The sequence below is a fragment of the Amycolatopsis sp. NPDC059021 genome, assembly GCF_042739895.1.
GTDB lineage: Bacteria > Actinomycetota > Actinomycetes > Mycobacteriales > Pseudonocardiaceae > Amycolatopsis.
The window spans coordinates 1-51718 of record NZ_JBHYIQ010000077.1; the positions used below are offsets into that span (position 1 = coordinate 1).

Annotated in this window: 44 protein-coding genes; 17 read left to right on the forward strand and 27 right to left on the reverse strand. The window is 70.3% G+C overall.

The window, feature by feature from the left end; genetic code table 11:
* Nucleotides 1-37 precede the first annotated feature (37 nt).
* On the reverse strand, nucleotides 38-769 hold the full coding sequence (locus ACFWX1_RS34345; protein ID WP_378393934.1) for a methyltransferase domain-containing protein: 732 nt from the start codon (nucleotides 767-769) through the stop codon (nucleotides 38-40).
* A gap of 71 nt (nucleotides 770-840) precedes the next feature.
* Between ACFWX1_RS34345 and ACFWX1_RS34350 the strand changes: the two genes are divergently transcribed.
* The 6 genes from ACFWX1_RS34350 to ACFWX1_RS34375 all read left to right on the forward strand — a co-directional run bounded on the left by ACFWX1_RS34350 (nucleotide 841) and on the right by ACFWX1_RS34375 (nucleotide 6581).
* Nucleotides 841-1608: a ParA family protein gene (locus ACFWX1_RS34350; RefSeq protein WP_378393935.1), complete on the forward strand. Its 768-nt coding sequence runs from the start codon at nucleotides 841-843 to the stop codon at nucleotides 1606-1608.
* A 10-nt stretch (nucleotides 1609-1618) separates the two neighbouring features.
* Entirely contained in the window at nucleotides 1619-2488 is an 870-nt protein-coding gene (locus tag ACFWX1_RS34355) for a ParA family protein (RefSeq protein WP_378393936.1), read from the forward strand.
* 3 nt (nucleotides 2489-2491) lie between these two features.
* Nucleotides 2492-3295 carry a DNA-formamidopyrimidine glycosylase family protein gene (locus tag ACFWX1_RS34360; RefSeq protein WP_378393937.1) on the forward strand — a complete coding sequence of 268 codons (804 nt, stop codon included), beginning with the start codon at nucleotides 2492-2494 and terminating at the stop codon, nucleotides 3293-3295.
* Nucleotides 3296-3423: 128 nt separating this feature from the next.
* Entirely contained in the window at nucleotides 3424-4473 is a 1050-nt protein-coding gene (gene add, locus ACFWX1_RS34365) for an adenosine deaminase (RefSeq protein ID WP_378393938.1), read from the forward strand.
* A 426-nt stretch (nucleotides 4474-4899) separates the two neighbouring features.
* Nucleotides 4900-5460: a GNAT family N-acetyltransferase gene (locus ACFWX1_RS34370; protein ID WP_378393939.1), complete on the forward strand. Its 561-nt coding sequence runs from the start codon at nucleotides 4900-4902 to the stop codon at nucleotides 5458-5460.
* 65 nt (nucleotides 5461-5525) lie between these two features.
* Entirely contained in the window at nucleotides 5526-6581 is a 1056-nt protein-coding gene (locus ACFWX1_RS34375) for a quinone-dependent dihydroorotate dehydrogenase (protein ID WP_378393977.1), read from the forward strand.
* Here the strand turns inward: ACFWX1_RS34375 and ACFWX1_RS34380 are convergent.
* From ACFWX1_RS34380 to ACFWX1_RS34415, 8 genes are all read right to left on the reverse strand, one after another.
* Entirely contained in the window at nucleotides 6550-7968 is a 1419-nt protein-coding gene (locus ACFWX1_RS34380; protein WP_378393940.1) for an amidase family protein, read from the reverse strand. The genes ACFWX1_RS34375 and ACFWX1_RS34380 overlap by 32 nt on opposite strands.
* Before the next feature lie 272 nt (nucleotides 7969-8240).
* Complete coding sequence (locus ACFWX1_RS34385; RefSeq protein WP_378393941.1) at nucleotides 8241-9254, reverse strand: hypothetical protein; 1014 nt, start codon at nucleotides 9252-9254, stop codon at nucleotides 8241-8243.
* A gap of 34 nt (nucleotides 9255-9288) precedes the next feature.
* Entirely contained in the window at nucleotides 9289-10143 is an 855-nt protein-coding gene (locus ACFWX1_RS34390) for a PspA/IM30 family protein (RefSeq protein ID WP_378393942.1), read from the reverse strand.
* Nucleotides 10144-10957: 814 nt separating this feature from the next.
* On the reverse strand, nucleotides 10958-11431 hold the full coding sequence (locus ACFWX1_RS34395; protein ID WP_378393943.1) for a helix-turn-helix domain-containing protein: 474 nt from the start codon (nucleotides 11429-11431) through the stop codon (nucleotides 10958-10960).
* 99 nt (nucleotides 11432-11530) lie between these two features.
* Nucleotides 11531-11992, reverse strand: a complete 462-nt coding sequence (locus tag ACFWX1_RS34400) for a CinA family protein (RefSeq protein WP_378393945.1) — start codon at nucleotides 11990-11992, stop codon at nucleotides 11531-11533.
* Between the two features lie 4 nt (nucleotides 11993-11996).
* The gene (pgsA, locus tag ACFWX1_RS34405; RefSeq protein ID WP_378393946.1) at nucleotides 11997-12650 is read right to left on the reverse strand and encodes a CDP-diacylglycerol--glycerol-3-phosphate 3-phosphatidyltransferase; all 654 of its coding nucleotides are present in this window, start codon (nucleotides 12648-12650) and stop codon (nucleotides 11997-11999) included.
* Complete coding sequence (gene rimO / locus ACFWX1_RS34410) at nucleotides 12647-14098, reverse strand: 30S ribosomal protein S12 methylthiotransferase RimO (protein WP_378393947.1); 1452 nt, start codon at nucleotides 14096-14098, stop codon at nucleotides 12647-12649. Before rimO ends, pgsA begins: the two co-directional genes overlap by 4 nt.
* Nucleotides 14099-14103: 5 nt before the next feature.
* Nucleotides 14104-19755, reverse strand: a complete 5652-nt coding sequence (locus ACFWX1_RS34415; protein ID WP_378393948.1) for an AAA family ATPase — start codon at nucleotides 19753-19755, stop codon at nucleotides 14104-14106.
* Between the two features lie 128 nt (nucleotides 19756-19883).
* On the opposite strand from ACFWX1_RS34415, the gene ACFWX1_RS34420 reads away from it, so the two are divergent.
* From ACFWX1_RS34420 to ACFWX1_RS34430, 3 genes are all read left to right on the forward strand, one after another.
* Nucleotides 19884-20402: an amino-acid N-acetyltransferase gene (locus ACFWX1_RS34420; RefSeq protein WP_378393949.1), complete on the forward strand. Its 519-nt coding sequence runs from the start codon at nucleotides 19884-19886 to the stop codon at nucleotides 20400-20402.
* Between the two features lie 66 nt (nucleotides 20403-20468).
* On the forward strand, nucleotides 20469-21116 hold the full coding sequence (locus ACFWX1_RS34425; RefSeq protein ID WP_378393950.1) for a nitroreductase family protein: 648 nt from the start codon (nucleotides 20469-20471) through the stop codon (nucleotides 21114-21116).
* Complete coding sequence (locus ACFWX1_RS34430; protein ID WP_378393952.1) at nucleotides 21117-22025, forward strand: phosphotransferase family protein; 909 nt, start codon at nucleotides 21117-21119, stop codon at nucleotides 22023-22025.
* Here the strand turns inward: ACFWX1_RS34430 and ACFWX1_RS34435 are convergent.
* From ACFWX1_RS34435 to ACFWX1_RS34450, 4 genes are all read right to left on the reverse strand, one after another.
* Nucleotides 22022-22495, reverse strand: coding sequence for a hypothetical protein (locus tag ACFWX1_RS34435; RefSeq protein WP_378393953.1), 474 nt, complete (start codon nucleotides 22493-22495; stop codon nucleotides 22022-22024). The two genes, ACFWX1_RS34430 and ACFWX1_RS34435, sit on opposite strands and share 4 nt — an antisense overlap.
* A 41-nt stretch (nucleotides 22496-22536) precedes the next feature.
* A complete protein-coding gene (locus tag ACFWX1_RS34440; protein WP_378393954.1) occupies nucleotides 22537-23088 on the reverse strand; it encodes an RloB family protein in 552 nt (183 codons plus the stop codon).
* A gap of 17 nt (nucleotides 23089-23105) precedes the next feature.
* Entirely contained in the window at nucleotides 23106-24323 is a 1218-nt protein-coding gene (locus ACFWX1_RS34445) for an ATP/GTP-binding protein (RefSeq protein ID WP_378393978.1), read from the reverse strand.
* 89 nt (nucleotides 24324-24412) lie between these two features.
* Nucleotides 24413-26944 carry a DNA translocase FtsK 4TM domain-containing protein gene (locus tag ACFWX1_RS34450; RefSeq protein WP_378393955.1) on the reverse strand — a complete coding sequence of 844 codons (2532 nt, stop codon included), beginning with the start codon at nucleotides 26942-26944 and terminating at the stop codon, nucleotides 24413-24415.
* Nucleotides 26945-27072: 128 nt separating this feature from the next.
* On the opposite strand from ACFWX1_RS34450, the gene ACFWX1_RS34455 reads away from it, so the two are divergent.
* The 4 genes from ACFWX1_RS34455 (at nucleotide 27073) to ACFWX1_RS34470 (ending at nucleotide 31207) form a co-directional block, all read left to right on the forward strand.
* Nucleotides 27073-27891 (forward strand): lysophospholipid acyltransferase family protein, encoded by an 819-nt coding sequence (locus tag ACFWX1_RS34455; RefSeq protein WP_378393956.1) that lies wholly within the window; start codon nucleotides 27073-27075, stop codon nucleotides 27889-27891.
* 34 nt (nucleotides 27892-27925) lie between these two features.
* A complete protein-coding gene (gene wrbA / locus ACFWX1_RS34460; RefSeq protein ID WP_378393957.1) occupies nucleotides 27926-28534 on the forward strand; it encodes an NAD(P)H:quinone oxidoreductase in 609 nt (202 codons plus the stop codon).
* A 98-nt stretch (nucleotides 28535-28632) separates the two neighbouring features.
* Nucleotides 28633-29610, forward strand: a complete 978-nt coding sequence (locus ACFWX1_RS34465; RefSeq protein ID WP_378393958.1) for a DMT family transporter — start codon at nucleotides 28633-28635, stop codon at nucleotides 29608-29610.
* A gap of 289 nt (nucleotides 29611-29899) precedes the next feature.
* Complete coding sequence (locus ACFWX1_RS34470; protein WP_378393979.1) at nucleotides 29900-31207, forward strand: amino acid permease; 1308 nt, start codon at nucleotides 29900-29902, stop codon at nucleotides 31205-31207.
* Between the two features lie 432 nt (nucleotides 31208-31639).
* On the opposite strand, the gene ACFWX1_RS34475 is transcribed toward ACFWX1_RS34470, so the two are convergent.
* The 6 genes from ACFWX1_RS34475 to thyX all read right to left on the reverse strand — a co-directional run bounded on the left by ACFWX1_RS34475 (nucleotide 31640) and on the right by thyX (nucleotide 38533).
* On the reverse strand, nucleotides 31640-33337 hold the full coding sequence (locus ACFWX1_RS34475; protein ID WP_378393959.1) for a ribonuclease J: 1698 nt from the start codon (nucleotides 33335-33337) through the stop codon (nucleotides 31640-31642).
* Complete coding sequence (gene dapA / locus ACFWX1_RS34480; protein WP_378393960.1) at nucleotides 33334-34347, reverse strand: 4-hydroxy-tetrahydrodipicolinate synthase; 1014 nt, start codon at nucleotides 34345-34347, stop codon at nucleotides 33334-33336. Before dapA ends, ACFWX1_RS34475 begins: the two co-directional genes overlap by 4 nt.
* A 92-nt stretch (nucleotides 34348-34439) precedes the next feature.
* The gene (locus ACFWX1_RS34485) at nucleotides 34440-35951 is read right to left on the reverse strand and encodes a serine/threonine-protein kinase (protein WP_378393961.1); all 1512 of its coding nucleotides are present in this window, start codon (nucleotides 35949-35951) and stop codon (nucleotides 34440-34442) included.
* Nucleotides 35952-36018: 67 nt separating this feature from the next.
* Nucleotides 36019-37263 (reverse strand): Nramp family divalent metal transporter, encoded by a 1245-nt coding sequence (locus ACFWX1_RS34490; RefSeq protein ID WP_378393962.1) that lies wholly within the window; start codon nucleotides 37261-37263, stop codon nucleotides 36019-36021.
* Between the two features lie 122 nt (nucleotides 37264-37385).
* Nucleotides 37386-37781: an ACT domain-containing protein gene (locus ACFWX1_RS34495; protein ID WP_378393963.1), complete on the reverse strand. Its 396-nt coding sequence runs from the start codon at nucleotides 37779-37781 to the stop codon at nucleotides 37386-37388.
* Nucleotides 37781-38533, reverse strand: coding sequence for an FAD-dependent thymidylate synthase (gene thyX / locus ACFWX1_RS34500; RefSeq protein WP_378393964.1), 753 nt, complete (start codon nucleotides 38531-38533; stop codon nucleotides 37781-37783). The genes ACFWX1_RS34495 and thyX overlap by 1 nt, the downstream gene beginning before the upstream one ends.
* 132 nt (nucleotides 38534-38665) lie before the next feature.
* Here thyX and ACFWX1_RS34505 point away from each other — a divergent pair, with 132 nt between their 5' ends.
* Nucleotides 38666-39184: a toxin-antitoxin system HicB family antitoxin gene (locus tag ACFWX1_RS34505; protein WP_378393965.1), complete on the forward strand. Its 519-nt coding sequence runs from the start codon at nucleotides 38666-38668 to the stop codon at nucleotides 39182-39184.
* A 91-nt stretch (nucleotides 39185-39275) separates the two neighbouring features.
* Complete coding sequence (locus ACFWX1_RS34510) at nucleotides 39276-40223, forward strand: DUF4097 domain-containing protein (RefSeq protein WP_378393966.1); 948 nt, start codon at nucleotides 39276-39278, stop codon at nucleotides 40221-40223.
* Nucleotides 40224-40307: 84 nt separating this feature from the next.
* On the opposite strand, the gene ACFWX1_RS34515 is transcribed toward ACFWX1_RS34510, so the two are convergent.
* Complete coding sequence (locus ACFWX1_RS34515) at nucleotides 40308-41522, reverse strand: winged helix-turn-helix domain-containing protein (RefSeq protein ID WP_378393967.1); 1215 nt, start codon at nucleotides 41520-41522, stop codon at nucleotides 40308-40310.
* 105 nt (nucleotides 41523-41627) lie between these two features.
* Between ACFWX1_RS34515 and ACFWX1_RS34520 the strand changes: the two genes are divergently transcribed.
* Nucleotides 41628-42185, forward strand: coding sequence for a GNAT family N-acetyltransferase (locus ACFWX1_RS34520; RefSeq protein ID WP_378393968.1), 558 nt, complete (start codon nucleotides 41628-41630; stop codon nucleotides 42183-42185).
* A gap of 69 nt (nucleotides 42186-42254) precedes the next feature.
* On the opposite strand, the gene ACFWX1_RS34525 is transcribed toward ACFWX1_RS34520, so the two are convergent.
* The 6 genes from ACFWX1_RS34525 to ACFWX1_RS34550 form a co-directional block, all read right to left on the reverse strand.
* Nucleotides 42255-42737, reverse strand: coding sequence for a GtrA family protein (locus tag ACFWX1_RS34525; protein ID WP_378393969.1), 483 nt, complete (start codon nucleotides 42735-42737; stop codon nucleotides 42255-42257).
* Nucleotides 42738-42865: 128 nt separating this feature from the next.
* Complete coding sequence (locus ACFWX1_RS34530; protein WP_378393970.1) at nucleotides 42866-44317, reverse strand: pyridoxal phosphate-dependent decarboxylase family protein; 1452 nt, start codon at nucleotides 44315-44317, stop codon at nucleotides 42866-42868.
* Between the two features lie 411 nt (nucleotides 44318-44728).
* Nucleotides 44729-45628 carry a formylglycine-generating enzyme family protein gene (locus tag ACFWX1_RS34535; protein WP_378393972.1) on the reverse strand — a complete coding sequence of 300 codons (900 nt, stop codon included), beginning with the start codon at nucleotides 45626-45628 and terminating at the stop codon, nucleotides 44729-44731.
* A complete protein-coding gene (locus ACFWX1_RS34540) occupies nucleotides 45625-46971 on the reverse strand; it encodes an MFS transporter (RefSeq protein WP_378393973.1) in 1347 nt (448 codons plus the stop codon). The genes ACFWX1_RS34535 and ACFWX1_RS34540 overlap by 4 nt, the downstream gene beginning before the upstream one ends.
* Before the next feature lie 8 nt (nucleotides 46972-46979).
* The gene (locus ACFWX1_RS34545) at nucleotides 46980-48776 is read right to left on the reverse strand and encodes a sulfatase (RefSeq protein ID WP_378393974.1); all 1797 of its coding nucleotides are present in this window, start codon (nucleotides 48774-48776) and stop codon (nucleotides 46980-46982) included.
* The gene (locus ACFWX1_RS34550) at nucleotides 48776-49381 is read right to left on the reverse strand and encodes a PadR family transcriptional regulator (RefSeq protein WP_378393975.1); all 606 of its coding nucleotides are present in this window, start codon (nucleotides 49379-49381) and stop codon (nucleotides 48776-48778) included. The genes ACFWX1_RS34545 and ACFWX1_RS34550 overlap by 1 nt, the downstream gene beginning before the upstream one ends.
* 271 nt (nucleotides 49382-49652) lie before the next feature.
* On the opposite strand from ACFWX1_RS34550, the gene ACFWX1_RS34555 reads away from it, so the two are divergent.
* Nucleotides 49653-50174: a hypothetical protein gene (locus ACFWX1_RS34555; RefSeq protein WP_378324276.1), complete on the forward strand. Its 522-nt coding sequence runs from the start codon at nucleotides 49653-49655 to the stop codon at nucleotides 50172-50174.
* Nucleotides 50175-50181: 7 nt separating this feature from the next.
* On the opposite strand, the gene ACFWX1_RS34560 is transcribed toward ACFWX1_RS34555, so the two are convergent.
* Entirely contained in the window at nucleotides 50182-51282 is a 1101-nt protein-coding gene (locus ACFWX1_RS34560; protein WP_378393976.1) for a glycosyltransferase, read from the reverse strand.
* Nucleotides 51283-51718: the final 436 nt, after the last annotated feature.

Consider the following 51718-nt stretch of genomic DNA (forward strand, 5'->3'; position numbering starts at 1 on the left):
CGGCGCTCAACGCTGTGAAGGAGGCCTTCACGGCACACTATGGGTGGCGGGCCAGGGCGTGGAGGCGTCCGGCGACGTCGCGGAACGCCGGGACGGCGGAGGCGGCCTGTTCGAACTCGGCCAGTTCATCTTCGCGGACCTCGCCGGGCACGACGTCGGAGACGATCCGGTCGCCCTGCAGCAGGGTCACTTCGAGACCGGCGGCGACGAGCTGGGCCCGCAGGCTCTCGCTGTCGAAGCGCCGCAACACGGTGTCCCGGCCGTCCGGCACGACCCCGTCGGCGCTCGCCAGCAGGGCCTGCGCCTCGGCGATCCGGCCGGCCAGCGCGCGGTGCAGCACGGCGGCGTGCCGGTTCGCGACCAGAATCGACACGGCCCCGCCCGGCGCGGCGGCGGAGGCCAGCGCGCCGAGCACCGCCGCCGGGTCGTCGACGACTTCGAGCAGGCCGTGGGCCAGCACCAGGTCCGCCGATCCGGCGGCCACATGGGTGGCGAGGGCGTCCGAATCGTCCGCGATCACGGTGATGCGGTGCGAGACGCCCTCCTCTTCGGCACGCAGCCGCAGCGTCGCCAGCGCGTTCGGGTTCGGCTCGACCACGGTGACCAGGCACCCCGCCGAGGCGAACGGCACGGCCCAGCCGCCGCTGCCACCGCCGACGTCGACGACGCTCGGCTGCTCCACGCCCCGCGCGCGGGCGGCCTTCAGCTCCGCCTCGAGCACCCGGCGAACCACCCCCGAACCTCGGGCGGCCACGGTGTCGGTCTTCATAGCCGCACAGCGTAGTGCCCGCCCTCCGCTCACCCGCGCCTCACCCGCGCCTCACGGTTAGGCTGCACACCGTGCCCACCATCGCGGTACTCAGCCTCAAGGGCGGCGTCGGGAAGACGACCGTCGCGCTCGGCCTCGCCTCCGCCGCGCTGGGCCGCGGGATCCGCACGCTGGTCGCCGATCTCGACCCGCAGTGCAACGCCACCGCCGCGCTCGACCCCGGCCCGGTGAAGAACACGATGGCCGACGTCCTCGCCACCCCGCGCCGCCAGGTGGTCACGTCCGCGATCACCCGCAGCGCCTGGGGCGAGGGCGTCGACGTGCTGGTCGGTTCCGAACAGGCCGAGGCCTTCAACGACCCCGAACCCGGCTCGCGCCGTCTCGGCAGGCTGGCCACCGCGCTCGGCGAACTGCCCGATCCGTACCCGCTCACGCTGCTGGACTGCCCGCCGTCGCTGGGCAGGCTGACCCGCTCCGCGCTCGTCGCGGCCGACGCCGCCCTGCTGGTCACCGAGCCTTCGCTGTTCGCGGTTTCCGGCGTGCAACGCGCCGCCGAGGCCGTCGAAGCCGAGCGCGAGCAGCACAATCCGCGGCTACGGCCGCTCGGGGTAATCGTCAACCGGGTGAAACCGCGGTCCACCGAACACACCTTCCGGGTGAACGAGCTCCGCGAGACCTTCGACGGCCTCGTGCTCGACCCGGTGCTGCCGGACCGCGCCGCCGTCGCACAGGCCCAGGGTGCCTGCGCGCCGCTGCACCGGCTGCGCACCGCGGGCGCCCGCGATCTCGCTGCGGCGTTCGACACCTTGCTGGGCAAGGCCACCCCGGTCAGCCCGTAGGCTGTATCGAGTGCACACGGTCGCCGTTCTCAGCCTCAAGGGAGGCGTCGGCAAAACGACGGTCGCTCTCGGTGTAGCGTCCGCTGCGCTGCGTAGGGGAACGAGGACACTCGTCGCGGATCTCGACCCGCAGGGCAACGCCACCACCTCGCTCGATCCGCCGTTCACCGACGCCACGCTGGCCGACGTCCTCGAGACCCCGCAGCGCGCGGTGCTCGAACGCGCCATCGCGCCGAGCGTCTGGAGCGACGAGGTCGACGTCCTCGTCGGCGCCGAGGAGCTGGAGCAGCTCAACGAACCCGACGCCGACTCCCGCAGGCTGGAGAACCTCTCCCGCGCGCTCGACGAACTGCACCGCGCGCCGATCAGGGAGACACCCTACGACCTGGTGATCATCGACTGCCCGCCGTCGCTGGGCAGGCTCACCAAATCCGCGCTCGTCGCCGCGGACAGCGCGCTGATCGTCACCGAGCCGACCATGTACGCGGTCGCCGGGGCGCAGCGCGCGCTCGAAGCCATCGAGAAGATCCGCAAGGAGAACAACCCCGATCTGCGCCCGATCGGGGTACTGGTCAACCGGCTGCGCGTCCGCTCGTACGAGCACCAGTTCCGGATCGCCGAGCTGCGCGAGAACTTCGGCCCGCTGGTGATGCCGACCGCGATCACCGACCGCCTCGCCGTGCAGCAGGCGCAGGGCGCGTGCAGCCCGATCCACGAATGGCACTCCCCCGGCGCGCAGGAGATCGCGCTGACCTTCAACATGGTGCTGGCGAAGATCCTGCGGTCGAGCCGGGCGGGCCGCCACCGCGTCAAGGGCGAGGACGACGTCGAGGAGACCGGCGCCGGCGAAACGGCGGAAGTCACCGGCAACGCGGGGTGAACCGTGCCCGAAGGTGACACCGTCTTCCTCGCCGGGAAACTCCTCGACAAGGCGCTCGCCGGGAAGACGTTGGTACGCGGGGAATTCCGGCATCCCGCACTGGCCACTGCGGACCTCGCGGGCCGCGACGTGCTGGGGACCGGGACAGTCGGGAAGCATCTGTTCACCCGGTTCTCCGGGGACCTGACGCTGCACAGCCACCTGCGGATGGACGGCACGTGGGACATCTATCCCGCCGGGGCGAAGTGGCGTCATCCCGGCCATCACGCCCGCGTGATCCTGGCGGCGAAGGACGTCCAGGCGATCGGGTTCCGGGTGCACGACCTCGAACTCGTGCCCACCGCCGAAGAGCGGTCCCTGGTGGCCCACCTCGGCCCGGACCTGCTCGATCCACAGTGGACGGACGAGCACGCGCGGCGCGCGGCGGCGGCACTCGCCGCGGATCCCGGCCGCGAACTTGGCCTCGCACTCCTCGATCAACGAGTCATGGCCGGTGTGGGCAATCTGTACAAGGTCGAGATCTGCTTCCTGCTCAAGGTGAGCCCGTGGACCCCGGTGTCCGAAGTGGACACCGCGAAGGCCGTGGCGCTCGCCAGGAAACTGTTGCTGGCCAACGCCTGGCGGCACGAGCAGAGCACCACCGGCGAACTCGCCCGCGGCCGCCGGAACTGGGTCTACGAGCGCACCCGCCAGGGCTGTTTCCGCTGCGGCGGCCGGGTCCTGGTCGGCACCCAGGGCGACGACGTGTACCGCAGGCCCACCTGGTACTGCCCGAAATGCCAGCCGGGACCCGCCCCGAGCCGGTAGTATCCGCGACGTGACGACGTTCAAGCTCCCGCTCTACGGGGCCGACACCGAGCGCGGCGACCTCGCTCCCTGAGCACCGCCTTCCTTTCGCACGTCACCTCATTGCCGAAGACTCAGGGAGCTTTGTCATGCCCGAAATCCTGACCGGGCAGGCGCTACGCGCATACGTGCGGGCCCTGCCCAAGGCCGAACTCCACGTCCACCTGGTCGGCTCGGCGAGCCTGCCGACCGTGCTCGAACTGGCCCGGCGGCGCCCCGCCGCGGGCGTCCCCACCGAGGCGGCCGAACTGGCCGCGTTCTTCACCTTCCGCGACTTCGCGCACTTCCTGAAGGTGTACCTGGCGGTCACTTCGCTGGTGCGCGACCGGCACGACGTCCACACCCTGGTCACCGGGCTGGCCGCCGATCTCGCGGCGCAGAACGCGCGCTACGCCGAGGTCACCGCGACCCCGTACAACCACCTGCTCGACGGGATGTCCGCCGACGACCTGCTGACCGGGCTGGAGACCGGCCGGGCCGCCGCGGCGGCGGACCACGGCGTCGAACTGGCCTGGTGCTTCGACATTCCGGGTGAGAAGGGCGTCAAGGCCGGGCGGGAAACTCTCACGTTCGCGTTGCGCGAACGGCCCGAAGGGCTCGTGTCGTTCGGCCTCGGCGGGCCGGAGATCGGCGTCGGGCGCGCGCAGTTCGAACCGTTCTTCACCGCGGCGCGGGAGTCCGGGCTGCACAGCGTCCCGCACGCCGGCGAGACCACCGGGCCCGCGACGATCTGGTCGGCGATCCACGACCTCGGTGCCGAGCGGATCGGCCACGGGACCAGCTGCGCCGGGGATCCGGCACTGCTGGAATACCTTGCGGCACACCGGATTCCGCTCGAAGTGTGCCCGACGTCCAACGTCCGCACCGGGCAGGTCGGCTCGATCGGGGCCCATCCCGTGCGCCGCATGCTCGACCACGGCGTCGTCGTCACGATCAACACCGACGACCCGCCGATGTTCGGGGCGACGCTGAACGGCGAATACCTTGCGGTGGCGGAAACCCTGGGGCTGACCGTGCCCGAAATCGCCCGGCTCGCCCGGAGCGCGGTCGAGGTGTCGTTCCTCGCGCGGGAGCGGAAGACCGCACTGCTGAAGGAGATCAACGAAATCACGTTGCCGACGACCGGGGACTTCGCATAGCGTGGCGGTACACGAGAAAGGAGGTGGTCCTAAGTTGTATTCCCAAAGGACTCGTGAGGTGGCTGTCCGCTAGCGGATGGCACACGATAGGACCTTGAGCAGCGATACAACGCGAGCCACCTTCGGCTCATCGCCTGCTTCGTGTGCTGCCTGCTATCGGTCACGTACTGCGTGACCACTGCGAATACCAGGCAGCCACCGGGCCCCCGGCGTACCCGAGCTCCAGTCCGGCTCGGGCCCGGACGTTGACGGCGTCCGGGAGGCACGCCGGGGGTTACCCATATCTTGAATCAGCACGACTGTGGTCAGCACCGCGCGGCCGTCCAACCGGCCGTGCCGACCGTCCGGCGATCGGAGTTCGGCCTTGGGCGAAGAAGGGCTTGCGAGATTCCCCCGAACGGACCTCTCGTGACTAGCCTGAACGGCATGCTCAGGCCCGACTATCCGATCACCACGGAACGTCTGCTGCTGCGCCCGTTCAGGCCCGAAGATCTCGACGCGCTGAACAGTTTCCAGTCCAGGGCCGACGTCGCCCGCTACCTCTACTGGGGTCCGCGCAGCCGCGCCGAATCGGCCGCCGCGCTGGCCAAACGCGTGCACAGCTCGACCCTGTCCGGGGAGGGCCAGCTCCTCGCCGTCGCGGTCGAGCTCGCGTCGACCGGGCAGCTCATCGGCGACCTCAACCTGGAGTACCTCAGCGCCGAGCACCGGCAGGGCGAGATCGGCTTCGTCTTCCATCCCGATCACCACGGCAAGGGGCTGGCCGCCGAGGCGGCGACCGAACTGCTGCGGCTCGGCTTCGAGGATCTCGGCCTGCACCGGATCCGCGGCCGCTGCGACGGCCGCAACACGGCGTCGGCGGCGTTGATGGAGCGGCTCGGCATGCGCAAGGAAGCGCATCTGCGGGAGAACGAGATGGTCAAGGGCGAGTGGACCGACGAGCTCGTCTTCGCGATGCTCGACCACGAGTGGAAGGCCAGCCGCTGAGGGCTGGTTCACGCCGGGCACCACCTGTGCGAGCGCCGGCACGGCGATGAGGCAGCATGGACGCCGTGCTCTTCGAGAAGATCGTCCGTCCGGCGCTGTACCGGGTGGCCTACCACGACCCCGAGCTGGTGCATGAACGGACGGTCGCCGCGCTCGCCAGGCTGAGCCGTGTCTCGCCCGCGCTGAAGGCACTCGAGAAGGTCTACCGCACCGACGACCCCGTGACGGTGCTCGGCCTGCGCTTCCCCAACCGGGTCGGCCTCGCCGCCGGGATGGACAAGAACGGGCGCGCGCTGGCCGCGTGGCCCGCGCTGGGGTTCGGGTTCGTCGAGGTCGGCACGGTGACCCGGCACGCGCAGCCGGGCAATCCGAAGCCGCGGCTGTTCAGCCTGCCGGTGACCGACGCGGTGATCAACCGGATGGGCTTCAACAACGAGGGCGCGCAGGCGCTGGCCGTGCGGCTCGCCGCGGGCGGAAAGCCCGGTGTCCCGCTGGGGATCAGCATCGGCAAGTCGAAGGTGACCCCGCTCGACGAGGCCGTCGAGGACTACCGCTTCTCGCTGCGCGCGCTGCACCCGTACGCGGACTACTTCGCGATCAACGTCAGTTCCCCGAACACGCCCGGCCTGCGCGCGCTGCAGGACCGCGCCGCACTCGCGGAGTTGCTCACCGAACTGCGGCTCACGTCGGGCGCGCTCGCCGAGGAAGCCGGACGGCCGCCGACGCCGCTGCTGGTCAAGGTCGCGCCGGACCTGACCGACGAGGCGCTGGCCGAACTTCTCGAGGTCTGCCTCGAACACGGCGTCGCGGGCATCATCGCCACCAACACCACGCTCGGCCGCGAAGGGATCGTCCCTGCCGAAGCCGGGCTCGGTGAGGAAGCGGGCGGGCTGTCCGGCAGCCCGCTGACCGCCCGCGCGCTGGAGGTCGTCCGGTTCGTGCACGAACGGACCGAGGGCAGGCTGCCGATCATCGGCGTCGGCGGCATCCTCGGTGCCGGCGACGCCGCGCGCATGCTCGACGCCGGAGCGAGCCTCGTCCAGCTCTACACCGGGTTCGCCTTGCACGGCCCCGGGCTGGTGCGACGGGTCACCCGGGGTCTCGCGGCCCGGCGGTACTGACGAACCGCAGATAGCCGCGCCACGACTCGTAGCGCGCCAGGTCTTCGGCGCCGTCGGCCGCCGAGGCCTCGCACAGCACGGCCTGCGGGCAAGTGCCGTCCTCCAGCTCGATCCGGCCGAGTACGAACGGTTCGGGCAGATCGGCGGCGAAGCGGCCCAGCGCCGCAGGCGAGAGCCGCCACCGTTCGCCGTCGAGCCCGTTGTCCCCTGCGGGCACGACACCCGGCTGCGGTGGTTCGGTCGGCAGCAACACCATGCGGTACCGCTCGGCCGTCCGCACCGGGCTCATGAATCGCGCGCCCAGTGCGACGAGCCGGGTGTTGAGCGGCTGCCCGCGCAGATGAGCCCCGAACACGACCAGGTCGGCAGCGGGCGCCGAGCAGAGCGAGGGCGGCTCACCGGTGAGGACGGCCGCGAGATCCAGAGCGAGCTGATCGTCGAAGGCCCTGGTCACCACGGTGACCCCGGACGGCCCCTGCTCGCCGGGCCGCGACGGCACCCGGACCGCGGCGACATCGGGATGCTCGGGGAGGGTCGGCAGCAGGAGCGCGTCATGGCCTTCCCATACACGCTTCTCCCCGGCTTCCCGGAATGCTTTGAGGCTGCACGGCTCGACCACCACCCCGGACGCCCGCAGAGCGGCGGCCGCGGTGCCGAGCGCGAGCCGCGCGGGTGCGGCCAGCGATCGGAGCCAGTCATCGTCCGGCACGGCGAGCCGCGGGTGCTCCCCCGCCCCGAACCGGACGTCGGCGGGCCAGGCACGACAGTCCGGACCGGTCATGAGCCCCACGGCGCGTTGCGCTTCGACGAGCCCGCGGGCGAAGACCGCAACGCCGTCGCAGGAGCGCTCCAGCGAAATGCCGGTCACCGGCACCAACCCGGGCGTGGGCTTGAGCCCGACGACGCCGTTCAGCGCGGCGGGCACCCGGCCGGCCCCGGTGAGATCGGTGCCCAGCGATAGATCGACGATCCCGAGCGAGACCGCCACCGCCACCCCGCTGGCGACGTCGAGCGGGTCGGCCGCGAGCTGCCGCGGATCGGTCTTGCCGAGCACGACCGCGCCCGCGGCGGTGAGCCGCGAGACCGCGGTGGCACTCACCTCGGGCAGGGACGAAGAGGACGGACGAGCCGCCACGGTGGGCAGCCCGGCGACGTCGATGCCTTCCTTCACCGCGAGCAGCGAGCCCGCGAGCGGAAGCTCCTCACCTGCGCGAATGCGCTCGTCGACGGCCTTCGCGTCGACGAGGACGTCTTCCTGGGCGCGGAGGGTGGTCCAGATTTCCGGGCGGTCCAGTTCGGCGATGCGCTCGAACGCCGCCAGGACTCGCTGGTGCGCACTGGGTGGCGGGGAAGGTACGGGCTCGGGATCCGGCGGAATCGTGTTCACGGGGCGTCCTTTCCTCGGCGTGATCGAGAAAGCGTCCACTGTGTACGGTCGGCGCCGGTGAACCTCTAGTGCATCGCGCACTTCCGTTCTGGTGCCACCTGTCCATGCATGACGAAAACGTTACGCATCACGCGTTTCCGTAGCCAGACGATTCTGATTACGCGAGTGTTTCGGTACCGCACGATGAACAGGCGGTGACGCCGGGGTGAAACGCGGCCACGATCGCCGGGCACGCCGCCGGGCGCGTCCGGTTCCGGGGAACGGGAAGTGTCTCAGGAAGACAGTTCGCGCAGCGCCATCGCGAGACCGGCGAGCCGATCGGTGGCGTCGGTGAGCGCGTCCTTCGAGGCGCCGAGCCCGCCGTCCCCACTCGCGGCGACCGCGCGACCGGCGGCGGCGAGCAACGCGCCGTAGCCGTCGAGACCGTCGTCGAGTTGTTCACGCATCTTCCGCACGGCGGCTTCGAGCGCGGACTTCTCCCGCGCCGGGGCGGCATCACGGCCGCGTTCGAGCGCCTGGATCCGATCGGCGAGACCGCGCAACGCCTTGGCCGCCTCGTCGGCGGTGTTGCGGGCGTCGGCGACGGAGATGTCCGGCACGGCGGCGACCCCGGCCGAGGACGGCGTGGACAGCTGGCGCAGCAACTCGGCCAGCGACGCCTCGCTCTCGGCCAGCCGCTCCATCGGCTGCCGCGCCATCGAACCGGCGGGCGGGAGCGGCGGCGGGCCGGCGGGAGCGGCCGGCAGCTCGACGCGGTTGAGGGAACGCAGCCGCATCCCCGACCGGACGCCGAAGGTACCGAACACGACGACCCCGGCCAGTGCCGCGATCGCCTGCGGGATCTGGGCGGCTCCGGCGGCGTTGAGCACGCCGGTCCCGGCCGCGACCATGTAGATCCCGCACAGGATGGTGAGCAGGATCCACAGCGTCATCGCGCGCGAGGCGCGGCGCTTCCGGCGTTCCAGCTTGGCCGCGGGCTGGTTCCAGCGGTCCCATTTGGCCTTGGCGTCGGCCACCACCGGGACCTGCTCGGCCATCGAGGACAGGGACATCCCGGCCAGCCGCTGCACCGGGGGCATCGCGGGACGCCGGGGCATCGGCGGGCGGGCAGGCATCGGGGGCCGCTGCGCGGGCTTCCCGCCGGACTGCTCGTCCGGCGGGAAGTACCGTTGCAGCTTCTCCTGGGCGCGCTGGGCGTAGTCGGGCAACCGCTCGATGTGCTTCTCGAGCTTGGCGCTGAGATCGTTGTACTCCCCGCGCCAGTCCCGCCTTCTGCGGTCTCCCATGCCCAGCCCCCTGTGTGATGGTCTGCCCGGCGCGTCAGGCCGGGTTCTTGCCCTGCTCGGCCTGGACGCGGGCCTGGATCTCGCGCTGGATGTCCGCGGAGCTGCTCGCGGCGGGCTTGGGCGCAGCGGCGGCGGACTTGCCGCCGTCGGTCACCTGGGCCACCGAGTCGCCGCGCATGGAGGCGCGGATCTGCTCGAGCCGCGAGTGCCCGGCCAGCTGCGTCGTCGAGGCCTGGACCTCCATCATGCGGCCCTGCACCGAGTTCTGGGCGAGTTCGGCCTGGCCCAGCGCCGTGGTGTAGCGCTTCTCGATCTTGTCGCGGACCTCTTCCAGCGACGGCGTGTTGCCCGGCGCGGCGAGTTCGCTCATCTGGTTCAGCGAGGCGGAGACCTGCTCCTGCATCTTCGCCTGCTCCAGCTGGGACAGCAGCTTGGTGCGCTCGGCCAGCTTCTGCTGCAGCATCGTGGCGTTGCGCTCGACGGCCTGCTTGGCCTGCGCGGCGGCCTGCAGCGACTGGTCGTGCAGCGTCTTCAGGTCCTCGATGCTCTGCTCGGCGGTGACCAGCTGCGCGGCGAAGCTCTCGGCGGCGTTCTCGAACTCGACGGCCTTCTGCTCGTCACCCTTGTTCCGCGCCTCGTCCGCGAGCACCAGCGCCTGGCGCGTCGAGGACTGCAGCTTCTCGACCTCGCCGAGCTGCCGGTTGAGCTTCATCTCCAGCTGCCGCTGGTTGCCGATCACGGAAGCGGCCTGCTGGGTCAGCGCCTGGTGGTTGCGCTGAGCCTCCTCGATGGCCTGCTGGATCTGTACCTTCGGGTCGGCGTGCTCGTCGATCTTCGACGAGAACGCCGCCATCATGTACTTCCAGAACTTCACGAACGGGTTGGCCATCTCCTCCGCCTGCCTTCTTGCGTCCCACTGGCTTGAGTACCGGTCGGTGGGGCGTCGCTCCCCTGCTCATGCAACGTCCCGACCCCGGCGTTGGGTTCCATCGTGTCAGGTCATCCCCCGGCGTTCCAGGCGACCCGGCGTAAATCAGGGCTAACCCTGACTCTGCGTGGTCGCCGGACCCGCTCGGGCGGTACCTCGGTGTACTGCGCAGCGGAACACTCCGAGCGCGTTGCGTGAGGTCAGCAAGGCTGTTCCGGCTCCCAGGGCGTCGCGGACCTGTGACATGCGAGGACGGTCCAGGAGTCCTCGACGGTGCCGAGGGACGCCCCCGGTGCGTCCGGTGCACCGAAGGGGGCCTTTGTCACACCCACCGCACCGAAGGCGTCCCTCGGTGCGTCCGGGATCGCTGCGACGGCGGACCGGTCGCATCCGCGTGGCGCCGTGGCGCGCATGTCGCGAACGACGCGTAACGGACGTTGATCGTCCCGAACGACGCGTTCGAGACGCCTCCGCCTTCGCTTCGATACATCCCCAGCAGCGGGACGGCGCTGTCCAGGGCGTACGCCGCCGCACCGAGGGACGCCCCTGGTGCGTTCAATGCACCGAGGGCCTCCCTTGTCACACCCACCGCACCGAAGGCGTCCCTTGGTGCAGGAACACCAGCGTTCGGGACATCCCCACACGAGGCGACCACCGCGGGGGTCCGGGGGCGTGCCCCCGGGCGGGGCCTGGGGGTTGCACCCTCAGAAAACACGACGAGCGAGGCATGTTCGCGCTTTCCGCGAACACACCTCGCCCACTCGCGAGTCCCTCTCTATGCGGCGATGATCGACGCGAGCTTCGGCGCGCCGATCGTCGTGCGCAGCGTCGGGCTCATCCGCTGGGCCGGGGACATCTGCAGGTCGGCCAGGTCGTTGCCGATCAGCTCGGACATCAGCCTGCCCCCCTCGAAGCCACCGGCCACCGAAGCCTCCGCGGCGGCGCCGCGCTCCGGCACGGTCTCCCGCGGCACAGCCTCGGCACGCTCGTCGACCTGGGCGACCTCGACCGTGTCGAGGGCCGACACATCGGCCGCGACGTTGTAGAGCAGCTCACCGAGCGGAAGGTCCAAAGCCTCGCAGATGGACGCCAGCAGTTCGCTGGACGCCTCCTTCTGCCCGCGCTCCACCTCGGAGAGGTATCCGAGGCTGACCTTGGCGGCGCGGGAGATGTCGCGCAGCGTACGACGCTGATTGGTGCGGGCATGACGGAGCCGATCACCGATCGCCTCACGCAACAGCACGGTCATCACGCGCCTCCCTTCCGAACTGGTACCCCCTACGTTACCCAGAGCGGCGCCCTGGATGCAGGAGTTGACACGTCCGTACGCCAAGGGCGAACGCGCGATTCAGCGCAGATGTTCCCCGAGCAGCGCGAACACCGCACGCACCGCTTCGGTCCTGATCCGTTCGCGGCCGCCGTCGAGGCCGAGGGTACGCACAGTCCGTGTTCCCCGCCCGGCGAGCGCGACATACACGGTGCCCGGCGCGACGCCGTCCTGTGCGGCCGGTCCGGCGACCCCGGTGAGGCCGAGCCCCCAGGTCGCGCCGCAGCGATCGCGGGCGCCCTCGGCCAGCTGGGCGGCCACTTCGGGGTGGACGGCGCCGTGTTCGGCCAGCAGCGCCCTGTCGACTCCGGCCAGTGCGGCCTTGAGGTCGGTGGCGTACACGATCAGCCCGCCGCGGACCACCGCGCTCGAACCGGGCACGCCGGTCAGCGTCGCGCACACGAGACCGGCGGTGAGGGATTCCGCTGTGGCGACCGTCTCACCGCGTTCGATGAGCGATGTCACGAGTTCCGCGGCTTCCATCGGCTCAGGCTCCGGTGGCCCGGCGGCCGGCGGCGCGCAGCCGGACGGCGCGGACGAGGTAGTCGAGCCCGGTCACCACGGTCAGTGCCACCGCGAGTCCCATCAGCACCCAGCGCACCGGCGCGGCGCCCGCGGGCAGCGGCAGCAGGTACGCGACGATCGCGACGATCTGGGTCATCGTCTTCGCCTTGCCGCCGCGGCTGGCCGGGATGACACCGTGCCGGATCACCCAGAACCGCAGCAGGGTCACGCCGATTTCGCGGAAGGCGATCACGATCGTCACCCACCACGAAAGCTCGCCGAGCAGGCTCAGCCCGATCAGCGCGGCCCCGATCAGGGCCTTGTCCGCGATGGGGTCGGCGATCTTGCCGAAGTCGGTGATCAGCCCGTAGCGGCGGGCGACCCAGCCGTCCACCTGGTCGGTGGCCGAAGCGACGACGAACAGCCCGGTCGCGATCGCGCGCCAGAAGGTGTCGGTGCCGTCGCCGATGAACAGCGCGGCGACGAACAGCGGCACCAGCACCAGCCGCGACAACGTCAGCAGGTTCGCGATGTTGAGCGTCGGGACCGGGGTCGGCTCCGGGACGTGGGCCGGGGCGTGTGCGTCGTGGCCGTGCTGCGCACTGCCCTCGCCCGCGTCGCTCGGCAGGGCACTCACCGGTCGGCGTCCGGTACGGGCCGGACGATGAGGTCGACGCCCGCGGAGTCGACCACCTCGCAGCGGATCAGGTCACCGACCTCGAGCGAGGCGGGCGCGTCCAGCAGGACGCATTCGCCGTCGACCTCGGGCGCCTGGTGCGCGGCACGGCCGGTGGGGTCGTCGCCGTCCTCACCGGTCTGCTCGACGAGCACCTCGACGAAGTCGCCGATGCGATCCTCGGCCCGCTGCGCGGTCAGCTCCTCGACCAGCGCGGAGATCCGCGAGACCCGCTCGGCGACCTCGGCGGGGTCGAGCTTGCCGTCGAACGTCTCGGCCTCGGTGCCGTCCTCGTCGGAGTAGCCGAAGACGCCGACCGCGTCGAGCCGGGCACCGGTGAGGAAGCGCTCCAGCTCGGCGAGGTCCTCCTCGGTCTCGCCGGGGAACCCGACGATGACGTTGGTGCGGATGCCCGCGGCCGGGGCGTACTCGCGGATCTGCTCGGTGAGCGCGAGGAAGGAGTCGGTCGAGCCGAAGCGGCGCATCCGCCGCAGCACCTGCTCGCTGGAGTGCTGGAAGGACAGGTCGAAGTAGTCCGCGACCCCCGGCGTGGTGGCGATGGCCTTGACCAGCTGCGGCCGGGTCTCGGCGGGCTGGAGGTACGACACGCGGACGCGGTCGATGCCCTCGATCTCGGCCAGGCGCGGCAGCAGCAGCTCCAGCGCGCGGGCGCCGTCCCGGCCGAAGTCCTTGCCGTAGGAGGTCGAGTTCTCGCTGACCAGGAACAGCTCCTTGACGCCCTGCTCGGCGAGCCACCGCGCCTCGGCGATGATCTCCTCCGGTTGCCGGGACACGAAGGAACCGCGGAACGACGGGATCGCGCAGAACGAGCAGCGCCGGTCGCAGCCGGAGGCGATCTTCAGCGCCGCCACCGGCGAGGAGTCGAGCCGGGTGCGCAGCACGCGCGGGCCCCAGCCGTGCTGGGCGTGGCCCGGCACCTCGACCGTCTCGGCCGCGGCGGGCCGCTGCACCGGGCTGATCGGCAGCAGCTTGCGCCGGTCCGACGGCGTGTGCGCGGCGATCTTGCGCCCCGCCACGACGTCGCCGAGCCGCTCGGAGAGGTCGGCGTAGTGGTCGAAGCCGAGTACCGCGTCGGCCTCGGGCAGGCTCTCGGCGAGTTCGTGGCCGTAGCGCTCGGCCATGCAGCCGACCGCGACGACCTTCTTGCCGGTGTCGGACGCGGCGAGCAGCGTGTCGACCGAGTCCTTTTTGGCCGATTCGACGAACCCGCAGGTGTTGACGACCACGACGTCGGAATCCTCGGGCTCCGCGGTCAGCTCCCAGCCACCGGCGGCGAGACGGCCGGCGAGCTCCTCGGAGTCGACCTCGTTACGGGCGCAGCCCAGGGTCAGCAAGGAGACGCGTCGGCCGGTGACGCCACTGTCGGGCTCTGTGGTGGGAGAAGGCACGACGTTCAGGGTAGCTGGCGCGGCAGATCGCCCATCGTCAGCAGGGTCAGGTCCTCGTCCGGCAGCTGTTCGAGATCCACTTCGGGCCCGGCGAGCCGCATCGCCTGCGCGCTGATCGCCTGTTCGAGCAGCCCGCGCGCGGACCGTCCGTTGGCGAACCCGGCGCCCCGGTCGATCCCGGCCATCACCTGCGGCAACGCCGCGACGAGGTCGGGGGCGAGCCGGTAGCCCTGCTTGGCCGCCATCGCGGTGAAGATCCCCGCGAGTTCGTCGTCGGTGTAGTCGGCGAACTCGACGGTGCCGCCGAACCGCGAACGCAGCCCGGCGTTGCTGTCGAGAAAGCGCTCCATGTCGGCCGGGTAGCCCGCCGCGATGACGATCAGGTCGTCGCGGTGGTTCTCCATCTGCACCAGCAGTTCGGCGACGGCTTCCTTGCCGAAGTCGTTCTCGTAGCCCTGGACGAGGTTGTAGGCCTCGTCGATGAACAGCAGGCCGCCGACCGCGCGCTCGCACACCTCGCGGGTCTTCGGCGCGGTCCGCCCGATGTACTCGCCGATCATGTCCGGGCTGGTCACCTCGACCAGATGCCCCGACGGCAGCACGCCCAGCTCCCGGTAGATCTGCCCCATCAGCCGGGCCACGGTCGTCTTGGCGGTGCCCGGGTTGCCGGTGAACACGAGATGCCTGCTGCGTGCCGACACCGGCAGGCCCGCGGTGCGGCGCCGCGCGTCCAGCCGGGTTTCGGCGACCAGCGAACGCACCCGCTGCTTGACGCCGTCGAGGCCGATCATGCCGTCGAGTTCGGCCATCAGCTCCTGGAGCCCGCGCCGGGGCCCCGCGTCGTCGGCGACCGCGACCCCGGCCTCGCCCGAGCCCGGCAGGTCCGCGGCGACGAGCAGGTCCAGCTCCGCGCCGTCGGTGCCGCTGACCCGGCTCGACTGCTTGGCGATGGTGGTCTCCAGCAGCCCGCGAGCCGACCGGCCGTTCGCGAAACCCCTCCCCCGCGGGATACGCCGGACCGCCTCGGGCAACGCGCTCGCCATGTCCTCGGCGAGCCGGTAGCCCTGCTTGGCCGCCATGAGGCGGAAGATTCCTTCGAGTTCCTCGTTCGCGTAGTCGGGAAAGTCGACCTTGCCCGCGAACCGCGACCGCAGCCCCGGGTTGGTTTCCAGGAAGCTGTCCATCTCCTTCGGGTACCCGGCCACGATCACCACCAGGTCGTCCCGGTGGTTTTCCATCTGTACCAGCAACTCCGCGACGGCCTCGTCCCCGAACGAATCCCCGGCGAGGTTGTAGGCCTCGTCGATGAACAGCACTCCGCCGACCGCACGCTCACACACGTCGCGCGTCTTCGGCGCGGTACGGCCGACGTACTCACCGATCAGGTCCGGGCTGGTGACCTCGACCAGCTGCCCGGACGGCAGCACGCCGAGTTCCCGGTAGATCTGCCCGATCAACCGCGCCACCGTCGTCTTCGCCGTGCCGGGGTTCCCGGTGAACACCAGGTGCCGGGTCCGGGTGGTGACGGCCATCCCGGCCTCGCGGCGGCGTTTGTCCACCGCCATCTCGTCGACCAGCGAGCGGACCCGTTGCTTCACCGGCGCCAGCCCGATCATTCCGTCCAATTCGGACAGTAGCTCGTCCAGACTCCGCCGCGGACCACCATCGTCCGCGACCCCGACGCCGGATTCGCCCGCCTCCGGAAGATCCGCGGCCACCAGGACGTCCAGTTCGGCGTCCGGCTGCGTCGCGAGACGGCCGGACTGCCGGGCGATCGCCGCCTCCAGCAGCACCCGCGCGGAGCGGCCGTTGGCGAAACCCCGGCCACGCGGAATGCGCCGGACCGCTTCGGGCAACGCGTTCGCCATGTCCCCGGCGAGCCGGTACTTCTGGTTCCCCGCCATCAGACGGAAGATGGCGGCCAGTTCCTCGTCGGAGTAGTCCGGGAACTCCACCCGGCCCGCGAACCGCGACCGCAGGCCCGGGTTCGTCTCCAGGAACTCGTCCATCTCCTTCGGGTACCCGGCCGTGATCACCACCAGGTCGTCGCGGTGGTTTTCCATCTGTACCAGCAATTCCGCGACGACGTCGTTCCCCGCGGCCTTTTCCGTGAGGTTGTACGCCTCGTCGATGAACAGCACCCCGCCGACCGCGCGCTCACACACGTCACGCGTCGTCTGCGCGGCGTCGTCGTAGTACTGGCCCAACAGGTCCGGGCTGGTGACCTCCACCAGGTGACCGGACGGCAGCACACCGAGTTCCCGGTAGATCTGCCCGATCAACCGCGCCACCGTCGTCTTCGCCGTCCCCGGATTGCCCGTGAACACCAGATGGCGGCTACGGGCCGACACCGGCAGACCCGCCTCGCGACGGCGTTTGTCGATCGCCATCTCGTCGACCAGCGAGCGGACACGTTGCTTCACCGGCGCCAGCCCGATCATTCCGTCCAATTCGGACAGCAGCTCGTCCAGGCTCCGCCGCGGACCGCCGTCGTCCGCCATCCCGACGCCGGATTCCCCGGCACCCGGCAGATCCGCGGCGACCAGCACGTCCAGCTCCGCGTCGGGCTGCTCCACCAGACGGCTCGACTGCTGCGCGGTCGCCGCCTCCAGCAGGCCCCGCGCGGAACGGCCGTTCGCGAAGCCCCGGCCGCGCGGAATCCGGCGGATCGCCTCGGGGAGGGCGCCTTCGAGATCTTCGCCCAGCCGATAGCCCTGTTTCTCCGCCATGACACGGAAAATGCCTTCGAGTTCCTCGTTGGAGTAGTCCGGGAACTCCACCCGGTTCGCGAACCGGGACCGCAGACCGGGGTTGGTCTCCAGGAAGTTGTCCATCTCCTGGGGATACCCCGCGGCGATGACCACCAGGTCTTCCCGGTGGTTTTCCATCTGCACCAACAACTCCGCTACAGCTTCGGCACCGTAGTCAGCGTACTTCCCTTTCGCGCCCGCAAGGTTGTACGCCTCGTCGATGAACAGCACACCCCCGACCGCGCGCTGGCACACGTCACGCGTCTTCGGAGACGTTTCGCCCAGATACTGCCCGAGCATGTCGGGGCTGGTGACCTCGACGAGATGCCCCGAGGACAGGACGCCAAGTTCCCGGTAGATCTGTCCGATCAGCCGGGCCACCGTGGTCTTCGCCGTCCCCGGATTACCGGTGAACACGAGATGCCTGGTGCGTGCCCCGACGCGCATCCCGGCTTCGCGGCGGCGTTTGTCGATGGCCATCTCGTCGACCAGCGAGCGGATCCGCTGTTTCACCGACGCGAGCCCGATCATTCCGTCCAATTCGGACAGCAGGTCCTCGAGACTCCGCCGCGGGCCACCGTCGTCGGTCATCCCGACACCGGACTCGCCCACGCCCGGCAGGTCGGCCGCGACCAGGACTTCCAGCTCGGCGGCGTCGGTGTCCGGCGAAGCGGCCAGGCGTGAGGACTGTTTGGCGATCGCCGCCTCCAGCAGTCCCCGTGCCGAACGGCCGTTCGCGAAACCCCGGCCGCGCGGGATGGTGCGGACGGCGTCGGGCAGCGCCGCCACCGCGTCGTCGGCCAGCCGGTAGCCCTGGCTCTCGGCGATCACCCGGAAGATGCCGGCGAGTTCCTCGTTGGAGTAATCCGGGAACTCCACCCGGCCCGCGAACCGCGAGCGCAGGCCCGGATTGCTTTCCAGGAAATCGTCCATCTCCTTGGGGTAACCCGCCGCGAACACGACGAAGCCGTCGCGGTTGTTCTCCATCTGCAGCAACAACTCGGTGACCGCCTCGCGGCCGAACTCGTCGTCCTTGTCGCTGACGAGGTTGTACGCCTCGTCCAGGAACAACACGCCGCCCATCGCCCGCTCGCACACCTCGCGGGTCTTCGGCGCGGTGTGGCCGAGGAACTCGCCGACGAGGTCGGTGCGAGCCACCTCGACGACGTGTCCCTTCGAGAGCACCCCGAGCGCCTGGTAGATCTGGCCGACGAGCCGCGCCACCGTCGTCTTCGCGGTGCCCGGATTTCCGGTGAAGAGCAGATGACGGCTGCGCGTGGCCACCCGCAGTCCCGCCTCGCGACGCCGGGCGTCGATCGCCATTTCGTCGACCAAGGACCGCACCCGCTGCTTCACCGACGCGAGCCCGATCATCCCGTCCAGTTCGGCGAGCAGCTCCTCGATCGTCTTGCCGCCCTTGGCCCGCACCGACTGCGCGAGCTGCTCGACGTCGGCCGGTTCGATGTGCACGGGGCCGCCCGGTGTCGCGCCCCGGCCGATGGCGTGCTGGCTGGCCGCGGCGAGCAACGCCTCGACGTCCCTGGCGTTCTCCGTCGTGCGGCCCGCCTGCGCGAGCCCGGCGAGCCGCTCCCGCACCGGGGGCGCCATGACGATCGACCGCTCGGCGCTGAAGATGTCGAGCAGCGCGGACACCGTCGCGGGCTGGGACAGGTCCGGCATCGGATGGACGAGCAGCCGCGGGATCAGCTCCGGCGCCTCCGCCTTGAGCAGGGACAGCATGGCCTCGGTCCCGGCGAAGGCGACGACCCGGCAGCTGTCCTGATCGTGCGCGAGGTCGCGGAGGTAGCGGATGACACCACCGGACGCGCCGTCGAACAACACGTCGGCTTCTTCGATCAACACCGACGGCGGCACCTCGGCGTCGTCGTAGCGCTCGATCGTCCTCCGCAACTCCGCTTCCGCCGACGGGTTCTCCTTGCCACCGAGCAGTTCCCGCCCGGTGACGTTCGCGGGCGCGCTGACGCTCACGCCCGCGGCGTACAACGCCTCGGAGACTGCGCGAAACAGCCGACGCTGCCCGGTGTGTGGTTTGCCGACGAACAGGATCAGCGGGTTCGGCTGTTCCTGCCCCGCCGTGCGCAGCTCCGCCTCACGCTGCCGCCGCTCCCACTCCTGGTAGTCGAGCTGCCACTGCTGATAGGCGCGCTCGTAATCCTCCTGCTGTTTCCGCTGCTGACTCGACCTCCGAAAGCGGTTTCCGGCGGCGAGCAGGTCGAGGGTCACGGATCGGCTGTGCGCGGCCATGTTGTCGAGCAGACCGTGCTGGCTGCCACCCTCCGGCGGCTCCGGTTCGGGCGGCGGCGGATCCGCCGGACCCGAGTGCTCCGCGTGCCGGGTCCCGTCCGCCCAGCCGATGATGCGGACGGCCCGGTCGATGAACGCGAGCGCCGACTCCGGCCCGGCCACGAACCGGGTCCCGCCGCGGAGGTTCTCCACCACGACGGCGGGGCGAGCGGGTGGCGCGGCGGCCACGGGCGCGGGCAGCGGCGGCGGGGTGTTCGGCAGGGGCGGCGGGCTCGCGGGCGGAGGCCCGGCGGGCAGCGGAGGCGGCAGGGGCGGCGGGACGGCCCTGTTCTGCGGCCCGGACGGCGGGCCCGGCGGCCCCACCGGCACCTGACTGGACGGCGGCCCGTACGCGGGCGGAGGCACCGGCGGCGGGGCCGACGGCGCGGGTCCCGGCGGCGGCACCAGCCGGGTGGCGCCCCGGTATCCCGGATCGGCGGGCGGCTGCCCGAACTGCCAGGCGCCGCCACGGGCGCTCCACTGCCACGGCCGTCCCGGGACGAGCAGCCACGACACCCCGTCCGGCGCGGCCAGCATCGTCGTCCTCCCGGCCGACGCCTGGGCCTCCGCGGCCTGGAACGGGTCCCATCCGGCGCGCGTCAAAGCTCCCCCTCTTTGTCGAATCCTCTGCGTGAGCAGCTGATCACCTGCGCCGAAGCAGCATACGGGGAACCGTCGAACACACGGAACCCACCGCAGCGGAGACCTCCCGCGCCGGATACGGTCGATCCGTGCCCCCAGATTCGCCCGGTGAGGTGACGATCCGCCGTGCCCGCATCGCCGACGTCCGCAAGATCAAGACACTGGTCGATTCGGACGCCGGCCGCGTGCTGCTGGAGAAAGAGCTGGTCACGCTGTACGAGGCCATCCAGGAGTTCTGGGTGGCCGACACGGCGGACGAGGTGCTCGGCTGCGCGGCGTTGCACGTGCTGTGGGAGGACATCGCCGAACTGCGCACCGTCGCGGTCGACAAGGCCGCGCGCGGGCGTGGGATCGGCCACGCGCTCGTCGAGCGGCTCGTCGGGGAAGCGCGGGAACTGGGCCTGAAGCGGCTGTTCGTGCTGACCTTCGAGACCCATTTCTTCGCCGGGCACGGCTTCGTCGAGATCGACGGCGCGCCGGTGACGCAGGAGGTCTACGACGAGATGCGGCGGTCGCTCGACCCCGGTGTCGCGGAGTTCCTGGATCTGCCCTACGTCAAGCCGAACACTCTGGGCAACAGCCGGATGCTGCTGGAACTGGAGTCCTGATCGGACGGTCGGCCCGAGGGGCTAGGGTCGGCTGTGGACGATCATGGAACGCCGGGGAGGCTGGGGATGGACACCGCGATCACCGATCACCTGCTGAGCACGACCCGCTCGGTGCGGCGGAAACTCGACCTCGACCGCCCGGTCGAAGCCGACGTGCTCCGCGAGTGCCTGCAATTGGCGCTTCAGGCGCCGACACCGGGCAACGCGCAGGCATGGCGCTGGCTCGTCGTCCGTGATCAGGGCGTCAAGGACCGCCTGGCCACGTTGTTCCGGCGCGTCGGCACGGCCTACCTGGAAGCGGCGATCGAGTCCGCCGGTGACACGGTGAAGCAGCTTCCGGTGGCCCGCGCGATCGCTTCGGGCAAGCACCTGATCGACGTCATCGACCGGGTCCCGGTGTACGTGATCCCCTGTCTGCAAGGGCGCCCGCACGGGGACAACGCCCTGGATTCGGCTTTCTACGGCGGAATCTTCCCCGCGGTGTGGAACTTCCAGCTCGCGCTGCGTTCGCGCGGGCTCGGTTCGACGCTGACGACGTACCACCTGCAGCACGAGGCCGAAGCCGCCGAGATCCTTGGCATTCCCGAGGGCTACACGCAGGTCGGGCTCCTGCCGGTGGCCTACACGACGGTGTCGGACTTCGCGCCCGCGCGGCGCATCCCGCTGGACGAGGTCGCCTACCTCGACGGCTGGGGTCACGCGCTCGGAGACTGAGTGCTGCCCGAGGAACTGACCGCCTGGATCGGCGAGGTGCTGCCCGGCCGCCGGATCGAGCGGACACGGACGTTGCGCGGCGGATTCCGCAATCACAACCTCCAGCTCGTCACCGACGACGGCGAGCAGTACGTTCTGCGGCGCTTCACGCACCGCAACACCTGCGGCGTCGAAGCGGCACTCGCCGTCCGGCTGGCCGGGACGGTCCCGGTCGCCGAGGTGGTGGCGGCCGATCCGGACGGCACCGCGGCGGGACAGCCGGTGCTGCTGTCGCGGTTCGTTCCGGGCGTCCTGCTCAGCGACGTCCTTCCCACGGCCGACGACGAATCCGCCGAGCGGCTGGGACGGGCCGTCGGTGCCGCGCTCGCCGGGATCGGCACCGTCGACTTCCCCAGCCCGGGTTTCTTCACCGGCCCGGACCTCGTCCCCGACGGCACCGAACCCACCGCGGAGCTGCCCGCCTTCATCGAACGCTGTCTGCGCGGCGGCGACGTCCCGCTCACCCTTGCCGAGCAGGACGCCCTGATCCGGCACGCGGAGCGGCAGGTCCCGCTGCTGACGCGGGTGAGCGGTTCGCACGGGCTCGTCCATTCCGACTTCAATCCCAAGAACCTGCTGGTCCGCGGCGACGGTTCGGTGAGCGCCGTGCTGGATTGGGAATTCGCCTTCGCGAGTTCTCCCCTGTTCGACGTCGGCAACATGCTGCGCTTCCAGGAGGAGCACCCACCGGCCTTCCGCGCCGGGTTCATCGCGAGTTTCGCCGACGCGGGCGGAGAACTCCCGGACGGCTGGTACGAGATCAGCCGTGCCCTCGACCTGTTCGCCCTCGCGGATTTCCTGACCCGCCCGGCCGACGATCCGTTCTTCGGCAAGGCCGTCGCACTCCTCCGGCACCGGCTGCGGACCTAGGCCTTCGAGATCCGGAAGGTCGCTTCGTCCCCTGCCTGGTTCACCGCGACCAGCTCGATCCGGCGCGCCGCGAACTCCGTCCGGCTCGACCCGCCCTGCCCGGTGTGCAGTTCGGCCGTGGTGCGCTCACCCCGGCCCGGCTCGGCGATGCTGACCGCGACGACCGCCTCGCCCGCCCAAATGCACTGCATGCCGGGACGGCAGCGCGAGTCGTCGACCAGCTCCGTGAACCGCACGACGACGTCCTTGTCGTCCAACGCCGCCGCCTGCCCGGCCCGGAGCGTGAACGGCTGATCGAGCTGGACCCCGACCGGCTCGGCCGCGGGCTGCTCCGTTCCCGGCTGGGCGGGACCCGGCTGGGCGGCGGGCGTGACCGGCTGCGCGTGCTGTCCGGCCGCGAGCGAACTGCCCGCCCCGAAGGCGACCCCGGCGAGCACGATGACTCCGATGACCAGCTGCTTCCCATCCACGCCCCTACGACGGAACGGGCGCCGCCCGGGGTTGCACGGGTTCACCGAATCTTCTCGACCAGCGCCCAGACTCCGCTGGAGGGGTTGTGGCAATGCTCTTCACCCTGAGGAGCTCCGCGCGACCTGCCGCGTTCGATGGCATCCGCGACGCCGTCGGCGTAGTCCGTGAACCTGAGCGCCGTCTTGTCATAACCGGGCACGTACTTTCGCAGCCGCTTCTTGACCTCCGCGTAGCAGGCCAACGGCGCCGAACAATCCTGGAAGTGCAGCAGCAGCCAGTACTCGAAGCACGGGTTCGAAATCGCCAGTGCCAAACGCTCCCGTCTCGCGGCGATGACTGCCTTTTCCAGATCGAACTCGTCGACATCGACCACACACCACGCTTCGTCGTAGGCCTCACGCCTGCGTTTGTCCGCGGTGTAGCGGACCAGCGAAACGGGGTCCAGAGCCTTCTCCGTGACGACCACGGACATCGAAGGATTGCGTGTCTGGCGTTTCAGTCCGCGGAAGTAGGCAGGCTCGGTCACCTTCCCGCCGCACACCACCAGCAGCCGGATCCGGGGCTCGCGGTGCGCCTGTCTCCGTCTGCTCATGCTCTCCCGACGGGTCATCACAGCAATACCGCGTCCACGAAGTCCTGGCGATCGAGAACGGGGACACCGCCGAAACTTCCACCCAGATAGCGACGCTCCAGGTTGTGTTCCTTCCTAGGCTTGAAGTCGGTCAACGCGACCAGTTCGGTGGAACCGTTCTGACGCTTCTCCGCGAACCAGATCTCGTCTCGGCCAAGCACTTGATCCCCCAGCATTGTGCCGAGCAGGCTCGTGTCGTGTGTCGTGAAGATCAGCTGAGCCATGCGGGGATTGGTTCGCTTCTCCTGGAACAGACCCGCCAACTGGGCCGTCAGGAGCGGATGCAGACTACTATCGATCTCGTCGACGAGCAGAACCTGCCCGGCATCGAGGACCTTCAGGACGACGGGCAGAAGATTCAGCCAATTCCTTGTTCCCGCCGACTCGTCGGTCAAATCGAATTGCGCACCATCTCCATGGATCAGTTTCAGTTCCCACCAACGCTGGTCCCCTTTTACACCACGGACGCCGGACGGCGGCGCACCGGTCTCCTCGATCTGAAGGCCGCTGATGCCCACATCAGCGGCCTTGAGCAGGGCGACCACACGATCGTGATTTCGCGGATCCTGACCGACGTACGTGCCGACGTAGTCAGCCACTCGTTGTGCCCGGTCACGTGTTTCAAGACTCCTGATGTTCAGCTGGCCGGTGAACCACCGGTACACCGGCATCAGCGGCGCCAGGGCCAGCTTGGCCCCCATGCTCAGGAAAAGGGAGTTCGGCCTGATCAGCTCATCGACCACGACAAGTGTTGCTTTGCGCTCGGCGACCGTGCTGCCGAACCTGAGGTCATCACCCTCTCGTTCGAAGACGACCCGCTTGCGCTTCTCCGGATACGCATAGAGCCACTCTTCGCGGACCCGATGATCATCGATCGTGAAGCCATAGGTGTGACGAACCCCGTCCGCCACCAGATCGATGACAAACGCTGACGGGGACTCCCGGTCGACGCCGGAAAGCCGGCACGGCCGGCGAGGCACACCTTCGTCAGCTTCCCAGTCCGAGAACGAGAAGCGGACCGCGTCCCGCATGAACCTCAGCGCGGACACCAGGTTCGACTTTCCTGAAGCGTTCGCGCCGTAGATCGCCGTCACCGGGACCACCGGGCGCTCGTCACCCGGCGACGCAGGCATGAGCAGCAGCTCTTGCTCGTCCAGGAACGAGCGATGGTTCCCCAGCCGAAAGCTTCGCAGCATCTTGAACACCTCCCCGGCGATCCTACGCGGCGGCTCGTGCAGAAAAACTGCACAAGAACGCCTCAAGCATACGCCAAGGGGCAGACGGGCTACTCCTCGTCGTCCGCGGGCGGTGCGTCGCCGCCGCGGATCATGAACAGCACCGACTCCAGTTCCTCCGGCTTGATCAGCACGTCGCGGGCCTTCGAGCCCTCCGACGGGCCCACCACGCCTCGGCTCTCCAGCAGGTCCATCAGCCGTCCGGCCTTCGCGAACCCGACCCGCAGTTTCCGCTGCAGCATCGACGTCGAGCCGAACTGCGAGGTCACGATCAGCTCCGCGGCCTGCAGCAGGACGTCGAGGTCGTCGCCGATGTCCGGGTCGATCTCCTTCTTCTCGCCCGCCTTGGCGGAGGTGACGCCGTCGTTGTAGTCCGGCTGCGCCTGCTCCTTCGAGAAGTTCACGACGGCGGAGATTTCGTCGTCGCCGACGAACGCGCCCTGGATCCGGACCGGTTTGCCCGCGCCCATCGGCAGGTACAGCGCGTCGCCCATACCGATGAGCTTCTCGGCGCCGGGCTGGTCGAGGATGACGCGCGAGTCGGTGAGCGACGACGTCGCGAAGGCCAGCCGCGAGGGCACGTTGGTCTTGATCAGGCCGGTCACGACGTCGACCGAGGGCCGCTGGGTCGCCAGCACCAGGTGGATCCCGGCGGCACGGGCCTTCTGCGTGATCCGGACGATCGCGTCCTCGACGTCGCGGGGCGCGGTCATCATCAGGTCGGCCAGCTCGTCGACGATCGCCATGATGTACGGGTAGGGCCGGTACTCGCGCTCGCTGCCCGGCGGCGCGGTGATCTCGCCCGACTTCACCTTCTTGTTGAAGTCGTCGATGTGCCGGACCCGGTTGGCCTGCATGTCCTGGTAGCGCTGCTCCATCTCCTCCACCAGCCAGGCCAGCGCGGCGGCGGCCTTCTTCGGCTGGGTGATGATGGGCGTGATCAGGTGCGGAATGCCCTCGTACGGCGTCAGCTCGACCATCTTCGGGTCGATGAGGATCATCCGGCACTCGTCCGGCGTCGCCCGCGCCAGCAGCGACACCAGCATCGAGTTCACGAAGCTCGACTTACCGGAACCGGTGGACCCCGCCACCAGCAGGTGCGGCATCTTCGTCAGGTTCGCGGTGACGAAGTGGCCCTCGATGTCCTTGCCCAGCCCGATCACCATCGGGTGGTTGTCCTTGACCGTCCCCGGCGCGCGCAGGACGTCGCCGAGGCGCACCATCTCGCGGTCGGAGTTCGGCACCTCGATGCCCACGGCGGACTTGCCGGGGATGGGCGCCAGCAGCCGGACGTTGTCGGTGGCGACGGCGTAGGCGATGTTCTTGGTCAGCGCGGTGATCTTCTCGACCTTCACGCCGGGGCCCAGCTCGACCTCGTACCGGGTGACCGTCGGGCCGCGGGTGAAGCCGGTGACCTGGGCGTCCACGTTGAACTGCTCCAGCACGCCGGTGATGGCCTCGATCATCGCGTCGTTGGCCTTGCTGCGGGACTTCGGCGCGTCGCCCAGTTGCAGCAGGTCCGGCGGCGGGAGCTCGTAGTCGCCCTCGACGGTCCGCGTGACGGCCATCGGCGGTTCGGCGGCCTTCTTCGGCTTCTTCTCCGGGACTTCCGCGGCGACGGCCTTCGCCGGCTTCGGCGGACGCAACGGGGTCGGCGGCTCCGCCAGCGCAGCCTCGATGTCGAGCTGCTCACCCTCGGCGCCGCTGGACTGCCTGCGCCGCGACGGCTTGCGCAGCCGCACCGCCTTCGGGTCCGCCTCGGTGACGGCTTCGCGTTCGGCCTCGATCGCCTGCCGCTCGGCCTCGGCGTCGGCGAGTTCCTCCTCGTCCATGCCCCAGGTGCGCAGCCGGTGCGGGATCTCGCGGACCGGCGTGCCGGTGAACACGAGGATCCCGAACACCAGCACCAGGATGAGCAGCGGCACCGCGACCCAGGTCGTGACGCCCTTGGTGAGCAGCCCGCCGGAGAAGACGCCGATGATGCCGCCGGCGTACATCCGGCCGTCGTTCGTCTCCGGCAGCCCGGTGAAGATGTGCAGCATCCCCAGCACGGCCAGGATGACCAGCAGCGTGCCGATGACCATGCGCGGCCGTGTCTCCGGTCTGGGCTCGGAGCGCATGAGCGCGACGGCGATCACGATCAGCGCGAGCGGCAGTGTCACCGCGCCGGCGCCGAGGATCACGCGCGTGCCGAATTCGACGCCCTCGCCGATCGGCCCCGCCGCGCGCCACCAGACGCCGACCGCCGCGACCAGCGCGACGGCGATGAGGCCCAGTGCGAGCCCGTCCCGGCGGTGCTCCGGCTCCAGCTCCCTGGTCCGGCCGACCGTCCTCGCCACCGTGCCGAGGCCCTTGGCCAGCAGGTTCCACGTACCGCGGACGCCGCGGGCGAACGAGCCCGAGGACCGGCTGGAGCGGCGCGGGGCGGGTTTGCGGGCCGGGGCCCTGCGTGCCGACGAACCACGGGTGGACGAACTGCGCGTACCGGACGAACGCGGCTTCGCCTGGGTACGTGGCTTCCGCGCCGACCCCTTGCCGCCGCTTCCCGTGCTCCGCTTCCTCGTCGCCGACCCGCTAGCCATGCCCTCTACGGTAACCGGCGAGCACCGTTCGCCCCATGTGCCACTCGCGGCACGCCCACAACATTTCCCCGTGACCTCGGACATGAGCGGCCGTTCGGGTGAAATCGGCGTCATGACATGCTCTCGGCATGTTCACCCTGCGCCAGGACGACGAATCGCCCCGCCGTGCCCCCGCCATCTGGCGGACGATGCTGAACATCGACCGTGGCCTGGTCAACCTGGTCGGACGGCTCACGGTGTCCGGCAGCGTCCCGGCCCACCTGCGGCACCGGCCGCTGCTGATGGCCGCCAACCACATCGGCGTGTTCGACGCGTTCGTGCTGATGGCCGCGTGCAAGCGGATCGGCATCAACCCGCGGTTCATGCTGGCCGGGGGCATCCTGGACGCGCCGGTGATCGGCCCGGCACTGCGGGTCAGCGGGCATCTGCGGGTCGACCGCAAGCAGGCCGCGACCGCGGTCGGGCAGTTCGCCGAAGCCGTCGAGGCGCTGAAGACCACGCGCGAGCCGCTCATCGTCTACCCCGAGGGCCGGATCAGCCACGACCCCGGGCTCTGGCCCGAACGCGGCAAGACGGGCGCGGCCCGGCTGGCGCTCGCCGCGGACGTCCCGGTGATCCCGATCAGCCAGTGGGGCGCGCACGAGGCCGTCTACTGGGGCACCGAGACCGTCAACGGCCCGGCCGATCTGCTGCCGCTGGCCCGCTCGGGCCTTTCCGCGCCGCTGCGGCGTCCGCGGTTCCGCGTCCACTTCGGCGCGCCGGTGGATCTCTCCGGTGTCGAGCCGGAACGGCCCGGCGCCGGGGTGCGGGCACACGCCAGGATCATGCAGGCCATCACCGACGGGCTCGTCCCGCTGCGCCGCGACGAACCGGACGTGCCGCGCTTCCACGACCCGACGCGGCCCACCGACACCCGCAGCCCGTGGCGGCCGAAGTCCGGATCATGAGACGGCGTCCGCGGGTCGCTTAGAGTCGCGGGACGTGAGCACACGCATTCTCGTCGTCTACTACAGCGCCACCGGCAACACCGCCAAGCTGGCCACCGCGCTTGCCGACGGCGCGGCCGAAACCGGCGCCGACGTCCGGCTGCGGACGGTCCCCGAGACGGTGCCGCCGGACGCCATCGCGCGCAACGCCCGCTGGCAGGCCTGGGTCGATTCGGGGCCGCACCACGACCTCGCCACCCTGGAGGACCTGGAGTGGGCGGACGGCCTCGCCGTCGGCAGCCCGACCCGCTTCGGCGGGCCCGCCGCGCAGCTGAAGTCCTATTTGGACAGTACGGGTGGCTTGTGGGCGCAGGGAAAACTCGCCGACAAGGTCGCGACGTCGTTCACCACCGCGTCCACGTCGCACGGCGGCCTGGAGTCCACCGTGCTGGCGATCAACAACGTCTTCTACCACTGGGGCGCGATCGTGCTGCCGCTCGGCTACACCGACCCGCACCTGCACGAGTCCGGGAACCCGTACGGCGGCTCGTTCGTCTCGCGGAAATCCGCCGAACCCGACAGCCTCGCGCTCGGTGCCCTCCGGCTCCAGGGCCGCCGTCTCGCCACGGTCACCGGGAAGCTGAAGGGGACTTTCCTCTCGTAGCACGCGCTGAAGGGGACTTTCCTCGCATGCGATGCGACGAACGTCCCCTTCAGCTCACGGCGCGAAAATGAGTTGATCAGTCCGTTTAGCCTCGCGACGTGACCACTGAACTCCCCGTCCTCGCCCCTCCCGAGGTCGCGCATCGCGGCCGGGGCGCCGTCCTGGTGCTGCTCGCCGCGTTGTTCTTCGGAATGTCGGGGGCGCTGGGCAAATCGGCCATGCACGCCGGGATGTCCCCCGAGCAGGTCGCCACCGCGCGCATCGGCCTCGCCGGGCTCGTGCTCCTGGCCGGGACCGCGCTCGTCCAGCCGAAACGCCTTCGGGTGCGTCGCGGGGACTGGCCGGTGCTCGTCGCGTACGGACTCCTCGGCGTCGCCGGCGTCCAGCTCATGTACTTCGTCTCCGCGGGACGTCTCCCGGTGGGCATCGCGATCCTGATGGAATTCATCTCGCCGGTACTGATCGCGCTGTGGGTGCGCTGCGTCCGCAAGGTCCGGCTGCCGCGGGCCATGTGGGCCGGGATCGCGCTCGCGATGCTCGGCCTCGCGCTGATCGCGCAGGTGTGGCAGGGCCTGCGCCTCGACGGGATCGGCCTGCTCGCCGGGCTCGGCGCGGCGCTCTGTTCGGCGAGCTACTTCCTGCTCGGCGAACGCGCCGTCGCCGACCAGGACCCGCTCGGGCTGACCACCTGGGGCATGGTGATCGGCGCGATCGCGGTCTCGGTGGTGGCCCCGCCCTGGACACTCCCCTGGCAGGTCATCGCCGCCGAGGCTCGGCTCGGCCCGTGGCATCCGCCGGTGTGGCTGCTGCTGCTCGCGCTCGTGCTGATCTCGACCGTGTTCGCCTACCTCGCGGGGATCTCCGCGCTGCGCTATCTCCCCGCGTCGGTCGCGAGCGTGCTGGGCCTGGTGGAGCCGGTGTACACGACGGCCGTCGCATGGGCGCTGCTAGGCGAAACGCTTTCCTGGGTGCAGGCCGCAGGCGCGGCCGTGCTGCTCGGCGGCGCGCTCCTCGTCCAGCTCAACTCCCGTGCCGTGACCGCCGCCGAGCGTCCACAAAGGACCGCGAAGGAATGAACGGAAGATTCAGGACACCCTGAGGCCCCCTTGCCGAACATCCTAGCGACGGGGACCGACAACCTGTGCTCCCCAGCGTTCAAGCGCCGTCAAGGCCACCTTGCGGGCGTCGGACGCCTGCAAGGTGGCCTTGACGGCATCTCGGCGGCGTATGCGCAAAGTCTTGGCGGGATCTGCGCGCGGTGCGACAATCCCCCATCCTGAGGGGGTTCTGGGAGGTGGCATCGTGACGAGCACGAAGACCGAGGCCGAAGGACTGCGCCCGAACCTGCGGCAGCGGCACGTCCGGATGATCGCGCTCGGCGGGATCATCGGGGCCAGCCTGTTCATCGGCAGCGGCGCGGTGATTCACACCGTGGGCCCGGCGGCCGTGCTGTCCTACGCGTTCGGCGGCCTGATCGTCGTGCTGGTCATGCGGATGCTCGGTGAGATGGCGACGGCGGCGCCGACGCTGGGCTCGTTCATGGAGTACGCCCGCGAATCGCTCGGCGGCTGGGCCGGATTCACGATCGGCTGGCTGTACTGGTACTTCTGGGTCGGCGTGGTCGCGTTCGAGGCCGTCGCCGGCGCGAAGATCCTCGCGAGCTGGGTACCCTCGGTCCCGCAGTGGGTGTTCTCGCTCGCGCTCATGCTGCTGCTCACCGCGACCAACCTGGCCTCGGCGCGCTCGTTCGGCGAGACGGAGTTCTGGCTCGCCTCGATCAAGATCGCGACGATCGTGGTGTTCCTGGTGATCGGCGCGCTGTTCGTCCTCGGGCTCTGGCCGCACGCGACGTTCTCGATCGGCAACATCGCCCGCGACGGGTTCGTCGCCAATGGCTGGTTCGCCGTGCTCCACGGCGTCGTGATCGTGATCTTCTCCTACTTCGGCACGGAAATCGTCACCATCGCCGCCGCCGAGTCCAGCGAACCCACGACAGCCGTGCGCAAGGCGACGTCGACGATCGTCTGGCGGGTCATCATCTTCTTCGTCGGCTCGGTCGCGCTCCTGGTGATGATCACGCCGTGGCGGGACATCCCGAGCGAAACCAGCCCGTTCGCCGCCGCGTTCGGCCGCTTCGGGATACCGGCCGCGGAGACGATCGTGAGCGTCGTGGTGCTCACCGCGGCACTGTCCGTGCTGAACTCCGGCCTCTACACCGCGTCCCGGATGCTCTTCGCGCTGCGCCGCCACGGCTGGGCACCCCGGTGGATCGCGGACACGAATTCCCGTGGTGTACCGTGGAAAGCCATCCTGGTGTCCACTGTGGTCGGTTACGTCGCCGTCGCGATGAACTACGTCTCCCCCGACAAGATCTTCTACTTCATCATCAACTCCGCGGGCGCGGTCGCGATGTTCGTCTACGCCATCATCGCCGGTTCCCAGCTGCGGATGCGACGCCGTCTCGAAGCCGAAGCACCGGAGACGCTCAAACTCCGGATGTGGGGCTACCCGTGGCTCAGCTGGTTCACCCTGGCCTGCACGCTCGCGGTGGTCGCCTCGATGCTGTTCGTCGACGGCGATACGCGCAAACAGCTGTACCTGAGCCTGATCAGCCTCGCGGTGATCCTCGGCGTCTACTTCCTCCAGCGCCGCCGCGCCCCGGTCGACTCGTGAGTTCGAACTGTCCGACGAGGCCAGGTGACGCGGTGCTCATGCGCCCCAATTGGGGGTTTTCTCGATGAGGGCTGGAGGTCTGGTCCCGTCGATGTCCCCAAGGGCCCCTACAGGACGTTGAACGTCCTCAAGGGCCCCTTCAGGACACGGCGCCCCGGCCCCTAGGGACAGGTTCATACCCGGGTGGGATGCGGCTGGCACCCCGGTGGGATGTGCCGCCCCCGGCGGATCCTCGACGATGGGGCGACACACCAAGGGGGTCACCGTGAACCGTCCCAGCCGAGCCGAACAGCGCCGCGCCCGGCGCGCACTCGTCCGTCAGCTGCTCACCGTGGCGTTCGCCCTGTCCGTGGCGGCCGCCCGGCGCTGACAAGCGAAACGCGGCTGCTCAAGGTCCACTATGGACGGTGAGCAGCCGCGTTTTCGCGACGGTCAGACCGGGATGACCGTCGGCACGATCATCGGGCGGCGCCGGTAGGTGTCGGCCACCCAGCGGCCGACGACCCGGCGCACCGCCTGCGCGATCCGGTGCGTGTCCGTGATGCCCTCGGCCTCCGTGCGCGCCAGTTCCATCTCCACCAGCGGACCGACGGCGTCGAGTGCCTTGGGATCGTCAGAGAACCCGCGACCGGACACCTTCGGGCTGCTCATCGCGCGGCCGGTGCTGGAGTCCACCGCGACGGTGATCGCGATGAACCCGCCCTCGCCGAGCACGAGCCGGTCCGAGAGCGTCGACTCGCCGACGTCACCGACCGAAAGCCCGTCGACGTACACGTGCCCGACCTCGACGCGGCCGGTGCGCGACGCCTTGCCGTCCACCAGGTCGACGACGACACCGTCCTCGGCGATGACGACGTTCTCGGGCGCCACGCCGGTGCGCACGGCCAGTTCCCCGTTGGCCCGCAGGTGTTTCCACTCGCCGTGCACCGGCATGACGTTGCTCGGCCGCACCGCGTTGTACAGGTACAGCAGTTCCCCCGCCGACGCGTGCCCCGAGACGTGCACCTTCGCGTTGCCCTGGTGCACCACGTTCGCGCCGAGCCGGGTCAAGCCGTTGACCACACCGAAGACTGCGGTCTCGTTGCCCGGGATCATCGAGCTCGCGAGCACGACGGTGTCCCCGGCGCGGATGGAGATCTGGCGGTGCTCGCCGCGGGCCATCCGCGACAGCGCCGAGAGCGGCTCGCCCTGCGAACCCGTCGACACGAACAGCACCTTGCTCTCCGGCAGGGTGCTGGCCTGGTCCAGGTCGACGAGCAGACCCTCGGGAACGTCGAGCAGGCCGAGTTCGGCCGCGATCCCCATGTTGCGGACCATCGACCGGCCGACGAAGGCGATCTTGCGGCCGTGCCGCTGCGCGACCTCCAGCACCTGCTGCACGCGGTGCACGTGGCTGGCGAAGCACGCCACGATCACGCGCTGCTGGGCCCGCCGGATGACGTCGTCGATGACCGGGCCGATGTCCCGCTCGGGCATGACGAACCCGGGCACCTCGGCGTTGGTGGAGTCGACGCAGAACAGGTCGACACCCTCGTCACCGAGCCGCGAGAAGCCGGCGAGGTCGGTCAGCCGCCCGTCCAGCGGCAGCTGGTCGAGCTTGATGTCCCCGGTGTGCAGCACCACCCCGGCCGGGGTGCGGATGGCGACCGCGAGCGCGTCCGGGATGGAGTGGTTGACCGCGAAGAACTCGAGGTTGAACACCCCGACGTCCCGCCGCTCACCCTCGCGGACCTCGATCAGGCTGGGCCGCTGGCGATGCTCCTTGGCCTTCGCCGCGAGCAGCGCGTTGGTGAACTTCGAGCCGTAGATCGGCAGATCGGGCCGCAGCCGGAGGAGGAACGGCACCGCGCCGATGTGGTCCTCGTGCCCGTGGGTGAGCACCAGGCCGTCGATGTCGTCGAGCCGGTCCTCGATCGCCCGGAAGTCGGGCAGGATGAGGTCGACGCCGGGCTGGTCGTCCTCGGGGAAGAGCACCCCGCAGTCGACGATGAGCAGCCGCCCGCCGAACTCGAAAACGGTCATGTTGCGGCCGACCTCGCCGATCCCGCCCAGCGCGACCACGCGCAAGGCGCCTTCGGGGAGAGCGGGAGGGGCGGTGGTCGGGCCGGGTCCGGTCGGAAGAGAAGTCACCGGGGCATGGTCCCAACGCTGGTGTGTGAGGTGGGCGCCACGTAGGCCGCCCGTGAATCTGCTTGTGCCACCTGTGCACCATGCCAGTCCTGGGCGGCGCCCTCGTCGAGGGGCACGCCCGCCTGGGCGAGATCGGCGGCGATGAGCCTGTTCTGCTCCTCGGACACGGGCACGATCGGCAGCCGGGGGTCGCCGATGTCGAACCCGCGCAGGCGCAGCGCGGCCTTGACGAACATGACGCCGCCGACGCGCGACATCGCGCGCAGCACCGGGAGCATGCCGCGGTGGTTGGTGCGCGCGGTGGAGGTGTCGCCGTTCTCGTAGGCGTCGATCATCGCGCGGATCCGGCCCGCGACCACGTGCCCGATGACGCTGACCACGCCGACGCCGCCGACCGAGATCCACGGCAGGTTCAGGCCGTCGTCGCCGGAGTAGTAGGCGAGGTGGGTGTTCGCGATGACCTCGCTGCCCGCGATCAGATCGCCCTTGGCGTCCTTGACCGCGAGGATGCGCGGGTGCTCGGCGAGCCGCTGCAGCGTGTCGACCTCGATCGGCACGATCGACCGGGGCGGGATGTCGTAGAGCATCACCGGCAGCTCGGTGGCATCGGCGACCGAGGTGAAGTGCGCGTAGATCCCGGCCTGGCTGGGCCGCGAGTAGTACGGGGTGACGACGAGAAGCGCGTGCGCACCGGCCTTTTCGGCCTCGCGCGCCTGCTCGATGCTGTGCGCGGTGTTGTTCGTGCCCGCCCCGGCGACGACGGTCGCGCGGTCGCCGACGGCCTCGGCCACCGCGCGGATCAGCTCGGCCTTCTCCTTGTCCGTCGTGGTAGGACTCTCGCCGGTGGTCCCGTTGACGACGAGGCCGTCGTTGCCCAGCTCCACGAGGTGCTCGGCGAGTTCCTGCGCCCGCTTCAGATCCAGCGCCCCGTCGGCGTCGAACGGCGTGGCCATCGCGGTGAGCACGCGCCCGAACGGACGTCCTGGCGCTGCGGTCGGTGGGTTGGACATGACCATGACGGTACCCCCTCGGACCGGCCAACCCGGTCCCGACCTGGCCGGAGTGAAGATTTTGCGCGCCAGGCGGTCCGGCCGCGGAACTTCTACTTCACCTTGGTGTGAATCTGCGCGGACATCTGCCCGCCGTCGGCCCTGGCGAGCAGGCAGTAGAACCCCCGCGAGTACCGCTTCATCTCGTCGGGCACCCGGTTCCACTCCGCCTCGCTCGGCACGAGCGCGCGATAGGTCAGGCCGGCCCGCTGCGCCTCGGGGACCACAGTGGAGTGGAACGCCAGCCCGCACCGGGCCTCGGCGACGCGGTTGACCGCGTCGGCTCCCGGATACTGGACGACGACGGCGTCCTTGTCGGTGTAGTTGCTGCCGACCTCGATGAGCTCGCCGAGCTCGTAGACCTCCAGCGTGTGGCTGCGGTCGCAGCTCACCTCGTTGTCGTTGCCGATGACCGAGCCCTGCTGCACGGTGACGTTGTAGCAGTCCCGCGACGACGAGCCGATCGCCTGCTTGACCGTGCCGTTGATGCCGTACGTCGCGGTCGGCTGCAGCGCCGGGTCTGCCTCGGGTGCCGTCACGGCGCGGCCGAGGAAGAAGCCGCCCACCAGCGCGGCGACCACCAGCACCGCGGCGGCCGAAAGCCACCACGCGCGACGGCTCGGCTTCGCGTCCGGTGTGGACTGTCCAGGTGCGACACGGGTCGGCCCGCCGGGCGGCAGCATCGCGGTCCCGCCGTGCGGCGGGGTGTACGCGCCGCCCTGCGCGGCCGCGGTCGCGAAGAGGTGACGTGCCTGTGCCGCGTTGAGCCGGGCTTCCGGCTTCGCGACCAGCAGTCCGTGGATGGCGGCGGCGACCGGGCCGTGTGCCCTGGTCAGATAGGGCACCTCGGTCATGATCGCGTGCAGCGTCGCCGCGGTCGTGGGCCGTTCGAACGGGACGATCCCCTCGACCGCGAAGAACAACGTGGCACCGAGCGACCACAGGTCGGACTCGGGGAGCGCTTCCCTGCCCTCGACGCGTTCCGGCGCCATGAACGCGGGCGAGCCGACGATCATGCCGCTGGTGGTGATGCGCGGATCGTCCACCGCGTGCGCGATGCCGAAGTCGGTGAGCTTCACCCGCCCGTCCGGCGCGACCATGATGTTCGCCGGTTTGACGTCGCGGTGCACGATCCCGGCGGCGTGCGCGGCCTGCAACGCGGAGAGCACGCGCTCGCCGATCTGGGCAATCTGGACCTCGGGCAGCGGACCGCGCTGACGCACCAGATCGGCCAGCGTCGGCGCCTCGACCAGCTCCATCACGATATAGGTGACGCCGCTGTCGGTGAGCACGTCGAACACGGTGACCACGGCCGGATCGTTGAGCCGCCCGCCCGCGCGGACCTCGCGCAGCACGCGTTCGGAGAACACGGCGTGGCCCTCCGAATCCGGCAGCCGCACCTCCTTGATCGCGACCTGGCGGCCGATGACCTGGTCCTGCGCCCGCCAGACGACGCCCATGCCGCCCCGGCCGAGTTCGCCGAGCAGCGCGTAGCGGCCGCCGAGCACTCTCCCGCCGGGCGCGGTCGGGGCGGGCTCGTGCGGGCGCGTGGGTTCTTCGATCACCGGGCTGTGCTCCTTCTGCGGTCGCGCCGATGCTAGTCGGACCGCTTTGCCCGGTGTGTGGTTCCGGTCAACCCGCGAAGGTGAGATAGATCAGGGCGATGTTGAGCGCGATGATCACCGCGGCGATCAGCCAGCCGAGCGCCGTGGTGATCCGGTGGTTCGCGTCCGCCCCCATCAGCGCGCGATCGCCGGTCAGCCGGATCAGCGGCACCAGCGCGAACGGGATGCCGAACGACAGCACCACCTGCGAGACGACCAGCGCGGCGCTCGGATCGGCACCCAGCGCGAGCACGACGACGGCCGGGACGAGCGTGATCAGCCGGCGCAGCACGATCGGGATGCGCTTGCGCAGCAAGCCTTGCATGATCATCGCGCCCGCGTACGCGCCGACCGACGTCGACGCCAGCCCGGAGGCGAGCAGCCCGATCGCCATCATCAGCGCGACGCCGGGACCGAGCGCCTGCGCGACGGCGTGATGCGCGCCCTCGATGCTGTCGACGCCGTCCATCCCCTGGAGATTGGTGGCGGCGAGCAGGAGCATCCCGAGGTTGACCGCGCCCGCCAGCAGCATCGCGAGCCCGACGTCGGCGCGCGTGGCGCGCAGCAGACCGCGTTTGCGCTCGCCCTCGGCCTTGCCGTGCCGGTCACGGGCGAGGCCGGAGTGGAGGTACACCGCGTGCGGCATGACCGTCGCGCCGAGCATCGCGGCGGCGATGAGGACGCTTTCCGTGCCGCTGAAGCGCGGCAGGAGCCCGCCGAGCGTCCCCGACGCCGACGGCGGTTCGACGAAAAGGCTGGCCAGGAAGCCGATCGCGATGATCAGCAGCAGACCGGTGATGACCCGCTCGAACGTCCGCTGGCCGCCGCGGTCCTGGACCATCAGCAACGTCAGCGACACGAGCCCGGTGATCAGGCCGCCCGCCAGCAGCGGCAGGTCGAACAGCAGGTTGAGCGCGATGGCACCACCGACGACCTCGGCGAGGTCGGTGGCGATCGCGACCACCTCGGCCTGCGCCCAGTACGCCAGCCGCGCGGACCGCGGGAGTCGCTCGCGCAGCGCCTCCGGCAGAGACAGGCCGGTGACGAGCCCCAGCTTGGCGGACAGGTACTGCACCAGCACGGCCATCAGGTTGGCCGCGACGATCACCCAGACCAGCAGGTAACCGAACTTCGCGCCGGCACTGATGTTGGAGGCGACGTTGCCGGGGTCGACGTAGGCGATGGCCGCCACGAAGGCCGGGCCGAGCAGCGCCGAACCCGCCCGCAGCCGGGCGAGTCTCGGCCGGACGGCTTCCGCCTCCGCCACTGCCATGCGCCACCTCACCGAGAGTTGTCGGAATTCCTAAATCGAAGTTTAGGCACGCCGAACTTTCCCTCGCAAGGGTGACGGTGACCACGGGCCCCGATGGACCAGCGGTCACCATCGCCACGGACTCAGGCGTAGGCGACCTCGTGGCCCGAGTCGCGCAGCGCGGCGACCGCGCGGTCGAGTTCGGCGGCCCGCACCAGGATGTGGTCGGTGTCGAAAGTGGACAGTGAGAACAGCGCGACGCCGGCGGCGGCCAGTTCGCTCGCCAGCGCGGCGATGATGCCGGTGAGGGTGAACTCGAGCGGGCCGCGCACGGTCAGCAGCCGCCACCCGGCCTCCACCGTGCCACCCTCGGGCGCCAGCCCGGCCGGGCAGATCACCGAAAGCTCGTCCGGCGTCCGGGTCACCGACACCAGCACCGGCTCCCCCGGGTCCAGCAGCGACTCCGGCGCGGGCGCGTCGGCGGGCAGGCGTACGACGGCGTATTCACCAGGGCGTACGTCGATAGCGAGTCGTTTCATCAGCCTTCCAGGACCTTCGGGCTCGACGCGACCTCGGTACCGTCGGGCAGCGTCGAGATGGTGAAGTCGGCGAACACGTTCCCGGCCGCCTTTTGCAGTTGCCGCAAGCATTCCACGGCCAGCTCGCGGAGCTCGACGTCGGCGTGCTCGGTGGCGCGCATCGCGACGAAGTGCCGCCAGGCGCGGTAGTTCCCGGTCACCACGATGCGGGTCTCGGTGGCGTTGGGCAGCACCGCACGGGCGGCCTGGCGGGCCTGCTTGCGGCGCAGCGTCGCGCTCGGCGCGTCGGCGAACTTCTCCTCGAGACCGGCCAGCAACTCGGTGTAGGCCTCGACGCTCGCACTCGTCGCGGCGAGGAACTTTTCGTGCAGCACCGGGTCGTTCGCGATGACCTCGGGCTCGACGAAGGCCGCGTCGCGCTCGGGACTGTAGCGCCGCGACAGCTGAGAGTAGGAGAAGTGCCGGTGGCGGATCAGCTCATGCGTGAGCGAGCGCGAGATCCCGCTGATGTAGAAGCTGACCGAACCGTGCTCCAGCACCGCGAGGTGCCCGACGTCGATGATGTGCTCCAGATAGCCCGCGTTGGTCGCGGTCTTCGGATTCGGCTTCTCCCAGGACTGGTAGCAGGCCCGGCCCGCGAACTCGGCGAGTGCCTCTCCCCCGTCGGCGTCGGTGGACCACGGGACGTCCTCCGGCGGGAAGAACTCCGTCTTCGCGATCAGCTGCACCCGGGGTGCCCCGGTTCCGGCCACGTCCCCACTCCTTCTTCCGGCCCGCTCACGACTCCCACCGAAGACTAACCATCACCACGGCGACATCAGCGTGACGCCGCATGATGTCACCACTTCCTTGACTGACATCACGAATGACGTCATAGTGATGTCATGGACCTGACGCCGTACATCGCCAACCTCCGCGAGGACCTCGCGAGCACGGCCTCCGCCGGGGACGAGCAGACCCGGCGGACGGCCGCACTGCTGTCCTCGGCACTCGAACCGTCCGTCCGTCTGACGCTGATGAACGCGCTGGCCGACCTCGCCGCCGAAGTGACCGCCGCCCTGCCGGGCCAGGTCGTGGACGTCCGCCTCGACGGCCGGGACGTCCGGGTCGTCGTGACCGGTGCCGGGGAACCGGAATCCCGCGACGAGCCCCGGGCGAGCACGCCACCACCGCCCCCGCCGCCGGTCGACGGCGGCGACATCGCCCGCATCACGCTGCGGCTGGTCGAGCAGATCAAGGGCCAGGCCGAGCAGGCGGCCGCGGCGCAGGGCGTCTCGCTCAACACGTTCGTGTCGCAGGCCGTCCAGGGCGCGCTGGGGCAGGGACACCACTGGCAGGGGAAATCGCAGCACCACACGGGACACCGCTCCGACACCCGGTTGCACGGCTGGGTACAGGGCTGAGGGGAACGGACATGAGCGACGCTTGCGAGCGAATCGAGGACATCATGCGCCAAAAGGAATTGGACACTGTCTCGCGAAGCGAGGCGATCGCATGAGTGAAGAGAACGTCAACGAGCCGGCCGAGCAGCCTGCCGCAACGAACAGCGAACCGGCGGACGAGCTCGTCCGCCGCCAGGAGTTCGACGCCGACGGCCCGCTGGAGCTCGACATCGGCGTGACGATCGGCCGCGTCGAACTCGTGCTGGAAGGTGACTCCGGGGCGAGCGTGGAACTGCGGCACGACGCGGGCGACCAGCCGTTCTGGGTCGACGGCGTGTCGAGCCTGCTTTCGTGGGTCGGCGAACGCTTCGGCGACCAGCTCGGCGTCGACGCCGGCGCCTCGCCGGCGGAGGCGGTGCGCCAGGCCAGGATCGAGTCGGTGGGCAACCGCCTGACCGTGCAGGCCCCCAAGGCGTGGCAGCTGCGCAACGTCCCGCTCGCGGTGAAGGTGCACGCGCCGGAGGGCTCGCACGTCGAGGTCCGCGCGGGCGCGGCCGACGTCACGGTGAGCGGTTCGGCGGGCCGGACCGACGTGCTGACCGGCTCCGGCAAGGTGTCACTGGACCGTGCCGACGGCTCGGTCACCGTCCGCACCGGCACCGGCGCCATCAAGCTCGGCCCGACGCTGGCCGGACTCCAGCTGCGCTCCGGCAGCGGCAACGTCGAGGCGTCCTCGGTCGCGGGGTCGGCGACGCTGACCACCGGCACCGGCGACGTCTGGCTCGGCGCTGTCGCGGGCGACGTCATGGCCCGCACCGGCAGCGGTGACCTGTCCGTGGCCGACGCCGCGTCCGGCTCGCTCGAGCTCATCACCGGCTCGGGCGAGGTGCGGGTCGGCATCCGCGGCGGCACCGCCGCCGAGGTCGACCTCACTTCCAGCGCCGGGAAGGTGTCGAGCGAACTCGACGTCGCCGACAGCGCACCCGAAGGCGGCGTGCAACTGCGGGTGCGTGCCCGCACGGGCTCCGGCAACGCGGTGGTGACCCGCGCGGCCCACTAAGGGGAAAAGGGGAAGAAGAGGGGGACGGGCGGGCCTTCGATCCGGGGGTGGAATCGAAGGCCCGCCCGCGCACGCCGGGAACCCTCAGCGGACGAGGCGCTTGAGCGCGGGCGCGAGATCACCCCGCTTCCCCACCGCGACGCCGTCGAGACCGAGCCATTCGGCCATGTGCGCGAGTTCCGCCGCCAGTTCCCCGGCCACCCTGCCATGGTCCACAGTGGACTCCGCGAACGCGCCCTGCACTCGCAGGACTCCGGCGGCGCGGTCGGCCTTGAGGTCGACGCGGCCGGCCAGTTCGCCGTCGAGCAGGAACGGGAACACGTAGTAGCCGTGGACCCGTTTCGCCTCGGGAACGTAGATCTCGATGCGGTAGTGGAAGCCGAAAAGCCGTTCGGTGCGGGCCCGTTCCCAGATCAGCGGGTCGAACGGGCACAGCAGCGCCCGCCCGGTGACCGCCCGCGGGGTACGGGCCTCGACGTGCCGGTACGCGACAGCCTTCCAGCCACGCACCTGGACCGGCTCCAGCCGCCCCGCTTCGACCAGTTCGGACACCGCCTGCCGGGCCACCGCCGGGCCGAGGCGGTAGTAATCGCGCAGATCCGTCTCGGTCGCGACGCCCAGCGCGCGGGCCGAGCGGTCGATCAGCTGCCGCGCGCCCTCGTCGGCGCTCACCCGGCGGGCCAGGATCTCCGGCGGCACCACCCGCTCGGTCAAGTCGTACAGCCGCTCGAACGACTTCCGGGTGCCCGTGGTCAGCTGCGCGACACCGAACAGGTACTCGCACACCTTCTTCACCTCGGACCGTTCCCACCACGACCCCGGTGGCCGGGCCGCGGTCCCGGTCTCCAGCTCGCGCTCGATGCCCCCGGCGCCGATCGGGCCGAGTTCCTTGACCACCGCGAGGATGTCGTCCACCAGGCCGGGTGACCGCTCGATGATCGGGCCGTAGTGCTTCCACCAGCCGTCCCGTTTCGCGCCGGACCGCAGCAGCGGCCAGTCCTCCACCGGCAGCAGGCTCGCCTCGTGGGCCCAGGTTTCGAGCAGCAGCCGGGGTTTGCGCGCGGAATGCGTCCACGCGGCCTCGTCCACCAACGCCGGCTCGTACGCGCCGAGCCGGGAGAACACCGGCATGTAGTGCGCCCGGACCGCGACGTTCACCGAGTCCAGCTGCAGCAGCTGGACCCGGGACAGGACACGGTTCAGGTGACGCCGGGTCGGTGTGGTGTCCGGACGCGGGTCGGCGAAGCCCTGTGCGGCCAGCGCGGTGCGCCGGGCCACCGGAATACTGATCGTCTGCATGGTGAGGCCATGGTGCCAGCCACCCCCGACAGTTTCGGTACTCCATCCATGCCCCCGCCACCACCCTCAACCGAGGAGCTGCGCTCCACTGCTAGATTCCACCCGATGAGCGACGCCGCAGTCCGTCCCGCGACCACCGGGGACGTCGGGGAAATCGCCCGGATCCAGCGCGAGACGTGGCGCGCCGCGTACACCGAGATCCTCGGCGAGCACGCGATCGGCACCCTCGTCGGCGCGGATCTCGAAGGGACGTGGCGAGAGACGATCGGCTACCCCGGCACCCGCGTCCACCTGGCCACGGAAGGGAATTTCACGGTCGGGTTCTGCGTCTCGGGCCAGGCCCCGGACAGCGAGGTCGCCGCGGCCGACGGCACGCTGCCCGAGGACGCCGCCGCCACCGGTCTCATCGCGACATTGCTGGTCGAGCCCCGCTGGGGACGGCGCGGGCACGCGGGCCGCCTGCTCGCGACCGCGGCGTCGGAACTGCGCGAGGACGGTGCCGAGCGCGGCATCGTCTGGGTCCCGCAGTCCGATCACGCCTCGCTGGGGTTCTACCGCCGCGCGGGCTGGGCACCGGACGGCACGGTCCGCACGCTCGACACCGGCGAGACCATGGTGCGCGAGATCCGGCTGACCGGGACGCTGGACCTGGCGCTGCGCTGAAGGGGACTTTCCTCGCGTCGCATGCGACGAAAGTCCCCCTCAGCTCATGCCATGCGACGAAAGTCCCCTTCAGCTCGCGCCGGCTACGACCGGTTCGGCGCGGTTCGCGAACACGACCCAGCGCATCACCGAGTACATGAAGACGCCTTCGCACGCGCCCGCGACGATCCGCGAAAGGTGGTACTGCACGCCGAGCGCGGCCAGTCCGGCGCCGACGCCGAGCAGGAACGCGGCGTAGTTGACCCCGATGGCGATCACGTAGAGCACCAGCTGGCGCCCGACCGGCGCGTGCGAACGGAAGTTGAAGGCCCGGTTGAGCACGAAGCTGAGCCCGAACGCGCCGAGGTAGCCCAGCGAGATCGACAGCCACAGCGGCCAGCCCAGCCAGCCGTGGAACGTCGTGAGCAGCAGCAGGTCCACCCCGAAGGTGAACCCGTTGATCAGCGCGAACCCCAGGAAACTCGGCGCCACCACCCGGGAAAGCCCGAACGGGAGACGGCGCACGACGGCCGCGCAGAAGGCGGCGAAACGGTCGGAGTGGTCTTCGGCCACCCGCTCAGCCTTCCAGCGTCAGGTGTCCGGAAGCCGACCAGGAGGTGATCTTCTGGTGCGGACCACAGTGCCCTGTCCCGCCCGTCGCCGTCCGACGCGGCGCACACGACACCGGTAGCTCGGGAAAGTCACGGAGACAGCGCGCCGGCCGCCGAGACCAGCTGGTGGGTGTCGAGGATTTGCCCGGCGACCCGGTCGATGACCTCGACATCGGTTTGCCAGTTGCTGACCGACATCCTGATCGCCGGGATGTCGTGCCAGGTGGTCGGCGTGGTCCAGCAAGTGCCGCTGGCGTTGAGTTCCTCGACCACCCGCCTGGTGTGCCGCAGGTCGCCGACGTGGACGAGGACCTGGTTGAGCACCACGGGGGTGAGCAACCGGATTCCGTCATGGCCGTCCAGGCGCCAGCCCAGCCGCCTGGCCGCCCGGCAACCGCGCTCCACCAGCGCGGCGATCCCGGCCCTTCCCAGGTGGTACAGGACCGCCCACAGCATCGGCGCCCTGGCCCGCTGGGACATCTCGACCCGGAAGTCCAACGGGTCACGCCCCGCACGCTCAGGGGTGTCCAGATATCCGGCGTCGATGGCCAGCGCGCCGCGCAACGCCGTCTCGTCCGCGCAGAACGCCAACCCGCAGTCGTACGGAGTGTTCAGCCATTTGTGGGCATCGCAGGACCAGGAGTCGGCCAGCTCCACCCCTGCCAGTAGCGGCCTGAGCAGCGGGGAGGAAGCAGCCCAGAGGCCATAAGCTCCGTCGAGATGGAGCCAGCCGCCGAACTCGTGCGTGATCCGCGCGAGCTCGGCCAGCGGGTCGACCGAGCCGCAGTCGGTGGAGCCGACCTGTCCGCACACGATCAGGCCACCAGGACCGCCCGAGGCCGACTCGGCCAGGTGGACGGGATCCATCCGCCCCTGATCATCGGCCCGCACCACGCTCACTTGATCGGCCAGACCCAGCAGGCGCAGGCAGCGCCACACCGAAACGTGGGTGCTGTCACCGACGAGCACGCGAAGTGGAGGGGCGCCGGCAACGCCCTGACTGTTGACGTCCCAGCCGAACCGCCGCAGCTGCGCGTGCCGCGCCGCGGCGAGGCACGCCAGGTTCGCCGTCGTGCATCCGGAAGTCAGCCCCATCACGGTCTGTGGCGGCAGGCCCAGCAGATCGACCAGCCACCGCTGACACGTCTGCTCGGCGGCCACCGCCACCGGACTGAGGTCGTTGAGCGCCGCGCACTGATCCCAGGCACTGACCAGCCAGTCCGCGGCCACGCCGACGGGGTGCGCCCCGCCGACGACGTAGCCGAAGAACCCCGGCCTGCCGCTCGGGAGCGCTCCGGCTTCCCCGGCCTCGATCAGCCGTTGCAGGGTCACCTGCTCGCCGTGCCCGGCTTCCGGTAGTCCACCGCCGAGCAGGTCCTCCAGCACATGCGGCGCCTTGGCGACGATCGGACGGTCACCTGCCATGAACGCGCGGCCCGCCTGGGCCGCCATGGCGAAGATGTCGCCTGCCGGCCCGTCGGGGCCTGGTGGCGCCAGTGCGGGCACGGCGGCACCCGCGGCGAATTCTCCACTGATTTCCATGACCTTCTCCGCATAGCTGCCCGCTCGACTGAAATAACGTTATCGTCGCCGGACACGGCCAAGGAGAAACGGAATCAAAAGACACCCAGCTCTGAACCTTCGGGCATGACCAGCCGTTCACGACAATTTCATTTCCCGGAACCGCCGACCGGACCGGGAACTCGCCTGGCACATTTCCGAGCGCCGGCTCGCCGAAGCGCGCAATGCCGCCGAAAGTCCACTGAGGACGGTCAACACCCGGCCCCGCGCTGAAGCCTCGGGCGAGCGGCTTCCCGGAAGAGCAGTGGCAGCAACGCGTGGCGGCGGAGCTGCACCCTCACCTCGAGGGTTCCCTCGTTGACCGTCAGCACCGACTGGTCCATCAAGGACGCGGCCGGTGTTGCGCGGTCGGCGGGTGTCGTAGCCGCCGCCTCATCCGGCCGCCGTGGCGACGGTGCGGAAGCCCGCGTTGCCCATGGCGGAATCCGGGGTGTTCGAGGATCGGGCGGCGTTGCGATATCTGGTGCAGTAGCTGTCGTGGCAGAGGTACGAGCCGCCACGCAGCACACGCGACTCCCCGGCCGCGGCACCTTGTGGATCGCGCACGCGTCCTGCTCGGGCGTCATGGCTGTAAGTGTTCGGGGAGAACCGATCGGAGCACCATTCCCACACATTCCCGGCCATCTGCCAGAGCCCGTACCCGTTGGGCCGGTACGAGCGCACCGGTGCCGTGGTGAGGAAACCGTCGTCCCGGGTGTTATCCGTCGGAAAGGTGCCCTGCCAGATGTTCGCCCGCCACTCACCGCCGGCTCCCGGTGGTTCGTCACCCCACGGATAGCGGGCCCCTGGCAGGCCACCGCGAGCGGCGAATTCCCATTCCGCCTCGGTCGGGAGGCGCCGGCCTGCCCAGCCGCAGTAGGCGCCGGCGTCGCACCAGGACACCTGCACGACCGGGTGGTCCGCACGATCGTCGACGCTCGAATGCCGTCCCTCCGGATGTCGCCAGTCGGCGCCTTTCACCCCCACCCACCAGGGCGTACGCGTGACTCGTCCGACGAGGTCTCCTTCGTCTGCTGCCAGCACCGGGTGGAACACGGCGGAGAATCCGAACCGCTCCGCGTCGGTTTCGTACCCGGTCTGCTCGACGAACGTCGCGAAGGCGGCATTGGTGACAGTCGTCGTGTCGATCGTGAACGGCGAAAGTTCCACGGTGTGCACCGGTGTTTCCCCGTCAGCGTGAAAACCGTCGTGGAGCGGATCGCCCATCGCGAAGGTCCCGCCGGGCAGGCGTACCTGTTCGATCGGGTGCCGGTCGTCGCGAGCGGGGTTCATCCGGCTGCCATGGGCCGCGCTCGCTCGGCCAGGAGCGCGCGTTGCCGGTCGACGTCGCGGGGATAGGTGCGATAGAGGATGGTGCAGAAGGCAGCGTTGACGAGCATCAGAATGCCGGGGATCCAGAGCATGACGCCACGCAGGCCGAGCACGCCGGCGAGCAGGCCGGCGGCGAGGTTGAACAGGGCGTAGGCGAGGGCTTCGAACACCGACAGCAGGAGCGCGAAGGCCGCGCCGCGCATTTCGGGCGGTACGACGGCGGCCACGATGGGCCGGTTCACGCCGGGATTCAGGCCCTGCATGAATCCCAGGACCGCCCAGAAGCCGGCGAAGACCTCGATACCGCCCCAGTCGTGCTGGGTACCCACCACGGCTACGACACCGAAGCCGAACTGGGCGAACTGCAGGACGATGATGCGTCCGATCCGGGGAAGCCGAGCCTGGAGCAGGTCGGTGGCCAAACCGCCGCCGAAGGTACCGAAGAGGTAGCCGATGCCGAAGGGCAGGGTGACGATCGAAGCGACCGCGGTGCTGAAACCGTAGGTATGCACGAGGAAAACGACGCCGAAGCTCGCGATCAGCAGGTGGCCCGAGATGAGCCGCTGAATCAGCATGAGGACGAACGTCGGGATCCGGAGCATCTGCCGCACCTTGGCCCAGGTGATCCGGTCGTCCCCGGCCCGCTGCCGGGCGGTCGCCGGCGCCGTAGCGGGCTCGCTGGCTCCGACGGCGGGATCGGTGAAGAACACGGCCAGCAGCACAGCGGTGAGCAAGGTGATGGCGCCCCAGGCGAAGAATCCGTAGCGCCAGCCGTCGGGCACGCGGGACAACTGCCCGATCAGCGGGCCGAGCACCGAGCCGAGCAGCGAGATTACGCCCCAGGTGTAACCGTTGGCGCGACCGCGCGATTTCTCGTCGAACAGGTCGGCGGTGATTTCACTGGCGATCGGCAGGGCCGCGGCGATGAACACGGCCGACAGTCCGAACAGGACGATGAGCTGGGCGTAGTTCTGCGCGAGGCCGGTGGCGGCGGTGGCCACACCGGCGAGGCCGGAGGCCAGAACGAAGGCGATCTTGCGATTCGTCCTGCGCGCCACCCACGCCCACAGCGGCCCGAACACGATGCTGATGAACTTCCCGATGGAGGTCAGGTAGCCGACCGCGGCCACCGGCGCCGCGAGCGCCTGAGTGATGATCGGGGCGAGAGTGCTGAGCACGCTGGATTCGTTGTTGTCGGCCCAGAGCGGAGCGACGACGACGGCGAGTTTTCGCCAGCGGCCGGGGACGATCACGGGGCTGTGGCCGGCCGGGGCCGGGGACGCCGGTGCGATGGTGTCTGCCAAGGCATACCTCACTGGGGGTGGTGGTGGACCGGTCTGCTTCCGGCCAGTGCCCGATCGAGCCGGTACAGGGTTTGCCTGGTCAGAACCGGGCTGAAGGCGGCAAGGTCGAGGAGGGTGGCCGAGCCGGTCTGCTCGGCGATGCGGGCGATCGCGGGCCCGAGCGTGGCCTCGACGATCACTCGGGTGCCGGCGGTGGCGAGCAGCTCGGTGATCGGCGTGTTCACCCCCGGCCGCCCGGTGGGGAAGTCCCCGGGGCCCGGCAGCGGCTCGACGGCTTCGCGATAGGACCGCAACTGGGTCCGGGCCAGCAGATGCCGGGAATCGGCGGGCCCCTCGCGGGGCAGGCCGAGGCGGGTGAACTGGGAGTCCGGCGCGTCGCCCGCGCGCATGAGTTCCAGCAGGAGCGCGATCATTCGCAGTTCGAGGTCGTCGTCGATGACCGGGTGCTGCTGCCCGGGATCGCTCTCCAGGTCGAACAGGACCGTGCCGAAGGCGAACGGGTCGCCGACGGCGAACCCGGGTACTCGCAGCACCGGGACGTTCTTGGTGAACGGGAGCGGGCCGACCAGCTGAGCGTTCTCCAGTTCGGCCGGGGTGAAGCGGGACGCCATGTGCGTGGGCATCAGGGTGTGCTCGAACAACGGCGCGTTGCCCGGCGCGACCGGGGCGCGCATATACACGTACCGCCCGTCGGTGACATTGACGTGCCCACCGAAGACCCCGAACAGTGCCCCCGCGCGGTGCCTGCCCGGTGCCGGATCGCGCAGCAGCGGCAGCAGCGACCGGCCCTGCATATCCGGGGTGGGCTCTACACCGAAGAAATCCAGCAGGGTCGGACCGAAGTCAATGGTCTGAACCAATTCCCGGCAGGTGGCGGCTTTCACCCTGGCGACCGGATCCCACACGAACAGCGGGGTGTGGATGTTCTCGTCGTACCAAGGCTGCGCGTTCTTGCCCCACCAGCCGTGCTCGCCCAGCAGGAACCCGTGGTCGGTGCACACGATCAGCAGCGTGTCGTCCCAGAGACCCAGCTCGTCGAAGACGTCCAGGACGCGGCCCAGCGACGCGTCGCACATCGTCAGCAGCGCGGCGTACTCGGCCCGCGTCCGGCGCACGGTTTCCGCATCTTCGGCCACTCGCTTGTAGTCGGGCCACGCCGGGGCCTGGCTCGTGGCGTCCAGAGCGGGATAGTGGCGCTGGTGCTCGCGGTGGGAAAAGTACGGTTCGTGCGGGTCGAAGCACTCGATCTGCACGAACCACGCGTCCTCGGCGTGGTTCGTGCGGATGAACTCGATGCCGGCGTTCACCGTCTGGATCTGCGGGTGATCGGCCTCCACGGCCAGGTACTGCCGGTTCACGAGATCCTGCCGCCACAGGTGGTGGCGGACCCGGCGCGGGCTCTCCGGTTGCGGCGGGTCGGCGACCTGCCCCTTCCACGCGTCGCCCTCCTGCCCCCGGAAGAACTCGAAGGTGCGAAAACGGCTGTGATATGTCGCTCCGCCGTCTTCCCAGTAGTGCGGGTGGTCGGTGACCAGGTGCGGGTAGATTCCCGCCGCGGACAACATCTCCGGCACAGAGTCGTCGAAGGGTTCCAAGGGGCCCCAGGAACGGTGCAGGAAGTTGTGGCGCCCGGTGTGCATCTCCCGGCGAGCGGGCATGCACGGCATCGAACCGCCGTAGCAGTTGTCGAACCGTACGGTGTGCGCGGCGAGCCGGGTGAAGTTCGGGGCGTGCACCCAGTCGGCGCCGTACGGCGGCAACAACCGGCGGTTGAGGCTGTCGAACAGCATCAGGACCGCGCGCATCAGCTGCTCACCTCCGGCCGGCCGTCCGGTTTCGGCTTCGCAGCGGCCGCCCGGGTATCGATCGTGGCCAGCAGTCGCTCGAGCCACGCGATCCACCCGTCGATCTGCCGCTCGCCCTGGTGGCGGATCTCCCGTGCGATGAAATCCAGTGCTTCCGCGTCGATCTCGGCGCGATCGTCGTCGGTCTCGGTGTCGTACGGGCGGTCGCGGTTGAGCCGCACCTGCTCCCGCCGCGCCGCCAGTTCCTGCCGCACGAGGTCGGACATGCCCGGCTCGCCGAGCATCATGCCCACGCGGAGCCGAAACGCGAACTCCGGATCCTGGAACCGGCGCGGCGGCACGTACGAGGAACGCACCCAGTGCCGGAGCCGCTGCAACCCCGCCTCGGTGACGGTGTAGATCTTCGCGTCCGGGGCGCCGTCCCGGGGATCGGTCTGCCACTGAACCCACCCGTCGACCTGCATCCGGTTCAGCTCGCGATAGATCTGACTGGCGTGGCGGTCCAGGCCGACGAACTTTCCCTCGACCTCGCACCACCGTTTGATGTCGTAGCCGCTCATCGACCGCGCCGCCAGGAGTCCCAGCAGGGGGAACTCAAGCTTCATCGTGCCCCTTCTGACCCTAGGTGCAAACGCATCTAGGGTCGGAATGTAGAGGAACCGGCGGCGCGGCGAGTAGCCGAACGAGCCGGCTGGGGCACTGTCGGACAAACATGAGGACCGAACGACCTCGACGTCGTGCCTTCACTGGAACCGATGTCCAGGTCACGATCAGCAACAGCAATCGTTGCCCGGACCGGTCACCGTCACGTCGGCCTGCCGTATGCTCCGCCGAATCTGCGCTAGCTTGGACTGACGTCCCAATCCCGGAGGCATGATGATCGGCTGGCTGCTCGTGACGCTCGGCGTCGCGTTCGGCTCGGCGATCGTCCCGCTGATCAATGTCGAGGTGTTCCTGCTGGGGCTGGTCGCGAGCCATCCGGACCTGCACTGGCTGGCGCTGGGCGCGGTCGTCGCGGTCGGCCAGATCGCCGGGAAACTGCTGTATTTCCTCGCCGCGCGCGGTTCGATCAAACTGCCCCGGTTCCTGCACGACCGGCTGCACCGCGAACGCCCGCCCTCGCCGCGGCGCGACCGCTGGCGGATGCGCACGAAGCGGATCCGCGGCTGGCTCGACGCGCTGCGCGAGCGCTGTCACCGGCACCCGCACTGGATGGCCGGGACCTACGGGGTGAGTTCGATCGTCGGGCTGCCGCCGTTCATGGCGACGAGCGTGCTGGCCGGGCTGGTCCGGATGCGGCTGGCGACCTTCCTCACCGCCGGGATCGCCGGCCGCTGGATCCGGTTCAGCCTGCTGGCCGCCTCCCCCGCGCTGTTCACGGGAATCTTCCACTTCTGACGCCGGGCTACTCCTGCCGTCGCGGGAGCCGGTCCGCCGACCACCGGATGTTCGCCAGCAGCCGTTCCCGCTCGGGATTCCCGGCCTCGAGCGAGGTGACCGCGGCCGCGATGCTGTCCTCGTGCCTGCCGAGCCGGGCAAGGCAGACGCTCAGGTAGTCCCACGGCCGCCACCCGTAATCGGGAGGGGAGACGAACCCCGTGACAGGTGTCTCCACGGTCGACGCGGCAGCGTAGAAGGGCAGCGCTTTCGCCCATTCCCCGCGTTCGAAATGCGGCAGGCCGAGCCGGAGGAATGCCTCCGCCCGCGAAGGGTCCAACCGCAAGGCCGCGTGCAGCTGCTCGGCCGCTTCGCCGGTGCGGCCGAGCTTTCCGGCGCATTCAGCGGCGCTGAGCCGCGCCGTGTACTGCTCCCACTCCTTGCCGGGATTTCGGAAGTACGCCGTGTAGGCGTCGAGAGCTTCGGCGTGGCGTCCGGCATCACGGAGTTCGCAGGCGTGGTAGTACCGCGTGCGTGACGAATGGTCGCCCTCGCGCACCATTCGCTCGATGATGCGGAGATTCCGGCTGCTCTTCGCGGCGCGCTTCGCCGGGTCCGGACGGTGTTCGACGGCGAGATCCGCGCGGTACAGCACGCGATTTCCCGGTATGTCGAGGAATTCGTGCACCGCGCCCGTCCAGCGCAGGCCCGCCACCCTGCGGGCGAGCCGCTCACGCGGGAAAGTGTGGAGACACGCGCCGGTGTCGGCGTCGAAAGCGTAGTGGTACGGCGTGGTGACGGCGTCCAGTTCCCCGGTCAGGATTTCCTGTTTCGCGCCGCGCAGCGCCGCTTGCACGCCGGGCGGCACGACGTCGTCGGCGTCGAGCCACAGCACCCAGTCTCCCGTGCAGGCGTCGAGGGAGACGTTCCGCGCGGCCGCGAAGTCGTCGTCCCAGCCGACGTCGAGAACCCGGGCGCCCGCTTCACGCGCGATCCGGCGGGTCCGATCCCGCGAGCCGGTGTCCACGACGACCATTTCGTCGCAGAAACCGGCCGCGTCGCGCAGGACACGCCCGAGCAGGGCCTCCTCGTCCCGCACGATCATCGTGAGAGACAGACGCGCGGCCATCCGGGCTACCCGCCACCGCCGGATCCGCCCGGCGGACCGGGAGGTCCCGGCGGGCCCGCCGGCCCGGCAGGTCCGGCCGGGCCGCGCGGTCCCGCGGGACCGGCGGGTCCCGGTGGCCCGGCGGGGCCCGCGGGTCCGGCCGGGCCCGTGGCGCCGGTCGCTCCGGGAGGTGCCGACGGTCCGGTCGCGCCCGGAACGCCCGAAGGACCGGCAGGCCCTGACTGTCCGGTGGACCCGGCGGGGCCGGCCTGTCCGGTGGCTCCGGGTGGTGCCGGCGGTCCGGCCGGACCGGGCGCCCCGCGTGACGCCGATGGCCCGGCGGGCCCGGCCGCCCCCCGCGGCCCCCCCAGGAAGCGGGAGCGCGCCGCGCGCCCCCCCGGGGCCGCCCCGGGGGGGGACAGCCACCACGAGCGCGAGAGTGTCTCAGACCCACACC

Coding starts and splice junctions, on each gene's coding strand:
- ACFWX1_RS34345 (WP_378393934.1), bottom strand. CDS start 769: ATGAAGACCGACACCGTGGCCGCCCGAGGTTCGGGGGTGGTTCGCCGG.
- add (WP_378393938.1), top strand. CDS start 3,424: ATGCCCGAAATCCTGACCGGGCAGGCGCTACGCGCATACGTGCGGGCC.
- ACFWX1_RS34370 (WP_378393939.1), top strand. CDS start 4,900: ATGCTCAGGCCCGACTATCCGATCACCACGGAACGTCTGCTGCTGCGC.
- ACFWX1_RS34385 (WP_378393941.1), bottom strand. CDS start 9,254: ATGGGAGACCGCAGAAGGCGGGACTGGCGCGGGGAGTACAACGATCTC.
- ACFWX1_RS34390 (WP_378393942.1), bottom strand. CDS start 10,143: ATGGCCAACCCGTTCGTGAAGTTCTGGAAGTACATGATGGCGGCGTTC.
- ACFWX1_RS34395 (WP_378393943.1), bottom strand. CDS start 11,431: ATGACCGTGCTGTTGCGTGAGGCGATCGGTGATCGGCTCCGTCATGCC.
- ACFWX1_RS34400 (WP_378393945.1), bottom strand. CDS start 11,992: ATGGAAGCCGCGGAACTCGTGACATCGCTCATCGAACGCGGTGAGACG.
- ACFWX1_RS34425 (WP_378393950.1), top strand. CDS start 20,469: ATGGACACCGCGATCACCGATCACCTGCTGAGCACGACCCGCTCGGTG.
- ACFWX1_RS34440 (WP_378393954.1), bottom strand. CDS start 23,088: ATGAGCAGACGGAGACAGGCGCACCGCGAGCCCCGGATCCGGCTGCTG.
- ACFWX1_RS34445 (WP_378393978.1), bottom strand. CDS start 24,323: ATGCTGCGAAGCTTTCGGCTGGGGAACCATCGCTCGTTCCTGGACGAG.
- ACFWX1_RS34450 (WP_378393955.1), bottom strand. CDS start 26,944: ATGGCTAGCGGGTCGGCGACGAGGAAGCGGAGCACGGGAAGCGGCGGC.
- ACFWX1_RS34455 (WP_378393956.1), top strand. CDS start 27,073: ATGTTCACCCTGCGCCAGGACGACGAATCGCCCCGCCGTGCCCCCGCC.
- ACFWX1_RS34470 (WP_378393979.1), top strand. CDS start 29,900: ATGATCGCGCTCGGCGGGATCATCGGGGCCAGCCTGTTCATCGGCAGC.
- dapA (WP_378393960.1), bottom strand. CDS start 34,347: ATGTCCAACCCACCGACCGCAGCGCCAGGACGTCCGTTCGGGCGCGTG.
- ACFWX1_RS34490 (WP_378393962.1), bottom strand. CDS start 37,263: ATGGCAGTGGCGGAGGCGGAAGCCGTCCGGCCGAGACTCGCCCGGCTG.
- ACFWX1_RS34495 (WP_378393963.1), bottom strand. CDS start 37,781: ATGAAACGACTCGCTATCGACGTACGCCCTGGTGAATACGCCGTCGTA.
- ACFWX1_RS34505 (WP_378393965.1), top strand. CDS start 38,666: ATGGACCTGACGCCGTACATCGCCAACCTCCGCGAGGACCTCGCGAGC.
- ACFWX1_RS34510 (WP_378393966.1), top strand. CDS start 39,276: ATGAGTGAAGAGAACGTCAACGAGCCGGCCGAGCAGCCTGCCGCAACG.
- ACFWX1_RS34515 (WP_378393967.1), bottom strand. CDS start 41,522: ATGCAGACGATCAGTATTCCGGTGGCCCGGCGCACCGCGCTGGCCGCA.
- ACFWX1_RS34520 (WP_378393968.1), top strand. CDS start 41,628: ATGAGCGACGCCGCAGTCCGTCCCGCGACCACCGGGGACGTCGGGGAA.
- ACFWX1_RS34530 (WP_378393970.1), bottom strand. CDS start 44,317: ATGGAAATCAGTGGAGAATTCGCCGCGGGTGCCGCCGTGCCCGCACTG.
- ACFWX1_RS34535 (WP_378393972.1), bottom strand. CDS start 45,628: ATGAACCCCGCTCGCGACGACCGGCACCCGATCGAACAGGTACGCCTG.
- ACFWX1_RS34545 (WP_378393974.1), bottom strand. CDS start 48,776: ATGCGCGCGGTCCTGATGCTGTTCGACAGCCTCAACCGCCGGTTGTTG.
- ACFWX1_RS34550 (WP_378393975.1), bottom strand. CDS start 49,381: ATGAAGCTTGAGTTCCCCCTGCTGGGACTCCTGGCGGCGCGGTCGATG.
- ACFWX1_RS34555 (WP_378324276.1), top strand. CDS start 49,653: ATGATCGGCTGGCTGCTCGTGACGCTCGGCGTCGCGTTCGGCTCGGCG.
- ACFWX1_RS34560 (WP_378393976.1), bottom strand. CDS start 51,282: ATGGCCGCGCGTCTGTCTCTCACGATGATCGTGCGGGACGAGGAGGCC.